Origin of the sequence: Thermogladius sp., from assembly GCF_049970955.1 — an archaeon.
Classification (GTDB): domain Archaea; phylum Thermoproteota; class Thermoprotei_A; order Sulfolobales; family Desulfurococcaceae; genus Thermogladius.
Window position 1 is genome coordinate 1 of the sequence record NZ_JBMFLY010000002.1, and the last position, 55,800, is coordinate 55,800.

Here is a 55,800-nt window from a genome sequence, read left to right on the forward strand (position 1 = left end):
GTCAACCTGACTCGTGCGCCTCAGAGAGTAGTCTCGTTGTCCCCCTCCATCACTGAGACGCTACTCGCGTTGAACCTGTCCAACGTGATAGTCGGCGTAGACCACTACTCCTACAGCGACTGGTTCATGAACGCCTCAGGCCTGTTCCAGTCCAGAAACGTCACTGATGTGGGCGGGTACTGGTGGAGCGCGATAAGTGTCGAGAAAATCCTATCACTCCAGCCAGACCTAGTCTTAGCTGACGCAGGCGCGCACAGGCCGCTCCTGAACACCTTTGCCGAATACAACCTTACCGTAGTTTACTTGAAGGGGGGTAGTGCCACTAGTATCGAAGACGTCTACTCGGACATATACACGATAGGGTTGATCTTCAACAGGACAAGCGAGGCAACTAAGCTAATAAACAACATAGAAGACTCGTTAAACGAAGGTAAGAGACTGTTAAGCGGATACGCCGGGTTAAGCGTGCTGTACGTAGTCGGAATATACCAGGGGATCTGGGTCGCCGGTAAGTCAACGTACTTCAACGACCTCGTGTCTAGGCTGGGACTTAAGAACGCCGCCGAGTCCTATGGTTGGAGAGCTGTGAGCATCGAGGATATTGCCGCTTGGAGACCAGACGTGGTGATCATAGCCTCTATGGGGGTCACCCGAGAAGACGTTGAAAAGAGTGGTCTAGCTAGCCTGGGTGCCAAGATTGTGTACTTGAATTCTACGGAGACAGACGTGTTAAGCAGGCCCTCGCCGTTGGTAGCCCTAGTCCCCAGCGTGCTCTACAGTGCCTTGAGCGAAGTCATACCGCCGTCAACTACGACTACTACTCCACAAACGGCGACGGTGACCTACACGGAGACTAAGACCGAGACGTCGACTTTCACGACGACTATTACGATCGAGAGAACAGCCTATCAGTCAAGCTGGGTGCTAGCGTTAGTAGTGCTTTCTCTCGTCATAGCGTTTGCCGCCGGGCTACTGACGGGACGGCGGACCAAGAAAGGCTGAGCCCATGACCAGCGTTTACAGTGACAAAATTGTTTTTTGGAGATCGTTCCTTATCAACGCCCTGATACTGATCACCACGGCTCTAGTCGTGTACCTAGTAGATTTTGTCAACCCTGCCCCGGCGGTTCTGCGGGACTACAGATTTCACAGAGACCTCTACGCGTTTATCTCGGGGTTTATACTCGGCTTCGCCGGCAGCGTTCTTCAAGCCTCCCTCAGGAACCCGCTGGTCGACCACTACGTTTTAGGCGTTGGCTCGACGTCTCTGTTCGCCGCCTATCTCACCATAGCCGTCACAGGAATTGTCGACTCGACCAGGATTGCCATTTCGAGCCTCGCGGGCGGGTTAAGCGGTCTTCTGCTCTCTATAAGTATCGCGAACCTCTTGGGGGGCGGCGAGGTCTCCTACATCCTGTCGGGGATAGGCGTCGCAAGCGTCTTCTCGGGTGCTTCTTTCCTACTGTCATACTACATACTGGAGAAACAGCCTTACGCTCAAGCACTCCTATTGGGCTCCTTCGCTACCCCCTCAAAAGAGTACATGCCATACCTAGTAGCGGCAACAGCAGCCGTCATATTGAGCTATATCCTGCTCGCCAAGAGGTTGAACGTGCTCCTACTCGGCGACATCTACTCCAGGCAGCTCGGCGTTGAGCCGTCCCTCACTCGGCTCGTGTCGACCCTCATAGCGGGGAGTGTAGCCAGCGTTGTTGTCGGTTTCTTCGGTACGATCGGGTTCGTGGGTCTGATAACACCGAACCTCACGAGGCTTTTGACAAAGACGAGCGACAACAGGGTCGTTATAATGTACTCGTCGGTGACGTCTGGCGCCTTACTTCTGGCAACAGACCTACTCGCTAGGAAAGCTCTGGTAGCCAGCGTGGGTGAAGTGCCGGCAGGGGGAGTCGTCTCGGCGTTAGGGGGGCTGTTCTTCCTCGGGCTACTGATCCGTGAAGTGCGTGGTTCGAGATGATAGCTGTCGACATAACGGGCCTCACCGTGGAATACGGTGGCATGACTGCGCTGAAAGTCGACAAGCTGAGGCTCCAGAGCGGTGTCGTTAACTGCGTTCTGGGCCCAAACGGGGCGGGGAAAAGCAGCCTGTTGAGGGCTGTGGCCGGCATCGTGAACTACAAGGGCACTATAACGATCACGGCGGGGGGTACTAAAATTGATAAGCGGGATATCCACAGGTTCGTTAGTTACGTCGCGGATATCCAGCCGAGCTCTATAAGGCTTAGAGTGAGAGAGGCCCTGTTAAGTGCGAGGTACCCCTGCTCGCCGGGCTTTTTCTACACCGTAAAGGACTTCGAGTATGTCGAGAAGGTGAGCCGGGCACTAGGTGTTACAGACTTGCTCGACAGGACGCTTAACGAGCTGAGTAGCGGCGAGCTCCAGAGAGTGTTGTTGGCAATGGCCCTCGTCAAAGACCCTCTCGTTGTCCTCCTAGACGAGCCAGACACCCATTTAGACCTCTACAACAAGTCCCGCTTATCCGTACTAGTTAAGAGTATCGCGGCGGATAAACTGGTCACCGTGTCCACCCACGACCCAGTCTTCGCCTCGTTAGTGTGCGACAGGATCGTACTGCTCTACAAGGGTATCGTACTAAGAGACTTCAAAGCCGAAGAACTGACCGAGCATGTAAGTACCCTCGAAAGAGTTTTCAAGACAAGGCTGGTCGCGACCACCCTTTCAGGTAGGAGCATGTTAGTACCGGACTACACGACTACCCTGTCTTGACGCAGAAGCCCGTACACAGGTTTGACAGACTGACTAGGACGGACGCCTCGTCGACTAGTGAGTGCGGGGACGACCAGACGATAACGATGGAATTGGGCGAGGTGTCTGGTTCTAGGGACTCCACGAAGCTCCTCGATATCTCCTCGGGAACAAGCGGGAAGATCAACTGCCCGATTTTGACCCCTATCATAAAAAGGCGCTTAAAGTCCCCAAGGTTTATGACCAGGAGGTCCCTGAAGTAGACGACCTTCTCAGCGACGCACTCTACGAGGCGCGTGTTGAACGGGTAGAACACGGTCACCTCGTAGCGACCAACAGTCTTCCTGTCTACTTTAATGCCGTGCAACACCCTCATTAGAGTCTCGTACTCTTCCTCCCCTAGCTTTGACAGCAGTTCGACGACGCGCCTAACCCTCCTCTCCGGCACGCTCAGCAACTTCGATATGTAGACCCGTCCCAGTCCCTCGAACTTGTACAGGGCGATCGTTGTGAGGGCTGTGGCGGGGTCTTCGTCAAAATACTCCTTGACCATGCGGTAGAGTTCGATTAGGGCTTGGCAGTCTATCTCTCCTACTGCCTCCCGCATAGTACATCCGCGGCTGTCGCCGAGTCGACTATCTTGGCGCCGTATACGCTTTTCATGTACTCGAGCGCGTACTCGTGGTCCCTTTCACTGAAGGCGGCTACACCGTCTCTGACGACGTAAACGTTGTACCCGTGGTAGAAGGCGTCCCCCACGGTGTGGAGCACGCAGATGTGGGTGTGTATCCCCGTCACAACCAGCGTATCTACTCCGAGGTCTCTCAAGGCATTGTCTAACCCGGTGTCTCTGAAACCGCTGTAGAACCTCTTCCCGAACACGTACTCCCCCTCGACGGGCTGGAGCTCTTCCACAATCCGTGACTCCGGCGAGCCAGCTAGGGAGTGGGGGCCCCACAGCTTCAGCTCGTGGTCGAAAGGTAGGTGTCTGTCGACGACGTGTATTACAGGCGCTTTACAGGACCTCGCGACGTCGATCAGTCTCCTTATGACCGGGACTATCTGCTCGGCCTGCGGGCTCCTCAGCCTACCCCTCACGAACTCGTGTACCATGTCAACTATTAACAGGGCGGGTTTCAAAAACACCACCACGGATATAACAGTCTGGTGTAAGTAAATATCTTTTGATGATGAGCGACTTCGGTCCGGATCCGTGAAGAACCGTGTGAGGGCTGACGCGGACTGGACACCTGTAAAGTATTTATACGTAAGACAGCTATATTCGACTTCGAGGTGCCTATATATGAGCTTGGCAACTCTATACGAGAACGACCCCGTGTACCAGCAAGCCGTCCAGCAACTGAAGCAGTCCGCGTCCATACTGGGCCTACCCGAGGAGATAGTGGAGGTCTTGAGACACCCCGAGAAGCTAGTCCAAGTCAAGGTCGTCGTCAAAAGAGATAACGGGAAGGTGGAGTCCTTCATCGGATGGAGGAGCCAGCACAACAGCGCCCTAGGGCCGTACAAAGGCGGTATAAGGTACAGCGAGAACGCCACGGCCGGAGAGACCGTGGCGCTATCGATGTGGATGACTTGGAAGAACGCCCTGGCGGGGATACCTTACGGCGGCGGCAAGGGCGCTGTACGGGTCAACCCCAAGACCTTGTCGGCGCGAGAACTGGAAGAGCTCAGCAGGAAGTTCTTCGCGGCTATCGCCAAGGAGGTCGGCCCCGACGTCGACATTCCTGCGCCGGACGTGTATACTAACCCCCAGACCATGGCTTGGTACTTCGACGAGTACAGCAAGATAGTAGGGTACAACGCGTGGGGGGTTGTAACTGCGAAGCCTGTCGAGCTGGGAGGATTAGCCGCCAGGTTTGTGTCCACCGGCTACGGCGTAGCACTCGGCGTCAGGGAGGCGGCTAAGAAGTGGCTGGGAGGGCTGGAGGGTAAGACCGTGGCGGTCCACGGCTTCGGTAACGTGGGTAGTTACGCGGCGAAGTACCTGGCGGAGTGGGGCGCCACGGTGGTAGCCGTAAGCGATACCAGCGGTGTGGTGTACGACCCGAAGGGGCTGAATGTGAAGGAGGTCATGGCGGTCAAGGAGAAGACCGGGAGGGTTGTCGACTACAAGAGCGGCGACGTCAAGGTATTCACTAACGACAGGGCTATATTCGAGCTACCAGTGGACGTGATCGTGCCCGCCGCCATCGAGAACGTGATCACGAGGGAGAACGCGCCAAACATTAAAGCAAAGCTTGTTGTCGAGGGCGCCAACGGGCCGACGACTCCTGAAGCAGACGAGATCCTCCACAAGAAGGGGGTCATAGTGGTGCCCGACATACTGGCCAACGCTGGAGGAGTAGTCATGAGCTGGATAGAGTGGAGTCACAACAGGATGGGCTGCTGGCTGACAGACGACGAGGCGCTAGCGAGGCTCGACAAGATGATGACGCAGAACTTCAACAAGGTGTTTGACGAGTGGGAGAAGAAGTACAGAGAGTACCCGATGAGGACTGCTGCCTACGCGATCGCCGTCGACAGGGTCGTTAAGGCTATGAAGCTCAGAGGCTGGATCTAGGCCTCATTTTTTCCGAGCGTAGATAACCCTCCCCTTTACATCCCTTACTTCTAGAACCCTGTGAAAGGGTATGGCGTACCCCCTGGTGAAAATATAGCCCCCTCTCACGTCGTCTATGGAGTCGGCGGGTATTGCCTTCAAGCTCTCGCCCTCAGGCGTCCTGTCGAGGACGTAAACGATGTACTCACTACGGTGACCTGAGAAGAAGACCCTCCGCAGTACCTCCTCTATCTCCCCTCTTCTCCGGCCCATTACTTGACACTCCACACGTTTAACACTTATTAATGTAGCCTATATTAAGTCTCCCTGACGACTAGGTGGAAGGGTTTTGAATAAGAGGACCTTTCAAGGCTGGCTCATGATCGCTACCTCGCTGACAATGTTCGTGTTTTACACATACCTGGTATTTTTCGCTCCTTTCGAACTAAGGTCGAAGGTGATCGACCTAACAGTGTACGTGATCGTCACGCTCGTGCTGGTCTCGGTCGCCTACGTTGGATACATTTTCGTCAAGACCCCGACCTTGAAGCCCGAGGAGATATACGAAATACTGAGTAAAAGGAGGCGGGCCGAGACCGAATCCTGAAGCTAGACCTCCCTGTAGGCCATTTTCAGGAGTAGCTCTCTGAGGAACTCCTTAGCCTCGCGAGAAGTCTCGGTCATCTCGTCTATCGCCCTATTAGCTTCGGCCACATACCTGTCTATGACCCTCAGAGTGTAGTCTAGCGCGCCCGTCCCCTCGACTGTTCTTACAACGAAGTTCACGTCGTCTACAGACGGCTGTTTCCCAGTCGAGTAGATCTCCCTGAGCCTCGTCCTCTCGCTTTCGCCGGCAAACTCGTAGGCCTTCACGACGAGGAGCGTCTTCTTCTTTTGGACCACGTCACTACCAACCGGCTTCCCCGTTACCTCGGTCTTACCGAACAAGCCTATTATGTCGTCCCTCAATTGGAACGCCACGCCGGCCGGTATCGCGTACTTCGACAACTCGTTTAGTAGCTTGGTGCTCGACTCGCGCGAGACTATAGCCCCCAAGTGAAGCGGGAGCTCGACTGTGTACGAGGCTGTTTTCAATGTGTGTACAGTTATGACGTCTTGCTCGCTAACCTGTTCCAGCGGGAGGCTCGCCAGGAGGACGTCTAAGTACTGCCCGAAGGCCACCTTCATCAAACCGTCCGTGTACCTGCTGATCAGAGGTCGCGCCACGTCTGGGCTCGTCGATGATAGAAGCCGTACAGCTAGGGACTCGAGTAGGTCGCCCGCGGTTATCCCCTGCGAGATGCCGTAGTGCGGACAGTCAGCTAGCAGGCCTTCTTTAACACAAACGTCCCTGAACCACGCGTGCGCCGTCGGCCCCCCTCTGCGGATCTCGTCTCTGTCCATTATGTCGTCGTGGACAAGCAAGTAGCTCTGGAGGAGCTCGACGGACGCCATGACCTTCCTAACGTCGTCGTCTAGCTCCCTCCCCCATCTCTTACTCCAGAAGCCGGCGAGCACTAGCGTGGCGCGAAACCTCTTTCCACCACGTAGCGTGAAGTCCCTTATTATCCACGCCAGCTGGGACAGCCTTGGGGAAATGTGCTTCGCGGCTACCTCAACCTCTTCGAAGACCCGGCTCAACTCCTGCTCTACGACACTCTTGGCTATCGACACCGGGTCGGAGACCAACGACTACACCCCCTTGTTTTAATTTTTGGACGAAAATAAATGTAGGGCGGTGGCACCGCTTGACGTACCTGCAGATAGCCCTAGACTTCACCAGCATGACGAAGGCGCTAGACCTCGTTATGGCGATCTTCAGGGAGGTCAGAGACAGAAGGGTGTGGTTTGAGGTGGGGACACCTCTGATTAAGAGCTGGGGTCTTATTCCCGTGCGGTTAATAAAGGAAGCCACGAACATGTTCGTCGTGGCCGACACCAAGACCATCGACGCTGCCGAGCTAGAAATAGGGGAGGCGTTCAAGAGCGGGGCGGACGCTGCTACCGTGCTCGGCTTAGCCGACGATTCCACGATAAGGGCCGGTGTCGAGCTCGCAAAGACAAACGGGAAGACGTTGATCGTGGACCTAATAGGCGTCCAGAAGCCCTACGAGCGGGCGGTACAGGTCTATAGCATGGGACCCGACTACGTCCTCTTCCACATAGGCGTCGACGTGCAGAGAGCCCGCGGTTTAACGGCTGTGGAGCTTGTGAAGGAGGCCTACAGGTTTAAGCGGGAGACGGGCGGCAGGTACTGCATAGCGGGCGGTATAAAGTTGGAGGACGTCGACAGGCTCCTAGAGGCCGAGCCGGACGTTATAGTCGTCGGCGGCGCGATCACTAGGTCCAGCAACCCCGTCAAGACCGTCTTGGACTTCCTCGAAAAACTCCCGAAATAGAGTTAGCGTGCCGACGCGTAGAGCTAGAAGGAGGGGGTCTTAACGATTTTGTTGAGGTCGACTTTCTCGCTGACCTCCTTGTACCTCTTCTTGTGCTCGCGCAGCCTCTCTATCAACTTGCTGTAGGCTAGCCTCTTGCACTCGCCGCACAAGATTTTCCCCTTAACGCAGCTCTCTGAAATCTCCCTTAGCTCGTCGTCGCTTAGAAGAAAGTATGTGTACAGCTCGTACACCATGCACTTCCAGGGCTCACCCCCTAGCCTCCTCTGCTCCTCAGCTGTGGCTCTACCCCCGGTCAGCGCCATGGCGATCTTCTTCTTGACGACGTCCTCGTCGTCGTCCAGGAAAATAGCGTACTCGGGACGGCTCTTACTCATCTTGTTCCCGTCCAGCCCTCTAAGGAGCTTGTGATAGGTCGAAGAAGGCCTCCTTAACCCGAGTTCTCCTTCGAATCTGTCCGCGACATCGCGGGCTAGCCTAATGTGGGGGTCCTGGTCGACACCGACAGGTACCAGTACGTACTTGTACCCTCCGAACTCGTCCAACTGCAAGTGGAGGATGTCTGCCACCTGAGTTAAAGCCGATATAACCTTAGCTGGAGACAGGTCCCCGTATATCGCCTCCATCTCAGCCAGGGTAACTTTCCTCGAGAACATCTGTATCAGCCTGTAGTACGAGTCCCTCATGGCTGTCTGGAAGTAGAACTCCGCCTTCTCCGGGTCTACGCCCCACGCTATCGCGTGCTTTATGAACTCTAGCCCCCACCTTATCGTCATCTCCCGGTCTTCGCGTCTCACAGCGTACGCCTCGGCGTCGGCTATGACTACTTTGACATGCGCTCCGATAGACTGAAAGAACTTGAGCTCTTCGAAGACCATGGCTGTCCCGAGATGAGGGGTGCCGGAGGGCATGAAACCGGTTAAGACAGCCACTCTCTCGCCCTTCCTCAAGGCCTCGAGCCACTTGTCTAGATCTCTATGCCCGAACACGATCCGCCTCTTGAAGAAGTGGTGGTTCAGCAATCCGTAGTGCTCAACTTTGTCTATGGGCTGTATACCGAACACCGTGATCAGCTTGTCGTATTCCTGTATCAGCCTGTAGTCCCACGGGTCTATCCTTATGCCCATTCCAATTAGGGTCACCTTTCGAGGGTTAAACGGTTTCGGGTGTCTTTATATCTACCCCGTGGATTTTAAAATAAATGTGTGTAGGAGCGCGCGATAAGTCGATGGATGAAACCGTATGCCAAGAGTGACCATCATACGCTTGGAAGAGGCGCGTGAGTCGGCAGTCGAGTCCCTGAAGTACCTAGCCTCCCTCGCGGGCGACCCCTGCCCAAGCGTTTTCAACGCGTGGGGTTCCAGCTATGTTTGGTTCTCCGGTGGTCGGCCTAGAGAACACCACGAGCTAGTGTATGAGTCCATCAAGTCTAGGTACCCCCGTGCGAGCCTAGTCTCGGTCGTCGGTCCGAGACCACTCACAGCCCAACTCCTGGCTTGGGTAAAAGCGAGCTCCGGTACCGATTTCTACTTCGACGAGTCGCCCGTGGACGAGTACAACCTAGTCTACCTGCCGGTCTCGGCGTTTGTCGAGAGGGTTGTTAACTCCTCGCCCTTCGAGAAGAGGTACCTATTAGATGTAATAGCCTTGAACTTGAAGAGCCTCATAGTCCAGTTCGGGGGTATTTACTTGGAGATAGAAGAGGGGATTGCGGGGGTCCTGCCCCGAGACGTTGTAGAGTACTTCAAAGAGCTCTCTGGTCTATCCAACGTTGTGGTCGGCTCGAACGTCGACTTCTGCCGTGCACTCGAGGAAGCCGTTAGGTCCTCACCGCGTCCGCCGGTCTAGCCTCGGGACTGCCCGCACTCGCCTGGGCTCCTCCTCGCGGCCTTGAACAACCTGTATATCCTGAAGACGGCTATAGCGACTACAGCACAAGCTACACACAACTCGAGGAGTGAAAGGTAGCCCTCGGCAGTAACGCCTTCCGGGACTGTAACGGTGAGGTTACCCGTGATTACACCCTTTAGCCGGGAGGTCCCTCTTTCTCCCTGATCGATTGGTCAAGCCACTCCAGGTACTCGTCACTACCCGAAACCACCGGTAGTGCTATGATCTCGGGGACCTCGTACGAGTGGAGGCTCTTTATCGTCTTCTCTACACCGGGTAGCTTGTCGGCTCTAGTCTTTGCTACGAGTAGCACTTCGTTGGAGGACTCGATAGTCCCTCGCCACCAATATAAGCTCTTGACAGCGTCGACTATGTTTACGCACGCCACTAACTTCTCCTCGAGTAGAGCCCTAGCTATCCTCTCCGCCTCCTCGCGAGTGGCCGCGGTGGTGAGGACGACCACCCAACCACCCTTCATGGTGATCAGCCCTGGGGCCCGCTCATCGGTTCGCCGGTAATACCACTCATCACCGTACTAGCATTATTTAGCCCTCAACCCTTATATTTTCGGGAGCTCTGTTCTGCCTGGCAAACCCTATGTACACGTTTATAATCCTGATGCTCTGGAGAACCTCCTCGTCTAGGAAGCAGTCGGACTCGACGAAACTACCGTCGGCGAGCTCCATCCTGATCTTCTTGAACCTCCTTTTGCCACCGCAGTCTTCGATCTCGGCCTTGGTCGCCAAGCCCCACATTGCGAGGGACTCGAGCAATCTGAGAGAACAGCCCTTGCGGCACGTGACGTAGTTCTTGATCACCTCGCTTAACACAACTCACCCCTCACAAACCACTATGAGCGCTCCCAATAAAAAACGTACTCGTAATGACGCACCCGACTCTTTATAAACCTACCGTCTTGGACTCAACGGTTGGAACCGGTGTGTCGTATGAGCGTGAACTGGAACTGGAATAAGGAGCAGGAGTCGATAGCGGACAAGATAAAGAAGTGGTTCAACCCTGACAGGGAGCCTCTCGAGAAGAAGGCTATAATGGCCCAGTACAGGCTGAAAACGGCGATATCTAGGATAAACAACTACATCGAGAAGCTGAACGAGAGGGATAGGGAGCTCTTCAACAACGTTGTCGAGGCGCTAATGAGGAGAGACGAGAAGAGGGCCAAGATCTACGCAAAGGAGACCGCTGAGATAAGGAAGGTCGCTAAGCAACTACTGACAGTACAGTACGCGCTCGAGCACGCCGCGCTGAAGCTTGAGACGTTCCTGATCTACGGCGGTGCCATTAACGAGGTTGGGCCCGTAATAGGCGTCATGAAGCAGGCGCTGGGTATACTGAAGAGCGTCGCGCCGGACATCTGGATCGACCTACAGTACGCCGTTAGAGAGCTCGAGTCCGCCATGGGCTCGAGCATTGTCGATATATCTGCCGACATCGAGAGCGGCCTAGACAGCGAGGCCAGGAAGATATTCGAGGAGGCCAAGATAATAGCCGAGCAGAAAGTCAAGGAGAGGTTTGCGGAGCTGCCGAAGACCATCGGGGTACCAGAGACCGAGCAGGGGAAGGCTTCGCCCACAGCCTAGTGGTCGTTACGCTTACTTGATTTTTTGGCCAATTATACCTACACAGTCAGAAATACTGTTTTGTATCACCTTGGTGGCCGCTCTCAACTCGTCGAACTTGTTCTCGTAGTCCTCCAAGTCCGATGGGTTGAATTTGAATACCCCGGCCCTCGTCTTGACCGTTATACCGTCTGGCCGGATCTCAACGAGGTTATCCCCGGACTTTACGACGAGTGTAGACGAGTCGGAGTTGAAGGACACCATTCTCCGCACCGGCCTTAGCTTGGATATAGTGAAGATGTTTCCGTCTAAGGTTAGGTAAGTGTTCTCGCCGACCGCGACAGTACTTCTCTCCCCCAGCTTGGCGCTCGACAGCCTGTTCTTGAGGGTCTCGAGAAAGTCCGCCATCTCGCCAACGGACTTAAATATCCCGGCAGCCAGGCTAACCTTCCTAGCGTCTAGTTCCTTCGACCTCGACACGACGTTCGACTCGATCTCCTCCCTGACCCTGTTGAGCATCTTGACAGCCTGGTCAAGCAGCACGCTTAGCTCGGGCATTCAGGTCACTCTCTGCCTCGTAATCAACCAAAGAGCTTATAAATCTCATCAACGACGTCTCTGTCAACGACCTCGATCACACTACCTTTCTCTCTCAACTCTACAACGGGCTTGTCAGCGAAATCGCCGACTCTACCTGCCACGCTGTAAACCTGGTTCAAGCCCCTTAAGGTCTCTTCGAGAGCGCCGAGCCTGCTCGGTGGGACTGCCGCAACTATGCAACCACTACTCAACAACTTCAACGGGTCGAGACCCATCGCTTTGCTGATCTCTCTTACGGCGGTGTCTACTCTGATCATGTCGAGGTCTACATGAACGTTCACCCCGCTCGCGACAGACACCTCTCTGATGGCCTGAATAACCCCGCCCTCTGTTGCGTCGTGCATCGAGTCCACGTAGGGGGCTATGGACAGAGCCGTCTTCACCACGCTTATCTCTCGCAGGTAGTTCTTGGCCTCGCCTATCAGGGCTCTATCTACGCCCCGTTCTGCCAGCTCTTCCTCGAAGTCCCACGCGACGACGCTGGCACCCTCCCCGCCGACCCTACCCACGATCACCAGGTAGTCCCCTGGCCTAGCCCCTGAAGTGGAGACAAACCTGCCCGTAGAGTAGCCTATGGCCGTCATGGATATGATCGGTCTCTCCAAGTACGGTGTGACCTCTGTGTGCCCGCCTATGACCACGCCCGATACCTCCCTCGCGGCCTCGCCCATATCTCTGAATATCTCTTCGACTTCCCTAGCCCCCATTCGTGGCGGGAGGAGAACGACCGGCAGGAAGTACCTCGGCTTAACCCCTCTTACGGCGATGTCGTTTGCGGCCACGTGGACAGCGTACCAGCCTATTCTCCAGAAGGCCGTTGTGATCGGGTCGCTGTGTACAACTAGAAAGCCGTCCTTTAACCTGATGACCGCCGCGTCCTCGCCTAGTTTAGGCCCTATAACCAAGTCGACGTCGCTGGTTGGTAGAAACCTGATGAGCCTACTAAGCTCTTCCCAGGATATCTTTCCCCCCTTAGTAATCGCCAAAACATGCCACCCCGGCTGTCACTTCAGCCTTAATCTATACCTCTTGGAATTTAATCGTAGCCCGAGCCTCTCGGCGCACTCCCGACACACGTAGGATACCGTGGACTCCTGTACGAGACACTCCTCGCAGCCCACCCTACCACAGACGCGGCAGTACCCTATGGAGGGCCTGAGCCCGCAAATCTCGCATAGGGTGCTAGCGCAGACCACGCATAGGTTCTTCGAGTAATCGAAGTCCTCTTCGCACACCCACCTACCGCAGGAGGGGCACTTAAGTACAGCGGGTTTAGACTCGCATACATCGCACAGCCTTGTCTTAAACTCCATCCCTACAACCTTTATGGAAATATCGTGGTGTCTCTAACTAATATCTAAGACGTGGGCGGTGTTGGTGGAGGACTCTATGAGGCTGAGAATAAAGGTCGTAGGGTGTCTCGACGCTATAGACGAGGACCCGCGAAGGCTTTTCGAGCTCCTACTTCTGGGGATAGACGAGTGCCCGCAGTCAAAGATCTACATCGAGGAAGTAGACCCACGGGAAGCAGATGGTCAGGGGGGTTCGACTCCATAGAATTTCACGACGTTGTCGACCATCACCCTATAAGCCCTTTCCTCGCTTATCCTTCCCGAGGCGATCAACGAGTTCAGCACTTTCGCAATCTCCCACGGGTACGCTGATACGCCCGGACGCTGGTTGTCGTCTATGAAGTCGGACTCGACCAGTACCTCACCGTCGAACCCGATGGTCTTCTCCAGGTCGTGCTTAACGGGAACCGACACGGGTAGTCCTCGTTGGACGCAGGCCTGTGCGGTCGCCGCGTTAGCGTGGTGCACGAGCACCTTAGACTTATCTATTTTAACCAGGCTGGTTAGCATGTCTACGAGGTGGCACGTAGCCCAGCCAGACTGGTCTAGATGGAGGTGGACTACGACTCCGAGATCCCTCGCGAGCTCGAGGGCCTTGATCATCACCGCCTCCGAGACAGATATTCTGCCGAACGAAGTCCCGTAGTGCTGCCTGCCGACTTCTCCTATCCCGTCGATGACCCCTTCCTTTATCTTCGACTCGACCAACTTCAACACGCGCTCGGCGAGTGTGTAGACTTCCTCAAGCCCTAGCCCCTGCTTGTTGTAGGCGTCTACCTCGGCTGGGTGGAAGCCTGCGAGGAGTTTCACCTTGATGCCTCTCTCCCTCAGCAACCTCGCTTGCGAGACCAGTATGTCGAGTGCCTTTTCGAACGAACTAAGAGTGGGCGTGTTGAACCCGTAGTGGTAGGGCGGCAGGCTTACCAGGCCGACGAACCAGAACCCCTCCTTAACGAGCCGGTCTACGATACCCCTCGCGCCGACGCCGCCCACAGGGTTGAGGTGGAGGTGCGCGTCGCTAAATAGTAGTCTCGCCATTTTCCTCTCCGTTTATATCCTGGTCAACAAAGAAATAATAGAGTGAGCTTTAAAACGGGGACCAGCGTTTTGAGCGAGAAGAGAAAGAGGCCTCTCACGGTTTACTTAGACGAGGACTTATTTAGGGCTCTAGCGTTTTTGTCAGAGAAAGAGGGGTATCCCTCCATACTGGACTACGTCGTGAAGCTTATCAAAGAGAGAGTAGAGGGGGCCGAGAAAGGAGGCTTAGAAGACAGTCTGAAGGCCAGGATCGCTAGGATCGTTCAAGACGAGTTGAATAAGCAACTACAGGTGATAGAGAACCTGCGGAGACAGGTGGCCGAGCTGTACGAGAGGGTTGACTACTTGACAAGCGTGGTCGAGGAGATCAAGTCAAGGACCGCAGAGGTCTTGGAGCAGAGAAGAGAGAAGAGAAAAACAGGTATTGAGAGGCTGAGAGAGGAGAAGGTCGTCTTCGAGAGCAGCCTACCCAAGAAGCTTAACCGCGACGCGTTCTTTAACTACCTGCGGAGGGAGGGGGCGGTCGTCATAGAGACTTCCAAGGAGAGGATCGCCGTCGACCCCGACTTCTGGGAGGACTTCAAGACAAAACTGTTCGAGAAGACCGCCACAAGCGACGAGGACGAACTGCGCAGGGCTCTCGGCGAGAAGGGTTTTATGCTCTTCACTAAATTAAGAGACGACAACCAGGTGATATACGACCCGGTCACTAAGAAGTGGAAAAACCTCGTTAATGTGACGGGGTAAGTTAGTTGTCATCGGGTAGGGACGAAAAGCTCGTCGAGTGGTTGTTCAAGAACGTGAGCATCGAGAAAGAGACGAGGGCCATCACTGTCGGGAAGTACTTTACAATCGACGGTTACTCCCCGCGGCCGGTCCGCGTTGTCACGCACATACACAGCGACCACACCGTGGGTTTAACCGAGAGCCTGAGAGTCTCGAGCTATATTGTAGGCACCCCTCTTACTCTCGACCTGCTCGAAGAGCTCGTCATCCACGGTAGCGGTCTACACAGCCTTTTCAGAGCAAAGAGAAGGCCGCTGAACTACGGCGAGAGGTTGGAGTACCAAGGTTCTTCTATTACCCTAGTGGAGAACTCCCACACCTTTGGGGCGTCATCTGTTCTCATAGAGCTAGATGGGCGCCGTGTAGGCTACACAGGAGACGTGAAGCTAGGAAACAACACGCGGGTTATGAAAGACCTAGACGTGCTTGTCATAGAGTCGACCTATGGTTCACCGAGATACAGGAGGCCGTTCAAGCACAGCGTCGAAGAGATATTCGTGGATACTGTGAGGTACGGCTTGAGGAAGTACGGGAGAGTCCACGTCTACGGCTACCACGGCAAGCTCCAGGAAGCAATGCACCTCTTGAGAAGAAGCGGTATAGAGGAGCCCTTTCTAATGCCCGAGAGAGTCTACAGGGCTACAAGAGTACTCGAGAAGCACGGCGTGAGGATAGGAGAGTACTACAGGGAGAGGGATGGGGACGGGTTCGAGAGGTACGTGGTTTTCAGGCACTTCAACCAGGCGAAGTACCGCAAGATGGACGGCTCCACGCTCAACGTAGTCTTAACGGGTTGGGAGTTCGAGAACCCGGCACGCCAGGTGGACGAACATACCTGGGTTATCGCTTTGAGCGACCACGGGGACTTCGACGACCTGGTCGCCTACGTCGAGATGTCGAGCCCGAGAGTAGTGGTCGTAGACGCGTCCAGGAACGGGGAGCCGTACGAGCTAGCGCGCGAGCTGTTACGCAGAGGCTACGTCACTTTCGTGATGCCCAGCGCGGGTGAAGACAGGGTTGCTGGCACTCGTTAGGCACCACATGATCGGTTCCATCCTGATGGGCCCTGGAGGGTCAGAGTACGTCTCGATAGAGACGGCAATCTCGCTGAAGAAGGCGGGTTTCGAAGTCTACATAGACTCCCTCGGTTTGAGGAGCGCAGAGAAGCTCTACTCTTTGTGCGAGTTCTACGGCTTAAACCACGACGAGCTACGCGGTGTAGGGTTAGGCTATCCACAAGAAGAACCCGATATCGTCGTTAACACGAGTGGAGACGTGCTCTCTGGGAGAAGCCACGTAGTCTACCTCCACTTCCCCTCGTTCTTAGAGGTGAACACGTACTATCCTGCCGTGAAGGGGTTCGCGAAGACCCTCGGCAACCTGTACTCGCTCCTAAACAACCTGATTTTCCCGTTCTACATCAAGTCCACGAAGGTCTTCCTAGCCAACTCTAGTCTCACGGCGTGGTTCTTCAACAGAGTGTACGGTATCAACCCCGTCGTGGTCTACCCGCCTGTGAATATCGATGACATCATAGGCGAGGAGCCGATCCCGTTCAGGGACAGGGAGCGGAGGATCCTCATTATATCCAGGTTTTCCCCCGAGAAGAACCTGGAGAAGGTGGTGAGTATCGGGAGGGCGGTGAAGGAGAGGGGCATCGACATGAGAATAACGCTCGCCGGGGCTTTCTCTGAGAACAACGGGTGGTACTTGAAAAAGCTCGTAGAGGAGATAGAGGAGAACGGTCTCAGCGAGCTGATCGACCTCAGGTTGAACATCTCGAGGTCAGAGCTGGTAAAACTCTACAAGACCTCGCTAGTCTACGTACACCTCACACCTATGGAGCACTTCGGGATAACCATCGTGGAGTCCATGGCGGCGGGTACCCCGACTATAATACCGAGGAATAGCGGGGCGTGGTTCGACATAGCAAACGAGGACACCTCGATAAGCCTCCCCTACACCTCGGTTGATGAGCTCGCAGACCACCTAGTCAGGTTAGGGAGGAGCGAGGAGCTCTGGAACCGTTTGAGCACTAACTCCAGGCTCAGGAGTCTAAGATTTAGCAGGTACAGGTACCACAAAGAGATATCAAGGATCATCGAGATGGTCGTGGGCCTGCGGAGGAGTACGTGACCCCGCTAAGGTGGTCTAGGGTATAGTAGGGGTTCGAAACGCGGGTTTTATAAGGGCTCTACCAGGTTCAGTTTTAGTGTGTGATGATAAATCGCGGACCGGAGGAAAGCCGTGACGAGAAAGAGCCGAGCTGACACTACTTCCTCTTAGCCCTCTCGATCGCGTTCCGAATCCTCTGCAGGGCCTCCTCCCTGTTCCTCCAGCCAACGACCTTGACCCACTTACCCTTCTCGAGCTCTTTGTAGTGCTCGAAGAAGTGGGCTATTCTCTGCCTGACCATTTCTGGTAAGTCGTTGATATCCCTGATGTTCTCGAACCTTGCGTCGATCTTCTCGTACGGCACGGCTATTATCTTCACGTCTCTGCCCTTCTCGTCCTCCGTCTCCAAAGCGCCTATAGGTCTGACCTTGATCAACGACCCGGGTAGAAGAGTATCGTACATGAAGATCAGGACGTCGACGGGGTCTCCGTCCTCCTCGAGAGTCCCCGGTATGAAGCCGTAGTTGAAGGGGTAGACCATAGACGTGAACAGGACTCTGTCCACCTGCACTATCCCTGTCTCCTTGTCGATCTCGTACTTGACACCACTGTTCATAGGAATCTCTACAACGACATTGACTACCTCGGGGGCCTTGTCACCTGGACCTATCTTGTCAAATATACTCATAGCTCTCCCCCGCAGATGCCGTGCTCCTGACTATCCGATCGGACTCGTACTCTAACTACCTAGCTTGATCAGTACACTTGCCGGGATACCGTCGCGTAGTAAAACTGTTATCTTCGCCTCTATGTCCAGGTTCGCCAGCGGGTCGAGCGTCTTCCTAATAGATTGGAGCACTTGGATGTTCTTGTTCAACCTTTCCACGACCTCTTCGATCACTTTGCTCTCCTCCTCGGCAGACGGGTCTATTATCAGCTTCGAGTCCTTCAGGTCGATCACAGTAGACTTCTTAGTCTCGGCTACGCCCAGGCTCTTGAGGAGGTCCTTCAGCTTCTTCTCCTGCTCGGACCTCACGCGGACGTCTTCGAGCCTCCTGAGGAACTCTGCTAGGAGGGCCCTGTAGCTGTTGATCTGCTCGTCTATAAACTTGATTAGCTCTCCAACGGATTTAAACTCCCTGACGACCATGGACATATTTACACCACTAGGATATAATTCGAATGCTAAAAGTTAAAAATATTGTTTACTAGCAATGGACTGGATCACAGCGGGGATCTCGCTGACTCTCCTAGCTACGGGTATGCCGCTCTCCTGTAAGGCTTTGACCTTTGACTCGTAGTCGCCCAACCCCATCGATATAATAGCGCCCGCGTGACCCATCCTCTTCTCCCTCGGTGCTGTTCTACCGGCTATGTACGCTACAACGGGTTTCTTCTCGCTCAATCCCGAGTAGTACTTCGCAAACCTCTCCTCGTAGTCGCCCCCGATCTCTCCGACGAGAACAACGTACTTTGTCCTCGGGTCTTTCAAGAGCTTGTCGTAAACCTCCACGAAGTCGAGACCTGTCACGGGGTCTCCTCCTATACCGACCGCTACGGACACCCCGAGCCCAGACCTACTCAGCTGCCAGGCCACTTCGTACGATAATGTACCGCTCCTCGACATAACCCCTACTACTCCGGGTTTGTAGTAGTTCGCGGGCATAATACCCAGCTTCGTCTCACCGGGTACGATCAGGCCAGGAGTGTTCGGGCCTACAATTGTTACGCCACGTGACCTGGCGTAGCTCACCATTCTCAACTCCTCGTGTAGCGGTATACCCTCGGTTATCACTACTATCAGTCTAACGCCGTTCTCGATAGACTCCAAAACAGCGTCGTAAGCATTCTTAGCGGGCACAAACACCACGGACGCGTCCACCCGGCCCACTTCGTCGATCGCTTCTCTGACCGTGTCGTAGACTTTCACCCCGTGGACCTGTGAGCCGCCCTTACCGGGAGTAACGCCCGCCACTATCCTGGTGCCGTACTCGAGCATGAGCTTCGTATGGAAACTACCCTCTTTACCTGTGATCCCCTGTACGATGACACGGGTGCTCCTGTCCGCTAGCACCGTATCACCCCCTCGCCAGCTCTACGGCCTTACGGACGGCCTCGTCAACATCCTCGTAGACGTCCAGCCCTATCTCCCTGAGAATTCTTGCGCCCTCCTCCTGGTTGGTCCCCATAAGTCTCACTACGATCGGTTTTTTGACCGGTGCCTCCTCGAGAGCCTGCCTAACGCCCATGGCTACCTCGTCGCACCTCGTCATCCCACCGAATATGTTGACCAAAACCACCTTGACACGAGGGTTCTCGAGGAGCAGTTTCACGGCCTCCTTCACCCTGTCCCTACTAGCCCCTCCACCCGACCAGACGTCTAGGAAGTTGGCTGGTTTTCCACCGTAGTACTCGATCAAGTCCATCGTGGCCATCGTCAACCCCGCTCCGTTGCCGATAACCCCGATATAGCCGTCGAGCGACACGTAGGTGAAGCCCTTCTCCCTGGCGCTCCTCTCCTCCTCTGTCAGCTCCCTACTCTTTAGACCCGCCAGGGCTGGGTGCCTGTAAAGGCTGTTGTCGTCTACCAGTATCTTGGCGTCTAGTGCTACGAGAGAACCTCCACAGTCCACGACCAGCGGGTTTATCTCGACGAGCTCGGCGTCGTAGTCGATCATGATCCTGTAGAGACCAACGGTTATTCTCTCAAACTCGCCCCAGGCGGACGGTGGTAAACCAAGAAACGACGCTATCGTCCTGGCAACGAATGGCGAATAGCCTATGAACGGGTCGAGGTTGATCTTGATAACCTCCTCTGGCTTCTTTTTGGCTAGCTCCTCTATCTCGACCCCGCCCAGCCTCGAAGCCAGGTAGACAATGCTTCTCGCAGACCTGTCGACCGTGACTGAGAGGTAGAGCTCCCGGTTTACACACACCTTCTTCTCGACGAGTACCGCGTCGACTCTATACCCCCTTACCCCTCTCTCGAAGAGCTCTGACGCTATTCTCACGGCCTCCTCAGGGTCGCTTGTGAACCTGACCCCGCCGGCTAGACCCCTACCACCTACAGGCACCTGGGCTTTAATAACGGACTCTCCAAGTCTAGCGACGGCCTCCTTGACCTCCATTGGTGAACGGCAGAGAACGCCCTCGGGGGTCTTGATACCGTACTCCCTGAAAACCTGTTTAGCCTCGTACTCCAGCAACCTCATGGCGACACCAGTTATTCTATAAACTCGGAACCATGGTATATAAAACACGTGTACGTCAGCATACTACAGTTGCGTACCTGTGAATAAGGGCTCCCAGCGCAATCAACTTGGACTCGTCGGTGACTACGACCACATCGCCGTCGCCTCCAAGCTTGTCTAGCACAACTTGCGCCCGCGCAGCGTAGTCTGTCTGTGCGCCTCCAGCTATCTCTGAGGCCAGGACAACCTTTACGATCCTAGACGAGGCGAAGTATCTACTGCTGATCAGACCTGTAAGGACAGCGCTATCGCAGACCGCAGACTGCACCGGCGACTGGGAGAGGCGGATGACCTCGTCGACGGTGTCGGGGCTCTCAACCCAGTAGCGTGAGATGCGTCTAGTGACGTCGTCGAGCTCTCTTGCGTACTCTACGTACTTGTCGTAGAGCTCCTCGGCGCCTTTGGATATAGCTTCTCGGAGGGCTCTCATCGAGCTGGCCAGCTGGTTGACCCTTTCAACTAACTCCAATATACTGCATGTCGCGAAGACGTCCAAGGCCTTGTTCGTGGAACACAGTACTCTGATGCACTTCCTCGTCTCCTCGACGGTGTCGTCGACAACTATAACGACCCCTCGAACTCTCCCCCCGACTCTCTCTAAAACTACTCTGAGCGCCTCTAAGACCCTCCTCTCTGTCTCGACGAGTAGAAGGGGTGGCGTCGCGAGAAGTGCTCGCCCACTAGCCTCCACTACGCTGAGGAGCCTGTCAACACAGTTGTCAGAAGCGCGCGCCGTCAAATGAAGTCTCCTATCCTACTTTCGTCGACTCTACCCTGATCCTCCACAATAGTCTTCTCGAGCTGTTTCGCGAAGAGGTGCCTGTCCCAGCACAGCGTGCTGCCCCTGCAGTAAGTTTTGAGGGCCCCCGCCGCGAGCGCGTAGAGGAGCGCCTTGAGGGGATCGCCCCAGTCGACGTAAGCGGCGTTAAAGAAGGCGTCGAAAGCATCGCCTGCGCCCGTCGCGTTCACCACCCTCCTAATAGGTTCAGAGTAGCCTCTGAGAACTCTCATGCCACCCGTGACTACAATAGCACCCTCGCCCCCTCTCTTGACGACCACCATGTCTACGCCTCTGTGTAGAGCCTGGAGTACGTTGGACACCCCCATTCTCCTGGCCTCCGATTTGTTCAAGTAGAGGACGTTGATCTTGCTGGACAGCTTAACAATCTCCTCTGGAACCTCGAGAGCGTAGAGCCCGGGGTCGTACGTGACGATGGCACCGTGAGACTTTGCGACCGTCCCCAGCCCTTCCACGATATCGGGAGCCACAGAAGCTAGGTGTACGACGCTCGCGTCCTTCACGAGGTTTCTGGGGATGTCGTTCAACGTCAAGAACTCGTTGGCGCCTCTGAACTTCACCATGTGCCTCTCCCCCTTCTCTGTGACAAACACTGCTACGACGCCCGGCTGCTCGTCGACAACCTTGACGTACCTCGTGTCGACCCCTATCTCCTTAACTTCCTCGAGCAACTTCTGGACTAGAACGTGGTTGGACGCAGACGCGACGAGGTAGACGTAGTGCCCGTAGTACGTTGCGGCAACCGCGTAGTTTAGCGCCGCTCCGCCGGGACTTATGTTCAAGTCTCTAGCGTAGATGGACTCGTCTGGGCCAGGTATTTTGTCGACGTAAAATAGAATGTCCACGTTTACATTACCCACGCTGACGTGGACGGGCCTCAGGCTATGTTTTTCTCCTCTTTTCAAACCACTCACCGATCAGCGAGGGGGTCACGAACGCGCGCCCCCTGCTTGATGCGATGGTGTCCCACTCGCTCAAGATCTTGACAGCCTCGTTGGCGACCTTTATCGCGTCCTCGACCCCTGCGTCGACAATGAACTCCTCTGTCTCCCTGTTAGCTATCGCGGCGCAGACCGCTCCAGACCTAAGCCCGTAGATGTTCGAGAGCGTGAATATCGTCGCGGCCTCCATCTCGAAGTTCAGGACTCTCACCGACCTGAGGAACTCGATTAGTCCCCTTTGAAATGGCGGTAGGTAGCCCCTGAAACCAGGTCTCTCCTGCCCGACGTAGAAGCTGTCGCTACTGGCGGTCAACCCGACGTGGTACCTGACGCCCAGCTCTTCAGCCGCTTCTATGAGGGCCAGTACTACTTCGAAAGATGCGACTGCGGGGTACTCTGGTATCACGTACTGCTTACTTGTGCCGTCGAGCCTGACGGCACCCGTGGATATGATTAAGTCCCCCACCTTGACCTCTCTCGTCAGTGCACCGGTAGTGCCCACCCTTATGAGAGTGTCGGCCCCTACCAGTGCCAGCTCTTCGACGGCTATCGCTGTGGCCGGACCGCCGATCCCCGTGCTAGTAGCGCTGATAAAAACCCCCTTGTAGTAACCGCTGTAAGTCACGTACTCTCTGTGAGAGGCTACAGGCCAGTGCTTCTCCCAGTACTTGGCTATCCTCGGTACTCTCTCGGGGTCGCCCGGTAGAAGGACATAGCGTGATACGTCACCCGGCTTCACGGCTAGGTGGTACACCCTACCCTCGGCGCTAACAGGCCTACTGGCGGAACTCAACCTCTCCCCGGTCATAGAGCCCCCCTCACACCCCGGTCTCTTCTACCTGGATGCTCGCCTCCATCGTATCGAGGTCTACGAGTGCGAAAGAGGACTTCCCGGTCAAGTAGCCGCAGGCCTCCCCCGGGTTCAAGACCAGCCTGCCCTGAAGTCTCTCCACCATCACCTTGTGGGTGTGGCCGAAGAACACCGCGTCTACTTCCACACTTTTGGCCAGGTTTTTTACCAGGCTCTCCGTGTCCGCAACACTGCCGTAGCCGTGGAGGATGAGAATCCTCCTGCCACCTAGCTCTATTATCTTCGGCCCGCTATACAGCTCCCAGCCCGCCTCCGAGAAGAGCTTTGCCAGTTGCAGAACGTCGCCGTCATTGTTACCCAGGACACCCACCACCTTAACGCCCCTCAACGCATCCCGGAGGAGCCTTACCGCGAAAGGGGATATGATGTCGCCCAAGTGGATGACGGTCTCGACTCCAGCCTCCGTGATCCTCTCCGCGACCCTCTTTATAGCGTGTATGTTATCGTGGGTATCACTAATCACCGCCACTCTCATGCCTATCCTCCCGAGAAGACTGTGGTCGAGGAAAAAGTAGCTTAGACTTATTCTATCTTGATTTTGAACCCCTTCTTCTCTACCTTAGCCTTCTTTAATTTGACCTCCAGTATACCGTTCTTGTAAGAGGCCTTCGCCGACTCGGGGTCTACTTCGGTGGGTAAATTGACCTCCTTGTAGTACTTCCGGTTTGTGTCACTCGCCCTTATTATGAGCGTCTTTTTGTCCTCTCCGACCTCAACGCTGATCTTGTCCTTGTCAACGCCGGGGAGCTCGCACACCACCGTCACCTCATCGTCGCTCTCGAAAACATCCACCAACGGTTCTCTCTCCTCGGTGATCATTGGCCTACCCTTAACGCGCCTAACGTTTCCGAACTCCTCAATTACCGGTTTACCGTCTGGGCCGATCGTCACCCTGAAGCCGTAAACGTAGGGACCATAAAGTTTAAACCCTCTCTTCTCCAGCTCTTTGATGTCGAGCGGTGCTCGCTCGAACTCCCTGAATATCCTCTCGAATTCCTCCATCATCTCGTCGAACATCTCTTCGATGTACTTGAAGGGGTCTTCGAAGAACCTACGCCTCCTACGCCAGTAATCCCAGTCGTCAGACACAACTGTCACCCTAGTGTCTACTTGTGTGCTTGAGAAGATTTATACCTATGTCTCGAGAGTCTTAAGCAAATCCAGGTATCCTATATAAGCTTTCACTTTGATAAGGCTTCATGGGGGCCGCTTTGAAGGTTGTGACAAAAGAGATCAGGGTCTCGACGTCTAGCAGGTTTCAACTCGTTGACATAACCCGTGAAGTGGAGAGGGTCGTCGAAGAGAGCGGGGTTAGAAACGGGCTCGCCCTCATTTTTGCCCCCCACGCTACCGCCGCTGTAGTTTTAAACGAGCACGAGGCCGGGCTGATGGAGGACATAATCCAGAAAATCGTAGAGTTCACCGAGCCGGGTCACAGCAAGTGGAGACACAACGCTATAGACGACAACGCCCACGCACACATAGGGTCCGCTCTCTTCGGCCAAGAAAGGGTTTTGCCTGTCGTCAACGGGAGGCTGGTGAGGGGTATTTGGCAAAACGTGTTTCTCGTGGAGATGGACGGCCCCCGCAGAGAGAGGAGCGTGCTCGTCACAGTGATGGGTGAGTGAGTTGAGGCTCTACACGGCCACCCCTGAAGAGATAAAGGCCGGGGAGATAACCGACATATACTTTGTCAGGAGCAAGCAGATCCTCGAGGCTAAAAAACTCGAGAAGAAGGTTAGAATAGAGTTCCACGTAATGAAGCTGCCCAAGGGCTACGATTGGGCCGTCTTCACCGGACTAGAGGAAGCTCTGTGGCTACTGAAAGACATGCCGGTCACGGTCTACAGCTTGCCTGAGGGTACCCTGTTCAAGGCCGGCGAGCCCTTGATGCTCATCGAGGGCTACCTACACGACATAATCCTCTACGAGACCGCGCTACTTGGCATCCTCAGGCACTACTCCAGCATATCGACGAAGGCTGCTAGGCTGAAGAGGCTGGCCATGGACAAAACGCTCCTCTTCTTCGGTCTGAGGGCGGCGCACCCAGCCATAGCGCCGATGATCGACAGGGCCGCGTACATAGGGGGGTTCGACGCTGTTTCGGGTGCCATGAGCAAAAAGTATCTAGGGGTCGAGCCCCAAGGGACGATGCCCCACGCTCTAATTATAGCGTTTGGCGAACAGAGGGCTGCCTGGAAGGCCTTCGACGAGGTTGTCGACAAGAACGTACCCCGTATAATGCTGGTGGACACCTTCTACGACGAGAGGATCGAGGCCGTAGAGGCCGCGAAGCTCCTAGGAGAGAGACTCAGCGGAGTAAGGCTCGACACCCCTAGCTCGAGGAGGGGCAATATGAGGGCTATCGTCGAAGAGGTGAGGTGGACTCTCGACATCCTCGGGTTCAAGCACGTGAAGATCGTTGTGAGCGGCGGCATCGACGAGAAGGAGATCGTTGCCCTACGCGATGTAGTGGACGCCTTCGGGATCGGGACCAGTGTGGCTTCACCGCCGAGTATCGACATCAGTGCCGACATCGTGGAGGTCTACGAGGATGGTAGATGGAAGCCTGTTTCCAAGAGAGGTAAGCTACCGGGGGCTAAGCAACTCTACAGGAAAAGGCCCGGCCTAAACGACAAGGTACTACTCTTGGAGTCCGGGGAGGCGCCCGAGGGATACAAACCGATGCTCGTCAAGTACGTGGAGAACGGGAGGCTCTTGGTCGACAAGCTGCCGTCCCCGCAGGAGATTAGGGCTTACGTGCTGGAGCAACTCAGGGAAGTCCCAGAGCCCGTGGTGAACTGAGCGGCTTTAGAGGGGCGCTACGCTAAAGGCTGACCCCGGGCCCGATCACGTTTTCTGACCGCGTACTCGACTACCTCGTAGATGTTCTTGAACTCCTTAAAGACCCTTCCCGGGTTCCTCCAGGGGAAGTCGAAGAGTGACGAGAACGAGACCTTGTACAGCTCCACGTTCGGGGGGAGGTGGTTCCTCATAACGTAGAGGTTCTGCGCCTTGTCGTCCACGTACAGGACCCTCTCGGGTCTGTACCTGTCGATCAAGCTAGCAATGGCGTCGTGCCTTGTCGGGTAGTCCTCTCCGACAACTACCACCTCGTCGAAGAGGTCTATCAGCCCGTCGTAAGCCAGTCTCTCCCTCTTCAAGCCGTAGATGTCGTCCCTGTAGCCGACGTGAGCGATCACGACACCCTCTCTCCTCGCCTTCTTCAGCGACTCGACAACACCGGGCAGGACAACCGTCCTCTCGATCCTCCTCTCCCAATACCTTGTGATCAAGTCGTCGAACAACTCCTGTGTTAAGCGTGGTATGAACTTGAACCACCAGTCCTCCCTCATCAACCCGACCCCCTCGCTCAAGAACTCCATGTACAACAAGAACTCCGCCTCCTCCCTCGTAATCCCGATCATTTCCTTCAGGTCCCTCATGTAGAAGTCGATTACACCCCTGTAGCTGTCTACCAGGACCCCGTCATAGTCTAAAGCCAGCAGTACGCTTGATGGATCCATAGGTGCCACGCTTGCTATACAACACGGTATTAGACCATTACTATTTAAGGCTTAGGAACAACTGCTACGCTGTCGTCGTTGGCAACAATCACGAGAGGTATGCTGTACTGTCCTACGTGAAGTACTGCCCTGGCAGTACGGAGACTCCTTGGCGAGATAGCTTCTCGCGCTTAGAGCGTGTCGTGGCCAAGTACGACCCAGTCGAGGTGCGAAGGCGTGCCCTCAAGCAGATATTCGTGCCCTTCTACGACTCTGCCGTCCCCTACGTCGGAGAGCTCGAAATAGAGAGAGTGTACAACCCTGTGCTGAGGGCGCGCGAACTCTTGACCAGGGCCAGAGACAGGCTTGAGGTAGTCGCCGCCTCAATGGTCCACGCACTACTCCAGGTAGCAGGCCTCGACAGCATCGGCATTACTGGCTCGGTGCTACCCTCTATACACAACCCCGAAACGAGCGACGTGGACATGGTCGTCTACAGCTGGCGCGACTCGGTCTCGGTGATAGAGTTCGTGTCGGAGAACAAGAGTCTCTTCCAACCGTTCAGTGACGCTAGACTACGCTTGTGGGCTGAGACCAACGCAGAGGCGACAAGCCTAACAAAAAGCGAGGTTCTGAAGTACTACCGGAATTATAGGAGAGGTGTTTTCCACGGTACAGAGTACTCGATCATCTACAATTCCGGAGTACCTGGCAGTCTCCTAAACCTCCCGTCCTTCAAGACTATGGGTATCGTCGCGGTTCAAGTCGACATCGAAGGGGGTTTAGACGCGCTCAACTACCCTACTATTGGAAGGGTGAGCAGGTGGAGACGGGTGGAGGGGGCCGCACCGCCAATGGACATACGCGAGGTGATGTCTTTCGAAGCCACGTATATTCCCCTATTTTACGAAGGGGGGAGGGCCGTTGCGAGAGGGCTGCTACAGTGCAGCGATACTGCTGGCTACTGCAGGGTCTTAGTTGGCGGTCAAGAGTATAGAGGGAGCGTTATATGGGTTGATTGAAATGCGGGTCTTGGTAGTGCATGGGCTCAGGGGTCTCCACGTACTAGCACGCTTCGTGTGCTTAGCGTCCCTGAGGGAGGGCGTCGACGTCGTACACTTGGCGGGGGACGTAAAGAGCCCTAATACGGTGAGGTACCTCGCTGAGTCCTGTGGTCTAAGGGTTATGGGCTTCGCTGGTAGGATAGACGACGAGAGCGTTGTCAAGGCTTTCAAAGACTACGGGGAGTATGTTGAGTCGGCTGTGGTGGAACTGGAGGGTAAAAAGATCCTTAACATCGGCTACAACCCGCTACCCGAGAGGCTTCGTAGTGCTAGGGAAGTAGACATACTCATAACCTACTTTGCCCCTCTCGAGTCTGTACGGCAGGGTCTCGCCCTGACTAGCCCGCTCGTGGACAGGGTGATCGCGAGGACTAGACCGCGCAGTGTATTGATTACAAGTTGCAAAGAGACCAGACACCTCGGCGGCTTCACATGTCTGGGCGAAGCACTGCGCGGGTTCTACGCGACCATCGACCTCGGCCCACCCGGGCCAGTAATTGTAACTAGCACGTTCTTAGATAGCCATTTACGACCGCAAATATGATTATATAATCCTCTATCCGTGTAAGGAGTTACCGTAAGGACCCTGTAGGTGCTTAAGTATTGAGCCTGAGAAGGCTGTTCAACCCGGAGAGCATCGCTGTGATAGGTGCCAGTAGACACCCCGAGAAGATAGGTCATATCATCCTAAAGAACCTCATTGATTACGGGTTCAAGGGAAGGCTGTACCCGGTCAACCCCGAGGCAGGAGAAATACTGGGCCTGAAAGCCTACAAGAGCGTTCTAGAAATAGAAGACGAAGTCGACGTGGCCATCATCGCAGTACCCGCTGACAAGGTCCTTCAAGTAGCTGAAGAGTGTGGGAGGAAAGGCGTGAAGTTCCTGGTCGTGATAACCTCCGGGTTCTCCGAGGCAGGTAACGAGGAGGGCGAACGCAAACTCGTCGAGATCGCGAGGAGGTACGGCATGAGGGTTCTCGGCCCCAACATATTCGGGTACGCTTACACGCCCAACAGAATCAACGCTACTTTCGGGCCGAAGGAGATAGCCCCCGGCGGTATATCGTTCCTGACGCAGAGTGGGGCCCTCGGTATCGCGTTGATGGGTTGGACTCTAATGGAGGAGCTGGGCATGGCGGCCCTTGTGAGTCTCGGTAACATGAGCGACCTAGACATAGTGGAGATCTCGAAGTACCTGGCAGACGACGAGAACACCAAAGTGATCACGATTTACCTCGAGGGCCTGAAACCAGGGTCGGGGAAGGTCTTCATCGAAGAGATGAGAAAGGTCGTTATGAAGAAGCCCGTGATCTTGATCAAAGCCGGAAAGTCTGCCAGGGGGTCGGTAGCCGTCGCTAGCCACACAGGGAGCCTGGCAGGTAGTGGCAAAGTGTACGAGGCGGCTTTCAAGCAGGCAGGCATACTAGAGGCCAAAACCATAGAGGAGATGTTTGACTGGGCAAGGGCGTTCTCCCTGTTAGACCTCCCTAAGGGTGACCGGACGATCATACTCACAAACGGCGGGGGTGTAGGGGTCCTAGCCACGGATGCCGCCGAGTTCCACGGTGTTCATCTGATAGACCCCAGCAGCTCTCTCAAGGAGAAACTGAGGAAGACTATGCCCTGGTTTGGAAGTGCCAGGAACCCGGTCGACCTGACAGGAGGAGCCGTAGCAGACAACTACGTACAGGCTTTAGAGGTACTCGAGAACTCCGAGGAGGTCGACAACATCATAGTTCTGTACTGCAGGACTGCTGTTCTAGACCCGGTCGACCTAGCGAAGAGGTTGATAGAAATGAGGAAGACGATGACGAAGCCGCTTATAGCTGGTTTTGTCGGGGGAGAGGACGTAGCAAAGGCCATCAAGTTGTTGAACAAAAACGGTATCCCAGCCTACCCAAGCCCCGAGCGGGCTGTGGGCAGTCTAGCCGCCATGTTGAAGTACAAGAAGATTAAGGAGAAACTCACCAGTGCTGCTTAGCCTGGTTCTAACCGTTTCCCCCAGCCTATTCCCGACCGCTTACATCCCTTGGTCAACAGCTACTGCCTCATTTTTCGGCGCCCACTATTGCATGCAGCACGACAAGTCCACCCGGAGGTCCGCGTCTCCCAAGACTATGGCGTTGCTCTTAACGTCCATGAACAAGTTGATGCTTCGGAACTCGACCCCGGCCTCTATCGCCTTTCGGACCGAACGGCAGATCTCTTTATCTACCTCACAGTAGAACTTGAACCCCCTGGCGTTGGGTATGCCTGCGATGAATACTACGATTGACCGAGTCCCCTGCCTCGCGAGTCCTGCGAGGTGCTCGATCTGCTGCCTACCCCTCTTGGTCGGGGCGTCGGGGTATGCGGCAAACCCTCCCTCCAGCCTCATCACGGCGCTCTTCAGCTCGACGAACGCGGCCCTGCCCCGGCAGTCCAGCATAAGGTCCAGAACCGAGTTGCCTACCCTGGGGTTCCTCTTCGATATAGAGCACTCCGCGAGCCATGGAAGCCAGCCTTGGCGCACTGCCTCCGCGAAAGCCTCTTCTTGAAGCCTCGTGTCTATGAGCGCTGCGTACTCACCGTCTTCTACGGCCACGAGCCTCAGCGGGTGCCTGCCACCTCTCGCTCTCAAGCAGTAGCCGACCCTCCCCCTCGTCAGGTAGCCTAGGAGTCTCCCCGTGTTGTTGGTGTAGGCAGTAGCTAAGGAGCCGCCGACCTCTACTTCGACCGTGAACCTCGTAGTCCTCCTAATGATGTTGCAACACACTACGTCGCCCAGCCTCAATACTTGAAGCAATCTGTCACCGGCTTAGGCTGGGTGGGACCTAATCACTTGATGCGACTACCCGGCTTAACGGGCTTTTCGACGGTTACGAGTACAGGCGTCTCGGTGTCTGTTGCCAGGATCATACCCTGGCTCTCGAGCCCGAAGATCTTCTTCGGCTTCAGGTTCGCGACTACGATCACGTACTTGTTTACGAAGTCCTCGGGCTTGTAGAACTCGGCTAGCCCCGCCACCACCTGTCTCTCGCCCAGCTCGCCGAGGTCGACGACCAGCTTGATCAACTTCTTACTACCTTGGACTCTCTCGGCGTGCCTCACCAGCCCTACCCTCAGGTCTAATTTGGCGAAGTCCTCGTACTCCACCACGTTGCTCAAAGCGAGCACCACGTGAGTGCATGTGGGGGTCGAGATAAATACCCTACTCTCTCATTCAAACCACTCCTAGCCTAGTCCAGCGGCGATTCTTTTGTAGGCCTCTATGTAGTTGAACTGGTTGAGCCGGCGCATCATGTCCACGAATATTTCCGCCGGCGCCTTGTCCAACAACCCACCCCGGGCCTTCACGTGCCTTTCCACCTCTTCGTCAACGACGCGCGGCAGGTACCTTCTAGCGACCTCGTACAGCCTGTTCAGCACGAGCTTCCCGTAGAGCAGTATCTCGTTCGCCTTCTCCACGAGCTTCCTCACGTCGTCGCCCTCGAGAGCGTTGCCGGCCTCTGCCAGGAAAGTGCTAAAGCGGACCCCGGTGGTCAGCTCGACGATAACTCCCTTGTGCCTGTTCACGCTCAGCACCCCGCTGTGCTTGTACCCGGCAAGCCTCGCTACCCTGAGGACGTAGGCTGCTGTGCGAAGGTCTCTCGTGGACAAGTGTATGATGGGGCCGGTCGCGTTGAGCCACAGCCTCCTGACGATCGGCTTCTTGAGCAGGGCGTCCACTTCCGAGTAGTCTAGTGGCACGTGTTTCTTGAGCACGATGTTGCTTTCCTCTCTGCTCCACGGGTACTTGGAGTCGCTCACGACGATCCTCCCACTGCAGCTACTCAGCGTGTAGATGTCCCTGTCGAGGTTGAACAAAACGAGGACTGGCAGGAGGTCCTTGTCGAGGTACCCTATCTCCAAGTCCTCCCACAGCCTAGACCACAGCTGCCTCTTAAATTTGTACCACGACTTACTGTCGACGACCAAATACGCTCACTTATTTAACAGACATAACTACTAGAGGATATTAACCACCGACGGGGGCCGTGCGCTTGATCGGCATTGTTTACAGCGTCAACGACCCCGCAGGGGCGGGGGCCGCCGCTAGACTAGTCCGCCTCGGCTTCAGGAGGGCGGAATGCCGTGCTGTAGAGTGCTGGTCTAGACCTGGAGTGACCGTTGCCGGTTTCGATGAGGACGTAATAGAGTTCGACTTCCTGGACGACGCCATGCCAGAGGCCGAGTACTTCATCGTACTGTCTAGACACTCCTCACAAGCCGGTGTCAAGAGCTATACTGTTCACCACACAGGGAACTTCGGCGGAGAGGCCCTTTATGGAGGTAGACCTGGAGAGCTGGGTATAGCTAACCCAGCTGTGGCGTTCAGTCTTCTCAGGGAGCTGGTGAAGAGGGCGGAGGCGAGGGGTAGACTAGGAGAATACAGGGTGAGCTACGAGGCCACGCACCACGGACCGACCAGCCTGAAGAAGCCGCTGACGTTCGTCGAGATAGGGAGCTCGCAAACCGAGTGGGCCGACGAAGTGAACCACGAGATATTAGCCGAGAGTGTAGCCAGCCTGCTCGAGAGCGGGCCTACCGAGTGCAGGCCTGCGATCGGGATCGGGGGCGGGCACTACCCGTGGAAACACACAGAGTACTCGCTTAGAGAGGGGGTCTGCTTCGGGCACCTTTTGCCGAAGTACGCGATTGAGTACCTGTCAGCCGAGGTCCTGGAACAAATGATCAGGAGGACCTATGGGTCGGTCGAGCTCATCGTAGTGGAGAAGAAGAGCACTAGACTGGAGCACAGAGTGATGATAGAGTCGTTTGCGGCCAGTAAGGGGCTGGAGGTCGTGTACATATAACAGGGGGCCTTTAGACGCGTGCTAGATAGTCGTCTAGACCCCCTGCATGCTCACTTGTACATCTTCGAAGTCCGTCCTCGCCAGTTTCTTCCAGACAAGCCTTAGAGTCACCACCTCTGGTCTCTGACCGGCCTGAACCCCCACGACCTCTTCAACCCTCCCACCTGGTGGTGGAGGAGTCACTCTCTTGACGCCTCTCACGAAGCCCTTCTCGAGGACTATCAGAAGCGCCTCGTCGGGCAGCGTTTCCCCTACGTTGGCGATCTCGACTTTTAAACTGAGGTGCTTGTCGGCGACGACCGGGGTCACCCTGGTTACTTTGAGAGAGGCTCTCTTGATTTGGACGCTGCTCGATAACACGTTGAGCACGAAAAGTGGGCTCAGACCCTCGTTAGAGAGCTCGAGCACCTTACAGAACTCGCTGTCCAGCTGAGTGTTCAACAGCCCCTTAGCCGCCAGCCTCCTCGTGCTGGAGCCGTTGCTAAGGGTCACATAGGTCGGGGCTGGGGAGTAGGCTACTATGTCGACTTTCGAGCCGCCGTGTTCGCATAGCTCGCTCATCCTGAACCTCTCCCCCTTGTCCAACAGTAGCAAGCCCGAGTACTGCCTCAGCGTCGTGTAGGCCTCCGACTGGCTGTACGCGACGATAAAGCCTATAGACTTCAAGACGGCATCACCGCCCCCCTCGTGTCTGATGGTCATGTGGACGCGGGCCTTACTAACGGACTCGGGGGTGTTGAGCACGCTTTTGACGTCGTATATGAGCTTGTGTACGAACCTGCCCCCATGCCTTATCGAGACCGCCGGCTTGAACTCCTTCGAGACGTTAACACCGTTAACCTTCAATTTCCAGTCGATCCGCGGCGAGCTTGTTTCGACGAGTAGTTCGAGCATCGCGTATAGGGACTCCACTCCTACCGGTTTGGGGATGTCTATGGTGTGGCTTAGTTTAGAGCCCTCCGCGGACGTCAACACCTTATTGACCTCTGTGAACACGTAGTGGAGGTCTGCGTTGAGGCTTCCCTTGTAGACCTCGCTAATAACCCCTATTGGCAACCAACACACCGAGTAATAATAAAGAGGGGGTTAGTTATTAGTCTTCAAGCATTGGAAATGGGGTCAAGCCTACAACGCAATTCCGGGAGTTAGGTTAATATCGTCGTTTAAACTAATCGTCACACGGGATGATGACGCCCTGCCGCTGGTTAGCAACCGCAATGCCGTAGCATGAACCCCTGGCTGAGTCACCACGTCTCCTCCAGCTTTTTCAAGTCCCAGTGCCAGTCCTCGCCCTTCTCGCAGACCTCGTCGAGGACTTTCTCAAGGGCCTCGACAGGATCCAGCCCACCGTTCAACACTAGCTCCATGACCTTACTGTAGTGGGCCTTGACCTCCTCGTAGTAGAGCTCTAGCAACCTCCACGGCGGTTCTATTAGGGGGCCCTTCCCAACGCTCGGGCATATACTCGAGACTCTTACGACACGCTTATTCCCGGGGGATACAGGGATGAACGGGAATAGTCTGCACCTCATGGGCCTAGCAGGGTAGATGGAGCACGTGGGAACGCCGTTCTTGTACTCCAGGAAGACGCACTTGTTGTTCAAGCCCCTCAGGATAGGTATAGGCACGTAGTCGGCTACCACCACATAGATCATCTTGCCCGCCAGCTCTCTCCAATCGACGCCCAGGTACTTGGATATGCGGCATATGTCGTACACTGTCAAAGAGACGTTGGGCCCGCTAGAGCAGCAGACACCGCTCCTCCCGCACTTGAACCGGATCTTGTCTCCGGGCCTGAGAAGCCTCTCGGACAACTATCCTAACCTCTCTTAAACTTCCTAATGGGGCAGAACCACCTGAGGGGGCAGGAGTAGCAAGGAGACTCGCTAAGAGAGCCTAGGCTGTACTGTATGATGATATCCTCGTCGACGATCAGGCCTTTGAGCGTCTTCCTTTCTTTCTTGTCTTCACCCGGCAACCGTTCTCGCCTTCGAGTAAGCTAATTCGTCACAACGGATTATAGACGTATGGGGAAGTAGCGGTCAACGATCGCTTCAGGGTTCTCTCTGAGTAATTTGACCGCCCGGGGGAGGGTCTGTAAGACTAGGTCGGGCGTGACCCCGTCCTCGCCTACCTCGCCGGCAGCGATATCCCCAGCTAGCCCGTGCACCAACACACCTACTCTAAGGGCCAGCCCGACGTCTCTCAGCCCGAGGCCGAAAACGCCGGCGATTACCCCGACGAGGACGTCCCCCATACCGGCTTTGGCCATACCAGGGTTTCCTGTCAAGTTTATGTAGACCCTGCCGTCGGGGAAGCCTATCACACTCCTGGCGGTCTTCAGCACGACGTACACCTTGTACTCGCTAGCAAACCTGCTTACGTGACCCACGGGGTCGCTCTCTATCTCCTTAATCGTGAGACCTGTCAACCTCGAGAACTCGCCGGGGTGAGGGGTCAAAACCGCCGGCTGCGCCCTAGACTTGAGCACGTCCAGCCTGCCGGACAGTGCCGTGAGCCCGTCTCCGTCCACTATGACCGGCACCTTCACCTCGCCGACAACCCTCGCGACCAGCTCCATTGTCTCCCTGTGGGTTGATAGACCTGGGCCTACGGCGACAATGTCTATCCCCGCCTCGTCAACGGTCTTCAATAGCCTTTCGAGGTTCGACAACGATAGGGACCCCTCCTCTGTCTCATCTCCAGGTATGTACACCACTCCGCTGGCCTTCGCAGCCAGTACGGGGACAACGGACTTCGGGGCCAGTAGCCTAGCGTACCCACCCCCGGTCTGGTAGAAGGACACAGAGGCGTAGTAGGGCGCCCCGTAGTAGTACCTCGACCCTGCTACGAGGAGGTATTTGCCGAAAGTGCCTTTGTGACCCCACCTCGGCCTCTCGGGGATCTTCAACGGGTAGTTTAACTCCACCTTTATGCTGGGCGAGTCCAGGAGGGCGGGAGGGTAGGAGAGGGTCGAGACGTAGAGCTTCCCCGAGTAGTAGGCTCCAGGGTGAAGGACGTTCCCGTACTTGGGTAGCCCGAACGTCACTGTCACAGTGCTCTTCACGGCAACCCCCTCCACCCTCCCGTTGTCAGGGTTAACCCCCGACGGTATGTCAACACTAATGACCGGCTTACCGGAGCTGTTAATTGCCTCGATCACGGCACGCCTGTAGTCCTTGACCTCACCCCTCAACCCAAGGCCGAAAATCCCGACGATCAATACAGTCGACCACTCGATTTCTCTTCTCAGCAACTCGAGTTCTCTCTCACTAGACACCACCGTGACATTGACACCCATCTTCCGCAGGCGTTCCAGGTTCTTAGCCATGAGCGTTGACGCCTTGGCCAAGTCCCCGACGACCAGTACGCGCACCTCGGCCCCAGCCGAGTACAACCTCCGCGCTGCCACCAACGCGTCGCCTCCGTTGTTCCCTGTCCCCGCTACAACAAGGAACCTGTTGTCCAAGCCGAACTCCCTTCTAGCAACCTCGTACACAGCTGAACCCGCGTCCTCCATTAGCACCTCGCTGTCAAGCCCGTACTCGCTACTGGCCTTCTCGTCGATCTCCCTCGCTTCCCTAGAGCTTACGACTTTGAAGAACCTCAAACACGCCACTCCCGGAAGGATCTACATTACCCCCTCAGATTTTAACCACGTGACGCATGGGTGCGTTGTCTACGAAGATCCTCAGACGGCCCTCCCCGAGGATCTCGTGCCGGGATACGACTAGGCACCCCCGTGCGCCGCAGACAAAGTAAGCGCCGCCCCGGCACTCTATCTTTCTACCGCAGAGGTCGCTCACGAGGCTGTCGAAACCGGACCTCAAGAAGGCGCCTACCCGCACCCAGGTGTCCAGGTCCAGGCTGTCGCCTCCCGGCCTCTGGTAGTACAGGTAGAGGTGCGGCGACGCCATCTCAAGCTGTAGTGGGATGGTCTCCCCCTCGGCGGTGTCGACGAACACGCCGAAGCCGCCGTAGAAGAAGGAGGTCGCGACGACCCTCACGAGTGGGTCGCTTACGGACCTTGGGTCGACCCCTCTAGAGATAGCCCTGCACGCCTCGAGGACAGGCGCCGCGTCGAAGAGGCTGGGGACGTTGGAGACCTCCCTGTAAGAGCTGCCTCTCCTAAGGATGTTGACCCTGTAGTTCAAGGACTGGACCACCACGTAGGCTCTGCTGCGGCCTACGGGGAACTCGTCCAGCAGGAGGGTCAGAGGGCAGCTGTACAGCTCGTCGTACTCCCAGGTCAAAGTGATCAACCGTTCCAGCTGGGTGTGGAACGGTTCCAATTAGATTTTGGGCGGAGGGGTTATTTAAAACGGTCCACCTGAGTTGAGCCCAGGTGGTGCGTGTGAGAGCCTGGCTGGCAAGCCTAGGTGGCCTCCTAATACTAGCAGGCCTATTGATAGGGCTGGTAGCAATCCCGTTCGCAAAGGCGCAACCGCAGGACCAGTACAGAGCTCCCGAAAACGTCAACGTAGAAGAGGAGGTCGATATCGCTAACGGGACAATAGCCGTGAGGCCGGCGTTCAACATAACGTTTGACCAGGCCCTGAAGCTGGCCTACGACGTCAGGAACGTGACTTACCCGCTGTTCGAGTGGGAGATATCACACAACGTGACAGCTGCTAACGTGACCCTCAACCTCGGGGACAGGTTCCTGGAGAGGGCCCTCAACCTTAGTAGCGAGAACCTAACCAAGAGGGCGACCGTGATGGCTGTCGTTGCCGCGATCCACTACGGCCACGCTGTTCCGCTGGCCCACCCGGTACTGGGTAAGACGCTCGACGCCCTCTTTAACCAGAACGCTACTAGCGAGCAGATGACCACCGCCGTCATAAACCTGGCCTCAGACCTGAAGTCGATACTCTCGCAGGCAGTCTCGACAGCCCAGTCTAGGAACCTGACGGTCCCCGCCGGGCTCAGCAACCTGACGGAGCTCGGCGACAGACTGTTGTCTTACGCTCAGTCCAACCTGTCAGCGGGTAACTTATCGCTGGCCTTCAGGCTGGCTATTAAGGCCTACCACACCTACGTCAAGGCCTACGGCCTGCTCGTGACCAGCGTCTTCGCCCAGGACCTAAAGCTACCCGCAGTTCACGGTATAGACAAGCTCCTCCTCAAAGAGAAGTTCGGCAGGGAGACGCTGGTAAAAGTGTTCGAGAGGCTGCCGGAGGGCCTTAAGGAGGTCGTGATAACCAAGATCAAGACTGGCGAGGCCAACGAGACGGAGCAAGTAGTTGAGGTGGTCAGAGAAATAGCGCTGCAGTGGAAGATCAAGGTGAAGGGCGAGGTCGATGAGTACATTAAGAGCCTCGTACAAAACATGGTAATGAACGCTACTAACCGGAGCGGCGTGTTGAAGGAGATAAGGGTCAAGTTCAGGGGAGGCGAGGACGAGTTCAGGAACGCCATAGCCCAGATCATACAGAGCGGGCTGAGCCAGAACAAGACGCTGGGACAGATAATTGACGAGGTATCCAACTACCTCAGCAACCTGACCAATGGCAAGTTCAACCTAAAAATGGAGATCAAGAACCAAATACACGAAGTCCATGTTGAGGTAGAACACGAACTGGGAAACGAGGACTAAGTGCGGATAGACACATACTATTTTTTTAACCTTTTTACCCTAAACCCCCTTCCTGTAGCAAGGTGACCAAAGGTGAAGGGTCCGTCGTTACTTGCCTTGAGTTTTTTAACGATAATTGTGCTGCTGCCGGGAATGTCCTTATCGCAGCAGGTCTCTAGCATAGGCATTCGAATAGTGTACGACCCTATCGCAGGTGCGGGGGTCGTAACCTACAATATAGTCTTCAGTAGTGTAGTGGCCACACCCGTGAACTTCACCATAGGCTTGTTGCCGGGCAGTAACATCACAGTACTGAATGTCACGAGTAGCGATGGCACCCCACTACCTTACTTCCACGACCAGCAGGCTAACGTGGTCGCCGTCCTCTTGAATAACACGAGCGGCTTCACCCTGACCTACAGTATTAGAGACCTCATGACACCGCTGGTGCCGGGTAGCTACTCCGTGACCCTCGACACCTCGGCAATGCCGGGCAGCGTGAGCGTAGACATTTACGTCCCGGGCCTCTACAACGTGAGCTGTGTAGGCCTCCCCTGCTCTACTAGGCTGGACTTCTCGTCTAACACTACAAGTATACACGTTGACGGGAGGGGGATACTAATCCTCACGCTCACCGTCTACACTCAGGGAGCGGCCCCGCCCACCACACCCCCAACGACGACCTCCCCTGCTATAACCGCTACAACGACAGGCCCGCAGACCACCGCTCCGGCCCCCACAACACCAACACAGTCGCCAGCGGCAACTACTACCCCACCGACAACGCAGGGGGGCCCGTTGGCAACCCCCGCGCTGGTAGCCATAGTACTGGCCGTCCTGGTAGTTCTAGGAGTTATAGGCGTAGTACTGGCCAGGAAGAGGGCTTAAATTTCCTTACACGACTTTTTTACTTAGCGTAAAGGGAGTCGAGGCTTTCATGTTGAGAAAGGCGGCTACAGGGCTCTCCGCTCTCTTGGTTGTAGCCTGCCTCCTGACCGTCTCGCCGGCTCTCAGCTCGCAGCCCCTCATCAGCAATGTGACGTACTACATAATGTACGACCCGCTGGCCCGTAGCGGCTACGCGAGTATCACCTTCAATGTAGACGTTAACACTACGACCCAGTTCTCTATTCAGTTGGTCAACCCGTCTTACGCCAACGCCAGCTTCTTGAACGCGACGTTCTCAAACCCCGCCGCTGTGCTCGTACCTCCCTTGTTCAACTCCTCTACAGGGGTCATCGACTTCGTCGCCAACTCGTCGACGACCGTTAACGTCTACCTCTTGCTCTACGACCTCTTCCAGGAGCTAACGCCGGGCTCGTACGAGGCTGTACTCGACTTCACGATGTTCCGCAACACGTCGTTTACGTCTACAATCACCATACCGGGGGTCTACCAGGTCATCGCCAGGAGGTTCGACTACCCCACGGGGACTGTATCTGTCTCTTACTCCGCCAACACAACAGTGATAACGTTTAGCTCTCCCGGTCTCTACCACGTAATACTGTTAGTACCGATGAACCAGGTGTCTCAGCCGTCCAGCGGAGCGCAGACCTCGCCAACGCCCTGGTGGGTTTGGGCGGTAACTGCTCTTCTAGCGGGCACGGTTGCCGCTGCCCTCTACTACTCGCTGAGGCGGGGGCGGCTGGAGGTGGAGACCTTGCCGCCCAAGAGGCTCGAGGAGGACGACGTGGTTAGAGAGATAGTCCTGGCACTAGGAGAGGCGGGCGAGCAGGGTCTCAGACAGAGCGAGCTGGTCTCGATCACGAAGAGGCCCAAGTCCAGTATCAGTAGGAGGGTCAAGAGGTTGCTCGAAGAAGGCTATGTCGAAGTAGAGCGGGTAGGTAAATACAACGTCCTGAAGCTGACCGAGAAAGGACTTCTTCTCTACAAAAGGTTGAAGAAATGAGCGAGCTCCAGCCAATCTACGGCTACGGCTTCTTTCACGTACACGACTCGGGGCTCGTGGACCAGACAATAGTGTTTCTCTACTCCGACCCAGGCAGACTGTACCTCGAGATCTCCAAAGACCCCGTTAAACGTGGTAGAGAGATCGAGCTCCTCGCCAGGAACATGCAGTATTTCCTCGACGAAGAGCGAGTCTATATTAACAACAAGAGGGTATACCCGGTAGTGAAAGACGTGGACATCGGCGTTGCCGGGCTGGAGAACCTCGCGTACATCGTCTTTAAGATCGTGTTCAAGGGCGAACTGAGAAAGGGGCTAAACCACTACTTGAACGAGTACGAGGAGGAGACCGCCGAGTACGACTACACGGTATACTGGGTTTTCCCCGAAAATGCGAGATTCGTCAGGGCCTCATTGAACGTCCCATACGAGGTCGTGCTCGAGGGCAGGGGGGTCAAGTTCACGGTAGCTAGGGGGACGAGGCTACCGGGTAGGGAGGAGATCGTGTTCGACTTGAGGTAGTTCGGCCCAATCGATCGTGGGTAACGCCGAGGCGCTAAACGTTATAACTCTCGAAGAGTATGAAGGTAAGATTGATGATGTAAGGGGACCTCACAAGAGGTCTTCCTGAACTGTGATGTGGGGCCAAAGCGCTGAACACCTCGTTACGAGTTGGAGAACGACATGCCGAGGAGGCGGGTAATCGACTACAGGCAGTTCCCGTTTCTGATAAAGCGAGAAGAGCTATCAGACCTGCTAAGAGGCGCGCCCTTAGAGGAGCTCGTGGTACAAGAGGACTCGCCCATACGCCTGAGGGTGCTCCAGAACCTCGAAAAGATCGTGACTGAGGGCACTCCAGCGGAGCCCAGCTTACCCCTAGAACACGAGGTCGCGGCCTACTACGCCCTCGCCATGTTGGCGAAGTCGCTGGCCGAGAGAAGGCTTTACACGAAGATCGCTGTAGCGTACTCTAAACAGGCGGGTAATCTGCTAGAAGGGCTTGACGACGAGACGCTGGTCGGTATAGGGCAGAAGCTCGGGCTAGACGTCGAGCTGAACAACCAGCCTTACAAGATCCCCCTCCACTTGAAGAAGGGAACCGTGGTGTACAGGGCCCTGAGCTTCTCTATGGGCTTGAAGTCCTACCTAGCGGTAGTATCCGCAAGGCTCTCCCAGGACAAGAAATACCATATATCCAGCAACGTCGTGTCCAAGGGGAGGGTCTACCTCGACAGGGAGACCTATACGAGAGTGTTGGAGGAGGCGATATACCAGCACGTGCTTAAGACGTTCGAGGCTCTGGAGCCGTTGAGGGTTGACCAAAAACTGCTGGAAGAGGCGCGGAAAATCGCCCAAGTGAAGGGGGCTGCGTCCTCTGACATCGCTAGTGAGCAAGGAGTACAGGTTGTCAAGGAGGACGCATTTCCCCCCTGCGTTAAGAGGGCTATTGAGCGCTTAAGGCAGGGCGAGAACGTCTCCCACGCCGAGAGGTTCCTCATAGCCACCTTCCTGCTTAACATAGGTCTCGAAGTAGACCAGGTCGTGGAGCTCTTCAGCTCCGCACCCGACTTCAACGAGAAGATCACGCGCTACCAGGTCGAGCATTTGGCGGGCCTGAGAGGCGGTAGGAAGAAGTACAGCCCCTATAGCTGCGACAAACTAAAGGCTCTCGGGCTCTGCCCTGTTCTAGACCGGTGCGACGGGAGGAACCCCTTGTCGGTTTACTACAGGAATTTGCGGAGAGGGGGGACAGGCACGCTAAAGATACCGGGAGATCTTGTCCGCGAGGAGGTAGGCAGCGTAGACGGAGAGGGAGACCACCAGGGCGGTGAAGACGAGGTCTCCGACATTAGTGCTCATGGGGAGTCCTACACCACCAGTTAAGGAGGTCTGGTTCCCGTTTAAGAGGGACACCCTCTCGCCGAAATCCAACAATACTTCACCCGAGACAACCCCCTCGTAGACGTAGTACGCTGTAGGACCACTACTCAACTTCGTGAAATCTACGTTTGACCTCAACTCCACATTCGGTGGTATCTCTACTTGGATAAAGGCGGGGGCAGGTCCGTTGAAAGCGAGCCTGATCGAGGTATCGTTGACCTGCTCCACGCTGAGCCTGTCGTGGACTAGCCTGTCGACCCTTATTACAACGCTGGTGTCGTTCCCGACACCGATCGAAATCACCTCCCTCCTTACAATTGAAGTCAAGTTCAACGTGGAGAAGAGGCCGTTAAGGCTGACCCTCACCATCACACTCCCGTCGGGCGACTGAACAGAGTAGGTATACGCATAGAACACTGGGATCATGGTCACCGGCTCGTAGTACAGGTCTTTGATCAGCATTACGTTGGTCTTCTCGTAGCTCTCAACCTGTTTGACCCCCTTGTGTACGAGGTCGACGTCGAACAAGACGATGTTCTCTTTAAACCCGCTCCAGTCTAAGACGTCCCAGCCCAGGCTCTCGTTGAAGGATAGGACTATAGGGGGGTTGAAAATGCCGGTAGAAGCATAGGATAAGTTGCTCTCGGCCTGTAGCGAAGTGGAGTTGACGACGCTCAGTGGAGCGGAGGAGATCGAGTCGATCCGCCTGCTTATGTTTGCGCTATACACAGTTACCCCGTTCACGACAGCTATCTCTATGTCCGCTCTCACCAGGTATGTGACCCTCATGTAGAAAGAACTAGCCCCGCTGTTTACAAAATTTCTCGGAGTGTACTCACCGCTAGTAGCTACTTCGAGAAGGCCGTTGTAGAAAATCGTGGTGTGGGCGATTCTGGTTTGAGACTCGGCGTAGAGGGCCGTGTTGGAGAGAGCCAATACTCCTGCTAGCAGTACTACTAGTAGAAGCCTCTCCATGATTCAAACCGGTTTAATACAATGTCGCGAGTGTTTAAAACGGTTCCACCCACTCCACCTTTAAACAACCTATTTAAAACTCCTACTTCTTTAACCTAAAAGGATCGAGGTGGTTGCTTGGAGGGTATTAAACACACCAGCACCGTGATCTACATGACCCTACCCGACAACACAAAAGCCTTTATCAGGTACAGGGTCGAGAACAACGTTATGAAGCTACTCGAAACGTACACGCCACCTCAGCACAGGGGTAAGGGGATAGCCGGCCAGTTAATGGAGTACGCGGTAAACATGGCGAAGGAAAACGGGTACTTGATAGAGCCGATTTGCAGCTACTCGATTTACTACTTCTTGAAGCACAAAGAAGCGAGAGAGCTGCTTGCCGAACCTTACAGGAGTATGAGCGATGAGGAGCTGAAGAGCCTATTCGAGAAGCGGCTCGAGGAGGAGAAGTCCAAAGAGGGTGGGTAGTGCCAAAGGTCAAGTTCATGCTTTGGCTCAAGGACAAGACGGGGGTCTCCGAAGAGTTCATAAGCGCGGGTAGTCTAACGGAGTTGGTCAACACGTTGAGCTCGAAGTACAGGGTCTTGGACGAGCTCTATCGAAGAGGGGAGCTGATCGTCCTGGTAAACGGGGTGTCGGTCAACCCATCAGCGCCGGTTAGCTTGAAGGATGAGGACGAGGTGGTCCTGCTCCCCCCGGTGTCCGGGGGCTAGAAGCACAGTCGGGCGACTCGCTCTACAGCTGTGTCCAAGTCTAGCGGCGAGGACACCACTACACCGTCAACGACTTTTTTGAGGCTCTCACATACGCCTCTCAATTGGTCTGCCTCGATATAAGGCTGCCCGAGTTGCTCGAACAAGCTCCTACTCTTCTCGAGGGCCAGCAAGACAAACGGGTAAACCCTTACACCTCGCTCTCTAGCAACCTTAGAGACCTCGACCATCTTGTCCATATTGCCCAGACCGAAGTGTATGACCATAACGTAGTCGGGGTTCTTTAACAGGCGGGCTTGTATGCTGTCCATGGAGAACCTCATACTCACGACGAGCCCTAGGTCGACACCTTTCACTCTCTCTTTTATGAAAGTCAGCGCTTCCTCGGAGTTTGCTTCCAGGGTTTCACCGAAGGCTGGCTTGTCACCCCTCAGCAATGTGACACCCTTAAAGCCGAACTCCTTCGCTGTCAGAACCGTTGAGTACGCGTGGAGGAGGTTCACGTCCACAAGCCTAGTGCTAACGTAGACCCCTAACTCAAACTTCGTCCTCAAGTAGACGCCTACTGACGCGGCCAATAGTGCCGGTAGGCCTGCGGGGTTCTCGGGGACGAAGACGCTGAAGCCGAGGTCTTTGAGCCGGGGAGCCAATTTGTCGACCCCCTTCTTTGAGAAAGAGGGGAGCTCGACTATGATCTCCAAACGCCGTCACCGTGTCTCGGTTTATGGCCTTTGTATCCGGCAGTAGGTGTATAAACGTTTCCCACCCCAAATACGCGTCAGCAGGTTAATATGTGGTCGGCGCTATCGTTATAAGTTAGAACCCACGGTGGTGATGAGGTGAACCAGCTCGAAGCGAGTAAATACCGTGTGGGCGACTACTGTATTGGGGGTATACTTGGCGAGTGCCCAACGTGGCTGGTGGGTTCCATATTCTACATGGGAGATAAGCTTCTTACAAGTAGCGGTTTTGACAGGAATTCGGCACGAGAGAAGGTAGAGGAGGCTATTAGTATATGTGAAAAGCACGGGCTTGTGCTAGCCCTCGACGTGGTCTTTCCGCGAGAAGAGCTCGTCGACGACATCCTAAGCTTCGTGGGAGAATTCAACGTCCCGTTGTTCCTGGATTCCCCAGACCCCGCGGTGAGGGCTAAAGCTTATCTAAGGGCTTCCGAGATGGGTCTGAAGAGGTTGTCGATCGCGAACGGCCTGTACGTGGACAGCCCGCGCGAGGAGCTGGAGGCGTTGAGGAATAGCGGGATCGAGACCAGCGTTCTCATGGCGTTCGATCCCAGAGACCCCTATACCTCCATAGAGCCGGAGAAGAGGCTTCAGATAGTGAGAAGGTTGCTTGACACGGCTAGAGACACGGGGGTGAAGAACGTGTTGGTCGACACTGTGGTACTAGACCCGTCCTCGATATATCTGAGCGGTGAAGCGATACGCAGGATCAAGTCCGAGCTCAAGCTACCCTCCGGTAGCGCGCCCGCAAACGCGCTCGGCGGGGCCACTAAGGAGAGGCTGGGCGTTGAGGGGGCGGTTGGTGTTCACGGCGGTGCTGCGGCTTTTCTGAGGATGATGGGGGCGGACTTCGTAATGTACGGTCCCGTCTCTAGAGCAAAGTACGTTGCCCCGGTCGTATCCATGGTGGACTCCCTCCTGGGTTACGGGCTAAGGAGGTCTGGTGTCAGGATAGAGGGTAAGCACCCTGTCAAGGCCCTGTTAAAGGAGTTGCAGCAGATCTTCACAAGGGGCTGAGCCGGAGGCTGTCAATCCACACGTTCATGTAGTCCGCTACCTTGGGTAATTCGACGAAGACCATCTTTCCCGCGATCTCCCTGAAGTCGACCAGGTACTCTCTGTCCAAGAACGCAACCCTCAACCCTGGGAGAACCAGGTTGCCTACGACCAACACTCTTTCTCTGTCAACTTGGGGTACCAGCCCTATAGCCATGGCGTCCTCAATGTCAAGGGCCGCGCCGAAATTGCCGGCGACCACAACATGCCTCAGGTCGCTTGACGACACCCCGGCCTCCCTCATGAGGATTCTAATACCAGATTTAACTGCTGCAACAGCCTTCTGTAAGTTCCTCACGTCTAGCTGGGATACGTAGAGGTCCTTAGAGGGGTCGATGTAGAATACCTTCAGCCCGCCTTCAATGGTCGCATAGCCGGTAGTGAACTTGCCGTTCTCGTCCACTAGTCCATGACGTCTCAAGTCGGCGACTATGCTTACGAGCGCCGGACCTAAAATGCCTGAGGCTGATACCAGGTACTTGTAGCTGAAGACGGGCCTGCCGTTCTCCAGCCTGTCTATTCTCGCCTCATATACGCCTCCTTGGACTATAGTGGACCCTCTCGAGACCCCCGTTTCGAAAGCTGGACCGCTCGGCGTGCTGGTCCCGTACACGACTTCTCCCTTGACGAGGAAGATCTCGGTGTTGGTGCCTATATCGATCAGCAGGTAGGGGGTCTCTAACCTCAGTTCTAAGGTGGCGATGAGGTCCGCGTAAGCGTCGCCTCCGAGGTAGCCGTGTAACATGGGAAACCCCAGCACAAGCCTACCCCCCAGGCTGTCTAATATAGGGCCGCGAGTTGGGGGCTGGTAAGGGTATTCGGCCAGGCTGTCGAGTTTTAGACCGAAGAAGATCGACTCCATTACGCTGTTCCCTGCTAGTAGCACTAGGTCTGCGTTGTGCTTGTCTGCTATCTCGGACACTAGGCTACGTAGTCTCGTCGTCATATCGTCCATATGCCGTTTGTCTTCCAACGCCTTCGTCAACCTCGTTATGATGTCGGCCCCGTAGTCTTGGAGCGGGGTGAAGACGGAGTCCTCGGCCAGTACATCGCCCTCAAGGTCCACGACCTGGTACGCTGTCTTTGTAGTCCCCAGGTCTACTAAGAGAGCCCGCTGGAGGTCCGTGGTAAGCTCTACCACGCGGTCTAGAACCCTGAACAGCCCGGGTCCGACTTTTGTTACAACGGGCTCGACCCTTCTAGGGTTAACGACAATGGTGTTTATCTTGACGGGCTTTGCTAGCCCCGGGAAAAGCTCTACCTCGACGTCGCTTAGGACTCTAGTCTGGCAGGCCAGCCTTACAGGTCCCGTATAGCCTAGTGCCCTCTCGTACTTTGAAGGTGGAGACGTCAAGCCTTTCTTAACGACAACGCGGCAAAGGCCACAGAGACCCCTACCTCCACACGGTAGCGCTATAAGGCCGTTCTTTGCAAGTATCTCGCCCAGATTACCGCCGCTAACCCCCCTCAGCACCCTGTTACCTACAACGATATTGACCTCGCTCAAGCCTGAACCTCCATTAACTTCTCCACTAGTTTAACGGCCTCTATTGCGTTAGGGGCCCAGCCGTCGGCCCCGATCTCTTTCGCGAACTCTGGAGTCGTGGCCGCCCCGCCTACAATAACCTTCACTCTACTCCTTAACCCACGCCTTGTAAGCTCATCTATGACGGTTTTCATGTACCTGGCAGTCGTCGTGAGCAGGGCGCTCATGCCTACGATGTCGGGCTTGTATTTCTCGACGGCCTCAATGAACTTCTCCACGGAGACGTCTACGCCTAGGTCTATAACCTCGTGTCCAGCCGCCTGGAGCATGATGGCTACAAGCGTCTTGCCTATGTCGTGGACGTCTCCCTTCACAGTCCCTATGACGATCCTTGCCCTCTTCACGGCCTTCATTCTCGAGGCCTCCTCTCTCAACTTGGGCTCGAGGATCCTCATGGCCTCCTTGAAGATACTAGCCGCCTCGATCAGCTCAGCTATGAAGTAGTCTCCGCTCTCGTAAAGCCTCCCGATCTCCTCCATGGCTTTGCTCAGGGAGTCGAGTATTATCTTGGAGGCGGGGATACCCTCGTCTAGAGCGGCTTTCACGTTTCTCAAAACGCAGTCTTTCTCGAGGTTCACCAGGCACTCTCTTGCCTCTTCGAGGCTCAACTGCTTACCCTCTCGGTTATATTATATCCCTCACATAGTATCTGTACAAATTAAGCGTTAGAAGGTGACCAGCACGTGAAGACGAGCCACGTGGGCAGCTTCCCGTTGGAGTTCAGCTTGGAGAACGTGAGCTTGATAGCGAGAGACCTCTACGAGGTGGGCGTGGATGTACCCCCCTACCCGCAGTTGAGGAACTTCATAGAAATATACATGGAGCCCCTAGTAGCCGGTGGCTTTGTAACGCTGAGAGGTGAGAGCTATTTCCTAAGCAAGAGCCTGGGGGCCGAGGACGTGGTTTTCGAGGGTAGGATAGAGGAGGCGGAGGTCTTTGTAGACCACGCGCGGAGTTTAGGCTTCAGGGGTTTAAGAGCCCCGGTTACAGGTCCTTTCACGCTCTCGAGTAAGGTCTTGCTCGCGGAGGGGGGCGGGCTAGAGTCTACGGGCCTAGCGAACGCGGACGTTGTGAGAGCCATGGCGAGGTACGTCAATAGCGTCCTGAAGTACATGGAGAGGCTGGGCTTCAACTACCTCTTCATAGACGAGCCCATACTAGGGGTGGTTGTGGGCGCGCGTAGATTTCTCTTCGGCTGGGATGAGGGAAGCATAGCAGACGTGATTGAGACCGTTTTCAAAGGGATAGGCGGGTACCACGGGATCCACGTCTGTGGCAGGGTCAGTAGGAGGCTATTCGACCTGCTAGTCGACGTCCCCGCGGTAGACTTCCTCAACTTCGAGTTTCACGACTCTCCAGAAAACCTAAATATAGTGGACGGCGAGAGACTGTCGTCCAGAGGCAAAGTTCTGGCTCCAGGTGTGGCCAGTAGCAAGAGGCCTGAAGTAGAAAGTGTAGAGGAAATTAGAGGTCTACTGAGAGAGCTTCTCGCGAAGGCAAGAGGTAGAGTCGACCTGGTCTCTGCCGACTGCGGCTTCGGTGGGCTGTCAACCGCCTCGGGCTCTAGGAGGGAAGCCTACGAGGTCGCGTTGAGGAAGCTCGCTAACATTAAGAAAGCGGTACTCGACCTCTCTTAGCACGTCCCCCGAGGAACGGTTGTCGACGTTTATAAGACTCTCATGGACTCTTAATTATATTCTAGAGCCGCCGTAGCTCAGCCGGGTAGAGCGCCGGCCTTGTAAGCCTCGTCTCCTAAGGCCCGGGAGAGCCGGTGGTCGCGGGTTCAAGTCCCGCCGGCGGCTCTACTAGAAGGGGAACGCCGTGCAGGTCGAGTTCAAGGTTATTGGTAGCGACAAGGTCTCTGCCATTGGTCTAGGAACCTGGGCCATCAGAGACTACGGTAAGGCGTACGAGGCCTACCTGTACGCTCTGAGTAGTGGGGTCAACAACATCGACACGGCCGAGATGTACGACGGTGGGAAAGCCGAGGAATTTGTCGGCAAGCTAGTCAAAGCCGTCGGCAGAGACAACGTGTTCATCACGACGAAGATGTTGCCCGATAGGCTTGTCGACAAAGACCTCATCATCAAGGCCGCCAGAGCTGCCTTGAGAAGATTAGGGGTAAACTACGTGGACTTGTACCTGATCCACTGGCCTAACACGTCTATAAGTATAGAAGAGCAGGTCAGGAACTTCGAGATCGTGGCGAAAGAGGGGCTGACTAGGTACATTGGCGTTAGCAACTTCGACCTCAGCGAGCTAGACAGGGCAATACACGCTCTCTCAAGAGAGAGGATAGTTGTAGACCAAGTCCACTACAGCGTACTACATAAAGGAGAGGTAGAAGAGACTCTCCTCCCGTTCTGCCGCGCGAACAACATCGCGATCCAGGCGTATATGCCGCTCGAGAGGGGCGCCGTTGTAACTCACCCGGTGGTACAAAGGATCGCCTCCAAGTACGGGAGGACACCCGTACAGGTCGCCTTGAACTACCTGATAAGCCAGGACAACGTCATCCCCATACCCAAGGCTGAGAAAATAGAACACGTAAAGGAGATAATGGGCTCTATGGGCTGGAGGATGAGGAGAGAAGACCTAGAGGAACTCAAGAGAATATAGCTCGGGTAGACATCTATCTCCTCGCTCTGGAGGGGTGCGTAAAAGGGGTCACAGCACGTTAAACATCTTTTGAGTGGTCTTGTTTGTTCAACACCATCAAGCTACTGGAGCTGAAGGAGAAGCTCAGAGAGGAGGTCCGGGGCCTACTGAGCGAGAGAGAAGCCCGAGAGGCCGAGAACGATCCCCACGCTAAAAGGAGGCCTAGGCCTTGCGGTCTGACCATCCACACCTCGATCGGATGCTTCTTTCAGTGTAGGTACTGCTACATATACGATATGGGGTTCCCAGCGAAGGCGAGCCCGTATCCGCTTAGCGGTATACAGGTCGTCTACGCGCTCCTCTCAAACAAGTACTTCATACCGTCTCTGCATGGGACATACCTCGCAATCGGTAGCGTATCAGAGCCTTTCCACCCCCTAGTAAAGGAGCGGACTATCGAGTACGTTCGGGCGTTCTACACGTACTTGGGTAACCCAGTCCAGTTCTCGACCAAGGCATATATCAGCAGAGACGATGCCGCGAGAATAGCCGATGCGAGTAGGGGGCTAATATCCCCGCTTGTCTCAGTCGTCACTCTGAGCAAGTGGAGCGAACTAGAACCCTACGCACCGAGGCCCGAACTCAGGTTCGAGACTATTAAGAACCTTAGAGAGGCAGGGTTAAAGCCGTTCCTCTTCCTCAGACCCATAATACCTGGCGTCACTGAGCGCGAGTACAAGGAGATAGTTGACAAAGCCCTCGAGTACGGCGCGGTGGGAGTCGTAGCGGGCGGGTTGAGGGTTACGAAAGGCATTATAAAGAATTTGAAGGAGTCGGGCGTCGATATAAGGGAGGTCTTGAAAAGGGTAGACGTCCCAGTCGAGAAGATGAAAAACGGGGTCCAGTACGATGTCTACACAGGCGACATTAAGTCCAGTATCCAGAAGTACGCGTTGAAGAGGGGCTTGCTGTTTTTCCCCTCAGCCTGCATGGCGAACTTGTACACCCACGGGATGAGGTGCTGGAAGATGGGTTTGTACGGAGTCGAATTAAGCGGAATGAGGAGGCCCAGCGTCGAGGAGGCGACCTCGCTCTTGGAGAGGCTGGGGTTCAAAGCTTCCTCGGTGACGTTGGGGACGGCCGCAATAGTAGCCGAGGGGAAGTGCGTGAATTGCGACCCTACGTTTGTATCCGAGGTTCTCCTACACGAGTTCAAGATGTGCCCCAGGCTCAGGCTGAGCCGGGGTTAACAGGCTTTAACCCCTATAACCCCTCTTACCACGAGATCAAAGTGGGAGAGCCTAGGAGTAGTGCCGGAGAGATGGGCACGTGCTCTTTCTGCGGGAGGTCCTCGAGGACGATCTCGTCCTTTCTGGGAGTTTGCGTAGACTGTCTTAGGAGTAACAAGAGCGCGCTCCACCATGTATTAAAGATCCACGAAGAGGTCCGAAGAGAGCTGGGCAAACAGCAGGAGCCTACCGGCAACGGCTTGAAGTGTACCGTGTGCGGTAGGTCTTGCTCTCTACGCGACGGGGAGGTCGGCTATTGCGGGCTCAGATACTCGACTGCCGGGAAGGTGTCCGCCTTCCTCAGGGCAGATACTATGCTAGGCCACGTGTACTACGACCCCCACCCAACGAACTGTGTAGCGGTCGAGGTGTGCCCGGCGGCTAAAGGGGTTGGCTACCCGGTCTACGCCCTCACCCCCAACGGGGAGCCGGGCTACTACAACATCGCTGTATTCTTCGGTTCTTGTAATTTGAACTGCCTCTTCTGCCAGAACTGGGAACACCACCTTATAGCAGTTAGAAAGTGGCCTCGCTTCACTATCGACGACCTCGTGAAGGCTGTAAACGGGCAGACGACCTGCGTCTGCTTCTTCGGTGGAGACCCGTCCGTGTTCTCCACCGCAGCTATCATCGCCGCTAGAAGAATGGTAAAAAGGGCAAAAGAAGTCGGGCTCAGGGTTTTCAGAGTCTGCTGGGAGACCAACGGGCTCTGGAATCCGGCGATTTTCGAAAAGGCGGTCGAGCTCTCGCTCGAGACGGGGGGCATAGTCAAGGTCGACATGAAGGCGTGGAGCCCAGAGGTCTACAGTGCGCTGACGGGGGTGAGGCCCGAACACGTCCACCTGATCAGGGAGAACGTGGAGAGAGCGGCGAAGCTATTTGAAAAGAGGAGGGAGCCCCCGCTACTGGTCGTATCGGTACTTCTTGTACCGGGGTACGTAGACGACTACGAGCTAGACGGTATCACGAAGTTCGTCGCGGGCCTGAACCCCGACATACCTGTCGTCTTTCTGGGCTTCCACCCGGACTTCTACCTCAACGACCTACCAAGGACGAGTTGGTCTCACGCTAGGAGGGCGTTGAAAATCGCGGAGGAGAACGGGCTTAGAAGAGTCTATTTGGGGAACACGTTCCTCCTCGGAAACGCTTACGACTGACCTGAAGCGGTCTTCCCGAGGTCTCTAGCCAGTGTGGCGAGCATCGATACGAGCGAGACTAGCTCGGGGACGGCGGCGCCCGGCGGAAAGTTGGACGCGAAGTGTGCCGTCCAGACCCCTAAATTGACGAGCCCGAGGGCGGCAATCACGGCCCCCTCGACAGAGGTCTCCATGGCGTGTACCACCATGTAGGCTATTGAGGCCAAGAAGAAGACGAGAGAGACGTAGAAGTGTAGCCTCCCGTAGTCCTCCGGGTAGACACCTATCATGGTCAGAGAGTAGCCTCCTAACACGAGCAGGGCTCTGTATGGGGCGGCGAGGGGGCGTGCCACCGAGGTGGCGTACACCAACAGTATAGCCCCCGTGGTGGACACCAACCCGTTAAACACCACAGCCGTCAGGCCGTTCTCGATTCTCCCAAGATCGCTGAATGCGTTCTCCCAGATGTTAAACCAGGGGGTGCACAGGGCTAGGAGCAGTAGCGAGAGGAGAGACGCGATAAAGGGTGAGACGAGGATTAAGGGTCTTGCCTCCACCGAGGACACCAAGTTTTTATTCGACCGCGGGTCTCTTAAATAGGTAGTGCGCGGTGTTCCACGTGGGCAGTGTAGCGTACGAGCTACTACTCGTCCTTCTGATGGGGTTCTTGCCCGTGGCCGAGATACGAGGGGCCGTACCGCTTGCGTACTACTTCTTCAGACAGGACCAGGCGCTCTACATGGTGGCGCTGGCCGCAGGTTTATTGGGTAATCTAGCGGTGGCCCCCATAGCCGTTCTCGCCCTGAGGTTCGTTGAGAGGAAGATTGTAAACAACAGTAGAGCCCCCGGTTTTCTGAAGGGACTCTACTGGAAAGTCGTGGACTACGCTAGGAAAAAGGCGAGGGGGCACGAGAAGCTAGAGTTCGCCGGCCTGGCAGTATTCGTCGCGATACCCTTACCAGGTACTGGGGCGTGGACTGGCGCGCTCGTAGCGCACGTGCTGGGTATGGACCTTAGAAAGGGGGTTCTCAGTATCGAGCTAGGCGTACTCGGGGCTTTCCTAATAGTCTTAGCGGTAGTCGAGACTGGTGCCACGGTGTTAAGGGTGTTTTTCGGGCTGTGAGAGCTACTTCACGACTCGCATCTTAATCCTCTTAAGCCACTCGACGCTCGCTTTCTCGGCTATCTTCTCCGTGAGTAGTACCGCGTAGGCGAGGTCGTTTAAGTCTATTACTTCCGTGGGGGAGTGTATGTACCTGGCAGGCACCGAGACAACGCCAGCCGGTACCCCTTCCCTGTTCAACGCTATTATCGAGGCGTCGGTAGTCCCCCCAGGTATGACCTCTAGCTGGTAGGGTATCTTCTCCTCTTCGGCAACTTTGATCATGAAGTTGAGTATCTCGGGGTGTGTGATGAGGCCTGACGCGTTCCTCCCGTCGGCTATCTTGATCGCGGGGCCCTTACCCAACCTCGTGAACTGCTCACTCTTCGCCACACCGGGGAAGTCGCTCGCGATAGTGACGTCAAGGGCTATCGCCGCGCTGGGGGCGATTGCGAAGGCGGCAGTCCTAGCCCCCTTGAGCCCGACCTCCTCTTGGACGGTGGCTACCGCATAGACGTCGGCCTCGTTGTTGTCAATGAGCTGGAAGGCCTTGAGCATCACGGCAAGGCCCGCCCGATCGTCGAACGCCTTGCCTGTGACTCTATCTCCGGCCAACCTCTCCATGGTCCTGTCGAACACCGCCACGTCGCCAACTCTCACCCCCATTTTCTCCACCTCTTCCCGAGATGACGCGCCGATGTCGACGAAGAGCTCTTTTATCTCGGGTATCTTCTGGGCCTCCTCCGGCTTGACTACGTGAGGGGGCTTCAAGCCTATGACGCCTTTCACAGTCCTCCCGCTCCTAGTCACTATGACTACGCGCTGGTGTAGTAGGGTCCTCTCGAGGACCCCGCCTATCGGGGTGACGCGTAGGAAGCCGTCGTCCTCGATATAGGACACGAACAGCCCTATCTCGTCCATGTGGGCCGCGAGCATCAAGCTGGCCCCTCCCTTGCTTCCCTTCTTTAACGCGATCACGTTGCCTAAGGAGTCCACCCACACCTTGTCTGCGCTCCTCTCCAGCTCGCTTATTACGGTATCGTGGATCAAGTACTCAAACCCGCTTGGTGCGTGGACGCTTGTCAGCTTCTGGAGTAAACTGTACATTTCCTCCTTTAACTTACCAAGCTCGACCATAGGATACACCGAGTTGTTTAGGATATGCCCTGTGGAATATAAGTGCTAAGCCTCAGGGCAGGGTAATGCCTGACTATCTAGACCTGTACTGTTCGATCAACGCGGCGATCTTCAGAGGGGCGTCCAGTGAAGTGACCACGACAGTGTTAACACCGCTCTTCCTCAATAGTTTCGAGTAGTTCAACTGCTTGGTCAGCAACTCGTGCGTCTTCAGAGAGTAGAGCCCGCGGGCCCACACCGGAATGCCGATCATGTCGTAAGAGGTGATGACAGGGTTTACCACGTAAACGATGTTCTTCAAACCAGCGAGGTCCCTAGCCACTTTAACGAGGGTCTCGTAATACTCTTGGGAGTCGACGACCGTCACGATTATCACTATGTTCCTCTCTCTCCTGAGCGACGTTAGTAACATGTTGTACGCCTCCAAGAGACTCCGCGCTCTCTCCTCCTTTACAACGTCCTCATAGTCGACACTAGACATGGCTTCTAGAGCAACCCTAAGACCGGCGTTTGACCTCATTAAGGTCGGCATAGCGATTAGTCTCCGAGCCCCGAACACTATGACTTGGAAGTTATCACCCCTCTGGGCCAGGTAGGCCACGATAGCACTCATAGCCCTCGACATGTGCTCGAATACCGTCTTGGCGTAGGGGCCCACCAGCATTACGTGAGAGGAGTCCAGCAGGATGTACACGTTTTGTTGGGCCTCTCTCTCGGTCTGCCTGACGATCAGCCTGCTCAACTTGACGCTCTTCCTCCACTCTATCCTCTTCAGTTCGTCGCCCGGCTTGTAGTCTCTCAAGCTGTGGAACTCTACACCAGCCCCGGCGATCCTTGACCTCGACAGCCCGACCGACCTAGCGTAGGCGGCCAGTCTCCTCAACACTGCCACTTGATAGGACGGGGGTATCCTGATGTAGGTGAAGGCCCCCGTGTTATAGGGTCTAGTCTTGAACAGCCCGAATACATCCCTTGCCTGCAACTCGACGGGGCCTATTCTATGCTTCCCCACCCTTCCGTGACACACCATCCTTATGACCACCTCCGACTTTGCCGGTACTGCTATGAAGCCGCGCGTAGCGCCCCTCACAAATTTGAGGAAGGGGGAGTGCCTCACGTTGTACTCTACGAAGGCCAGCGGCGCGATCCCCGGGTTTTTTATTACAACTCTGACCTCGAACTCCCCGTTATCGATGGGAGTGTCGTGGTCGAACTCGACTCTAAGGTCTCTCAAGCCGGTAGCAACGTAGGTGACGTACGCCCTCAACCCGAAGAGGAAGGCCAGTACTACCAACGCGACCATGACTAATGAGCCGTTGGACGACACGAAACCGGAGAGTAGCACCAGGAAGGAGACGATGTACAGCACTCTAGCTCTATGAGTCGAGTGCACCGGGGACTCCTCGCGCATACCTCACCGCCTCGCTATCTTCTCTAGCACCTCTACTTTCATCAGGCTAACTCCTATCTTCGAGAGCACTTCGTCGCTCTCCCTCGCGTACTTCAGGACCGTCCTATGCCACGACAACACGATAGGCGTTCTACGGGCACCTGTCGCCTTCCCGTATAGCTTGTTCATGGCGTCAACGTACCTCCTCGCCTTCTCGGGGCCGGCGACTTCGGACAACCTCTTGACCAGCTCGGCATCCTTCAAGCCCAGCCCGTAGACGCTCAACATGACCTGGTCAACCAGCTCGTAGAGGGACTTAAAGTCCTCTTTCCCGAGTTTCAGCTTCCCCCTCACGATCTCCTCTCTGATGTTCGCAGCGTACGCCACCTCCACGAGCCTCTCCTCGCTCATCGGCCTATCCCGTATGAAGCTCTCGCCCCTTGA

The 55,800-nt window shown here is 55.6% G+C and carries 67 protein-coding genes and 1 tRNA gene (1 of these 68 only partly in view); 32 read left to right on the forward strand and 36 right to left on the reverse strand.

Annotated features, from left to right (window positions below; genetic code table 11):
• The 3 genes from ACP5VX_RS00965 to ACP5VX_RS00975 all read left to right on the forward strand — a co-directional run.
• Positions 1-1,002: ABC transporter substrate-binding protein (locus ACP5VX_RS00965; RefSeq protein WP_428724027.1), on the forward strand; the 1,002-nt coding region annotated here is incomplete at its 5' end.
• Positions 1,003-1,006: 4 nt separating this feature from the next.
• Positions 1,007-1,975, forward strand: coding sequence for an iron chelate uptake ABC transporter family permease subunit (locus tag ACP5VX_RS00970; protein ID WP_428724028.1), 969 nt, complete (start codon positions 1,007-1,009; stop codon positions 1,973-1,975).
• Positions 1,972-2,745, forward strand: coding sequence for an ABC transporter ATP-binding protein (locus ACP5VX_RS00975; RefSeq protein WP_428724029.1), 774 nt, complete (start codon positions 1,972-1,974; stop codon positions 2,743-2,745). The genes ACP5VX_RS00970 and ACP5VX_RS00975 overlap by 4 nt, the downstream gene beginning before the upstream one ends.
• On the opposite strand, the gene ACP5VX_RS00980 is transcribed toward ACP5VX_RS00975, so the two are convergent.
• Both ACP5VX_RS00980 and ACP5VX_RS00985 read right to left on the reverse strand, forming a co-directional pair.
• Positions 2,732-3,331 carry a hypothetical protein gene (locus ACP5VX_RS00980; protein WP_428724030.1) on the reverse strand — a complete coding sequence of 200 codons (600 nt, stop codon included), beginning with the start codon at positions 3,329-3,331 and terminating at the stop codon, positions 2,732-2,734. The two genes, ACP5VX_RS00975 and ACP5VX_RS00980, sit on opposite strands and share 14 nt — an antisense overlap.
• Positions 3,316-3,864 carry a cysteine hydrolase family protein gene (locus ACP5VX_RS00985; RefSeq protein WP_428724031.1) on the reverse strand — a complete coding sequence of 183 codons (549 nt, stop codon included), beginning with the start codon at positions 3,862-3,864 and terminating at the stop codon, positions 3,316-3,318. Before ACP5VX_RS00985 ends, ACP5VX_RS00980 begins: the two co-directional genes overlap by 16 nt.
• A 163-nt stretch (positions 3,865-4,027) precedes the next feature.
• Between ACP5VX_RS00985 and ACP5VX_RS00990 the strand changes: the two genes are divergently transcribed.
• Positions 4,028-5,305, forward strand: coding sequence for a Glu/Leu/Phe/Val family dehydrogenase (locus ACP5VX_RS00990; protein ID WP_428724032.1), 1,278 nt, complete (start codon positions 4,028-4,030; stop codon positions 5,303-5,305).
• Between the two features lie 3 nt (positions 5,306-5,308).
• On the opposite strand, the gene ACP5VX_RS00995 is transcribed toward ACP5VX_RS00990, so the two are convergent.
• Positions 5,309-5,557 (reverse strand): DUF504 domain-containing protein, encoded by a 249-nt coding sequence (locus tag ACP5VX_RS00995; RefSeq protein WP_428724033.1) that lies wholly within the window; start codon positions 5,555-5,557, stop codon positions 5,309-5,311.
• Positions 5,558-5,633: 76 nt separating this feature from the next.
• Here ACP5VX_RS00995 and ACP5VX_RS01000 point away from each other — a divergent pair, with 76 nt between their 5' ends.
• Positions 5,634-5,891 carry a hypothetical protein gene (locus ACP5VX_RS01000; RefSeq protein ID WP_428724034.1) on the forward strand — a complete coding sequence of 86 codons (258 nt, stop codon included), beginning with the start codon at positions 5,634-5,636 and terminating at the stop codon, positions 5,889-5,891.
• Between the two features lie 2 nt (positions 5,892-5,893).
• Here ACP5VX_RS01000 and ACP5VX_RS01005 read toward each other — a convergent pair whose 3' ends face one another.
• Positions 5,894-6,973: a polyprenyl synthetase family protein gene (locus ACP5VX_RS01005; RefSeq protein ID WP_428724035.1), complete on the reverse strand. Its 1,080-nt coding sequence runs from the start codon at positions 6,971-6,973 to the stop codon at positions 5,894-5,896.
• Between the two features lie 59 nt (positions 6,974-7,032).
• On the opposite strand from ACP5VX_RS01005, the gene ACP5VX_RS01010 reads away from it, so the two are divergent.
• The gene (locus ACP5VX_RS01010; protein WP_428724036.1) at positions 7,033-7,683 is read left to right on the forward strand and encodes an orotidine 5'-phosphate decarboxylase / HUMPS family protein; all 651 of its coding nucleotides are present in this window, start codon (positions 7,033-7,035) and stop codon (positions 7,681-7,683) included.
• Between the two features lie 23 nt (positions 7,684-7,706).
• On the opposite strand, the gene ACP5VX_RS01015 is transcribed toward ACP5VX_RS01010, so the two are convergent.
• Positions 7,707-8,810: a tryptophan--tRNA ligase gene (locus tag ACP5VX_RS01015; protein WP_428724037.1), complete on the reverse strand. Its 1,104-nt coding sequence runs from the start codon at positions 8,808-8,810 to the stop codon at positions 7,707-7,709.
• A gap of 115 nt (positions 8,811-8,925) precedes the next feature.
• Between ACP5VX_RS01015 and ACP5VX_RS01020 the strand changes: the two genes are divergently transcribed.
• Complete coding sequence (locus ACP5VX_RS01020) at positions 8,926-9,531, forward strand: hypothetical protein (RefSeq protein WP_428724038.1); 606 nt, start codon at positions 8,926-8,928, stop codon at positions 9,529-9,531.
• A gap of 178 nt (positions 9,532-9,709) precedes the next feature.
• Here ACP5VX_RS01020 and cutA read toward each other — a convergent pair whose 3' ends face one another.
• Both cutA and ACP5VX_RS01030 read right to left on the reverse strand, forming a co-directional pair.
• Entirely contained in the window at positions 9,710-10,051 is a 342-nt protein-coding gene (gene cutA / locus ACP5VX_RS01025; RefSeq protein WP_428724039.1) for a divalent-cation tolerance protein CutA, read from the reverse strand.
• A 67-nt stretch (positions 10,052-10,118) separates the two neighbouring features.
• The gene (locus ACP5VX_RS01030; protein WP_428724040.1) at positions 10,119-10,403 is read right to left on the reverse strand and encodes a hypothetical protein; all 285 of its coding nucleotides are present in this window, start codon (positions 10,401-10,403) and stop codon (positions 10,119-10,121) included.
• Positions 10,404-10,520: 117 nt separating this feature from the next.
• On the opposite strand from ACP5VX_RS01030, the gene ACP5VX_RS01035 reads away from it, so the two are divergent.
• A complete protein-coding gene (locus ACP5VX_RS01035) occupies positions 10,521-11,171 on the forward strand; it encodes a Snf7 family protein (protein ID WP_428724041.1) in 651 nt (216 codons plus the stop codon).
• Positions 11,172-11,183: 12 nt separating this feature from the next.
• On the opposite strand, the gene ACP5VX_RS01040 is transcribed toward ACP5VX_RS01035, so the two are convergent.
• Genes ACP5VX_RS01040 through ACP5VX_RS01050 form a run of 3 tightly spaced genes read right to left on the reverse strand, consistent with a single transcriptional unit; the run spans position 11,184 to position 13,063 of the window.
• Positions 11,184-11,708 carry a hypothetical protein gene (locus ACP5VX_RS01040; protein ID WP_428724042.1) on the reverse strand — a complete coding sequence of 175 codons (525 nt, stop codon included), beginning with the start codon at positions 11,706-11,708 and terminating at the stop codon, positions 11,184-11,186.
• A 23-nt stretch (positions 11,709-11,731) separates the two neighbouring features.
• Positions 11,732-12,736 carry an AIR synthase family protein gene (locus ACP5VX_RS01045; RefSeq protein ID WP_428724043.1) on the reverse strand — a complete coding sequence of 335 codons (1,005 nt, stop codon included), beginning with the start codon at positions 12,734-12,736 and terminating at the stop codon, positions 11,732-11,734.
• 18 nt (positions 12,737-12,754) lie between these two features.
• Positions 12,755-13,063 (reverse strand): hypothetical protein, encoded by a 309-nt coding sequence (locus ACP5VX_RS01050; protein ID WP_428724044.1) that lies wholly within the window; start codon positions 13,061-13,063, stop codon positions 12,755-12,757.
• 64 nt (positions 13,064-13,127) lie between these two features.
• On the opposite strand from ACP5VX_RS01050, the gene ACP5VX_RS01055 reads away from it, so the two are divergent.
• Entirely contained in the window at positions 13,128-13,307 is a 180-nt protein-coding gene (locus ACP5VX_RS01055; RefSeq protein ID WP_428724045.1) for a hypothetical protein, read from the forward strand.
• Here the strand turns inward: ACP5VX_RS01055 and ACP5VX_RS01060 are convergent.
• A complete protein-coding gene (locus tag ACP5VX_RS01060; protein ID WP_428724046.1) occupies positions 13,286-14,140 on the reverse strand; it encodes a TatD family hydrolase in 855 nt (284 codons plus the stop codon). The two genes, ACP5VX_RS01055 and ACP5VX_RS01060, sit on opposite strands and share 22 nt — an antisense overlap.
• A gap of 69 nt (positions 14,141-14,209) precedes the next feature.
• On the opposite strand from ACP5VX_RS01060, the gene ACP5VX_RS01065 reads away from it, so the two are divergent.
• The 3 genes from ACP5VX_RS01065 to ACP5VX_RS01075 are packed head-to-tail and all read left to right on the forward strand — an operon-like array spanning position 14,210 to position 17,062.
• Entirely contained in the window at positions 14,210-14,887 is a 678-nt protein-coding gene (locus ACP5VX_RS01065) for a CopG family transcriptional regulator (protein WP_428724047.1), read from the forward strand.
• Between the two features lie 5 nt (positions 14,888-14,892).
• Complete coding sequence (locus ACP5VX_RS01070) at positions 14,893-15,960, forward strand: MBL fold metallo-hydrolase (RefSeq protein WP_428724048.1); 1,068 nt, start codon at positions 14,893-14,895, stop codon at positions 15,958-15,960.
• Positions 15,944-17,062 (forward strand): glycosyltransferase, encoded by a 1,119-nt coding sequence (locus ACP5VX_RS01075; RefSeq protein ID WP_428724049.1) that lies wholly within the window; start codon positions 15,944-15,946, stop codon positions 17,060-17,062. The genes ACP5VX_RS01070 and ACP5VX_RS01075 overlap by 17 nt, the downstream gene beginning before the upstream one ends.
• A 136-nt stretch (positions 17,063-17,198) precedes the next feature.
• Here the strand turns inward: ACP5VX_RS01075 and ppa are convergent, their stop codons facing one another.
• Genes ppa through hsp20 form a run of 9 tightly spaced genes read right to left on the reverse strand, consistent with a single transcriptional unit; the run spans position 17,199 to position 24,001 of the window.
• A complete protein-coding gene (gene ppa, locus ACP5VX_RS01080; protein ID WP_428724050.1) occupies positions 17,199-17,729 on the reverse strand; it encodes an inorganic diphosphatase in 531 nt (176 codons plus the stop codon).
• Between the two features lie 51 nt (positions 17,730-17,780).
• Positions 17,781-18,197 carry a hypothetical protein gene (locus ACP5VX_RS01085; protein ID WP_428724051.1) on the reverse strand — a complete coding sequence of 139 codons (417 nt, stop codon included), beginning with the start codon at positions 18,195-18,197 and terminating at the stop codon, positions 17,781-17,783.
• Positions 18,198-18,233: 36 nt separating this feature from the next.
• Positions 18,234-19,115, reverse strand: a complete 882-nt coding sequence (sucD, locus tag ACP5VX_RS01090) for a succinate--CoA ligase subunit alpha (RefSeq protein ID WP_428724052.1) — start codon at positions 19,113-19,115, stop codon at positions 18,234-18,236.
• Positions 19,116-19,119: 4 nt separating this feature from the next.
• Positions 19,120-20,253, reverse strand: coding sequence for an ADP-forming succinate--CoA ligase subunit beta (gene sucC, locus ACP5VX_RS01095; RefSeq protein ID WP_428724053.1), 1,134 nt, complete (start codon positions 20,251-20,253; stop codon positions 19,120-19,122).
• Between the two features lie 55 nt (positions 20,254-20,308).
• Complete coding sequence (locus tag ACP5VX_RS01100) at positions 20,309-21,031, reverse strand: hypothetical protein (protein WP_428724054.1); 723 nt, start codon at positions 21,029-21,031, stop codon at positions 20,309-20,311.
• Positions 21,028-22,005 (reverse strand): carbohydrate kinase family protein, encoded by a 978-nt coding sequence (locus ACP5VX_RS01105; protein WP_428724055.1) that lies wholly within the window; start codon positions 22,003-22,005, stop codon positions 21,028-21,030. Before ACP5VX_RS01105 ends, ACP5VX_RS01100 begins: the two co-directional genes overlap by 4 nt.
• Positions 21,974-22,840: a uridine phosphorylase gene (gene udp, locus ACP5VX_RS01110; protein WP_428724056.1), complete on the reverse strand. Its 867-nt coding sequence runs from the start codon at positions 22,838-22,840 to the stop codon at positions 21,974-21,976. The genes ACP5VX_RS01105 and udp overlap by 32 nt, the downstream gene beginning before the upstream one ends.
• Before the next feature lie 10 nt (positions 22,841-22,850).
• Positions 22,851-23,378 carry a metallophosphoesterase gene (locus ACP5VX_RS01115; RefSeq protein WP_428724057.1) on the reverse strand — a complete coding sequence of 176 codons (528 nt, stop codon included), beginning with the start codon at positions 23,376-23,378 and terminating at the stop codon, positions 22,851-22,853.
• Positions 23,379-23,425: 47 nt separating this feature from the next.
• A complete protein-coding gene (hsp20, locus tag ACP5VX_RS01120) occupies positions 23,426-24,001 on the reverse strand; it encodes an archaeal heat shock protein Hsp20 (protein WP_428724058.1) in 576 nt (191 codons plus the stop codon).
• A gap of 113 nt (positions 24,002-24,114) precedes the next feature.
• Here hsp20 and ACP5VX_RS01125 point away from each other — a divergent pair, with 113 nt between their 5' ends.
• Both ACP5VX_RS01125 and ACP5VX_RS01130 read left to right on the forward strand, forming a co-directional pair.
• The gene (locus tag ACP5VX_RS01125) at positions 24,115-24,531 is read left to right on the forward strand and encodes a secondary thiamine-phosphate synthase enzyme YjbQ (RefSeq protein WP_428724059.1); all 417 of its coding nucleotides are present in this window, start codon (positions 24,115-24,117) and stop codon (positions 24,529-24,531) included.
• 1 nt (position 24,532) lies between these two features.
• Positions 24,533-25,708, forward strand: a complete 1,176-nt coding sequence (locus tag ACP5VX_RS01130; RefSeq protein ID WP_428724060.1) for a nicotinate phosphoribosyltransferase — start codon at positions 24,533-24,535, stop codon at positions 25,706-25,708.
• Positions 25,709-25,725: 17 nt separating this feature from the next.
• On the opposite strand, the gene ACP5VX_RS01135 is transcribed toward ACP5VX_RS01130, so the two are convergent.
• A complete protein-coding gene (locus tag ACP5VX_RS01135; RefSeq protein ID WP_428724061.1) occupies positions 25,726-26,430 on the reverse strand; it encodes an HAD family hydrolase in 705 nt (234 codons plus the stop codon).
• An 11-nt stretch (positions 26,431-26,441) separates the two neighbouring features.
• Here ACP5VX_RS01135 and ACP5VX_RS01140 point away from each other — a divergent pair, with 11 nt between their 5' ends.
• The 3 genes from ACP5VX_RS01140 to ACP5VX_RS01150 are packed head-to-tail and all read left to right on the forward strand — an operon-like array spanning position 26,442 to position 29,453.
• Entirely contained in the window at positions 26,442-27,431 is a 990-nt protein-coding gene (locus ACP5VX_RS01140) for a hypothetical protein (protein ID WP_428724062.1), read from the forward strand.
• A 10-nt stretch (positions 27,432-27,441) separates the two neighbouring features.
• Positions 27,442-28,017 (forward strand): metallophosphoesterase family protein, encoded by a 576-nt coding sequence (locus ACP5VX_RS01145; protein ID WP_428724063.1) that lies wholly within the window; start codon positions 27,442-27,444, stop codon positions 28,015-28,017.
• Between the two features lie 59 nt (positions 28,018-28,076).
• A complete protein-coding gene (locus tag ACP5VX_RS01150) occupies positions 28,077-29,453 on the forward strand; it encodes an acetate--CoA ligase family protein (protein WP_428724064.1) in 1,377 nt (458 codons plus the stop codon).
• A gap of 84 nt (positions 29,454-29,537) precedes the next feature.
• Here ACP5VX_RS01150 and sfsA read toward each other — a convergent pair whose 3' ends face one another.
• From sfsA to ACP5VX_RS01165, 3 genes are all read right to left on the reverse strand, one after another.
• Complete coding sequence (gene sfsA / locus ACP5VX_RS01155) at positions 29,538-30,257, reverse strand: DNA/RNA nuclease SfsA (protein ID WP_428724065.1); 720 nt, start codon at positions 30,255-30,257, stop codon at positions 29,538-29,540.
• Between the two features lie 32 nt (positions 30,258-30,289).
• A complete protein-coding gene (gene metG / locus ACP5VX_RS01160) occupies positions 30,290-30,619 on the reverse strand; it encodes a methionine--tRNA ligase subunit beta (RefSeq protein WP_428724066.1) in 330 nt (109 codons plus the stop codon).
• A 66-nt stretch (positions 30,620-30,685) separates the two neighbouring features.
• The gene (locus ACP5VX_RS01165; protein WP_428724067.1) at positions 30,686-31,429 is read right to left on the reverse strand and encodes a tRNA(Phe) 7-((3-amino-3-carboxypropyl)-4-demethylwyosine(37)-N(4))-methyltransferase; all 744 of its coding nucleotides are present in this window, start codon (positions 31,427-31,429) and stop codon (positions 30,686-30,688) included.
• 59 nt (positions 31,430-31,488) lie between these two features.
• On the opposite strand from ACP5VX_RS01165, the gene ACP5VX_RS01170 reads away from it, so the two are divergent.
• Positions 31,489-32,307, forward strand: a complete 819-nt coding sequence (locus ACP5VX_RS01170) for a D-aminoacyl-tRNA deacylase (protein WP_428724068.1) — start codon at positions 31,489-31,491, stop codon at positions 32,305-32,307.
• Positions 32,308-32,340: 33 nt separating this feature from the next.
• Here the strand turns inward: ACP5VX_RS01170 and ACP5VX_RS01175 are convergent, their stop codons facing one another.
• From ACP5VX_RS01175 to ACP5VX_RS01195, 5 genes are all read right to left on the reverse strand, one after another.
• Positions 32,341-33,363, reverse strand: a complete 1,023-nt coding sequence (locus ACP5VX_RS01175; protein ID WP_428724069.1) for a hypothetical protein — start codon at positions 33,361-33,363, stop codon at positions 32,341-32,343.
• Between the two features lie 188 nt (positions 33,364-33,551).
• Positions 33,552-34,121, reverse strand: a complete 570-nt coding sequence (locus tag ACP5VX_RS01180; RefSeq protein WP_428724070.1) for a YkgJ family cysteine cluster protein — start codon at positions 34,119-34,121, stop codon at positions 33,552-33,554.
• A 5-nt stretch (positions 34,122-34,126) separates the two neighbouring features.
• Positions 34,127-34,285, reverse strand: a complete 159-nt coding sequence (locus ACP5VX_RS01185) for a hypothetical protein (protein ID WP_428724071.1) — start codon at positions 34,283-34,285, stop codon at positions 34,127-34,129.
• 39 nt (positions 34,286-34,324) lie between these two features.
• On the reverse strand, positions 34,325-35,926 hold the full coding sequence (locus ACP5VX_RS01190) for an NAD(P)H-hydrate dehydratase (RefSeq protein WP_428724072.1): 1,602 nt from the start codon (positions 35,924-35,926) through the stop codon (positions 34,325-34,327).
• 25 nt (positions 35,927-35,951) lie between these two features.
• The gene (locus ACP5VX_RS01195) at positions 35,952-36,569 is read right to left on the reverse strand and encodes a hypothetical protein (RefSeq protein WP_428724073.1); all 618 of its coding nucleotides are present in this window, start codon (positions 36,567-36,569) and stop codon (positions 35,952-35,954) included.
• A 92-nt stretch (positions 36,570-36,661) separates the two neighbouring features.
• Between ACP5VX_RS01195 and ACP5VX_RS01200 the strand changes: the two genes are divergently transcribed.
• The 7 genes from ACP5VX_RS01200 to ACP5VX_RS01230 all read left to right on the forward strand — a co-directional run bounded on the left by ACP5VX_RS01200 (position 36,662) and on the right by ACP5VX_RS01230 (position 43,362).
• Positions 36,662-37,903: a hypothetical protein gene (locus ACP5VX_RS01200; protein ID WP_428724074.1), complete on the forward strand. Its 1,242-nt coding sequence runs from the start codon at positions 36,662-36,664 to the stop codon at positions 37,901-37,903.
• Positions 37,904-38,035: 132 nt separating this feature from the next.
• Positions 38,036-38,770 carry a hypothetical protein gene (locus ACP5VX_RS01205; protein ID WP_428724075.1) on the forward strand — a complete coding sequence of 245 codons (735 nt, stop codon included), beginning with the start codon at positions 38,036-38,038 and terminating at the stop codon, positions 38,768-38,770.
• Positions 38,771-38,819: 49 nt separating this feature from the next.
• On the forward strand, positions 38,820-39,791 hold the full coding sequence (locus tag ACP5VX_RS01210; RefSeq protein WP_428724076.1) for a helix-turn-helix transcriptional regulator: 972 nt from the start codon (positions 38,820-38,822) through the stop codon (positions 39,789-39,791).
• Positions 39,788-40,312 carry a hypothetical protein gene (locus tag ACP5VX_RS01215; RefSeq protein ID WP_428724077.1) on the forward strand — a complete coding sequence of 175 codons (525 nt, stop codon included), beginning with the start codon at positions 39,788-39,790 and terminating at the stop codon, positions 40,310-40,312. Before ACP5VX_RS01210 ends, ACP5VX_RS01215 begins: the two co-directional genes overlap by 4 nt.
• A gap of 150 nt (positions 40,313-40,462) precedes the next feature.
• The gene (locus tag ACP5VX_RS01220; protein ID WP_428724078.1) at positions 40,463-41,674 is read left to right on the forward strand and encodes a DNA primase; all 1,212 of its coding nucleotides are present in this window, start codon (positions 40,463-40,465) and stop codon (positions 41,672-41,674) included.
• Positions 41,675-42,799: 1,125 nt separating this feature from the next.
• Positions 42,800-43,117, forward strand: coding sequence for a GNAT family N-acetyltransferase (locus ACP5VX_RS01225; protein WP_428724135.1), 318 nt, complete (start codon positions 42,800-42,802; stop codon positions 43,115-43,117).
• On the forward strand, positions 43,117-43,362 hold the full coding sequence (locus ACP5VX_RS01230; RefSeq protein WP_428724079.1) for a MoaD/ThiS family protein: 246 nt from the start codon (positions 43,117-43,119) through the stop codon (positions 43,360-43,362). The genes ACP5VX_RS01225 and ACP5VX_RS01230 overlap by 1 nt, the downstream gene beginning before the upstream one ends.
• On the opposite strand, the gene ACP5VX_RS01235 is transcribed toward ACP5VX_RS01230, so the two are convergent.
• Positions 43,359-44,063 carry a hypothetical protein gene (locus tag ACP5VX_RS01235; protein WP_428724080.1) on the reverse strand — a complete coding sequence of 235 codons (705 nt, stop codon included), beginning with the start codon at positions 44,061-44,063 and terminating at the stop codon, positions 43,359-43,361. The two genes, ACP5VX_RS01230 and ACP5VX_RS01235, sit on opposite strands and share 4 nt — an antisense overlap.
• Before the next feature lie 138 nt (positions 44,064-44,201).
• Between ACP5VX_RS01235 and ACP5VX_RS01240 the strand changes: the two genes are divergently transcribed.
• On the forward strand, positions 44,202-45,119 hold the full coding sequence (locus tag ACP5VX_RS01240; protein ID WP_428724081.1) for a tetrahydromethanopterin S-methyltransferase subunit H: 918 nt from the start codon (positions 44,202-44,204) through the stop codon (positions 45,117-45,119).
• Here the strand turns inward: ACP5VX_RS01240 and ACP5VX_RS01245 are convergent.
• Positions 45,106-46,665, reverse strand: a complete 1,560-nt coding sequence (locus ACP5VX_RS01245) for an ASKHA domain-containing protein (protein ID WP_428724082.1) — start codon at positions 46,663-46,665, stop codon at positions 45,106-45,108. The genes ACP5VX_RS01240 and ACP5VX_RS01245 overlap by 14 nt on opposite strands.
• Positions 46,662-47,312, reverse strand: coding sequence for a cobalamin B12-binding domain-containing protein (locus tag ACP5VX_RS01250; protein ID WP_428724083.1), 651 nt, complete (start codon positions 47,310-47,312; stop codon positions 46,662-46,664). The genes ACP5VX_RS01245 and ACP5VX_RS01250 overlap by 4 nt, the downstream gene beginning before the upstream one ends.
• A gap of 75 nt (positions 47,313-47,387) precedes the next feature.
• Here ACP5VX_RS01250 and ACP5VX_RS01255 point away from each other — a divergent pair, with 75 nt between their 5' ends.
• The 5 genes from ACP5VX_RS01255 (at position 47,388) to ACP5VX_RS01275 (ending at position 51,748) form a co-directional block, all read left to right on the forward strand.
• A complete protein-coding gene (locus tag ACP5VX_RS01255) occupies positions 47,388-48,341 on the forward strand; it encodes a methionine synthase (RefSeq protein WP_428724084.1) in 954 nt (317 codons plus the stop codon).
• Between the two features lie 66 nt (positions 48,342-48,407).
• Positions 48,408-48,506 (forward strand) — tRNA-Thr (locus tag ACP5VX_RS01260).
• 19 nt (positions 48,507-48,525) lie between these two features.
• Positions 48,526-49,323, forward strand: a complete 798-nt coding sequence (locus ACP5VX_RS01265) for an aldo/keto reductase (protein WP_428724085.1) — start codon at positions 48,526-48,528, stop codon at positions 49,321-49,323.
• 83 nt (positions 49,324-49,406) lie between these two features.
• Positions 49,407-50,552: a radical SAM protein gene (locus tag ACP5VX_RS01270; protein ID WP_428724086.1), complete on the forward strand. Its 1,146-nt coding sequence runs from the start codon at positions 49,407-49,409 to the stop codon at positions 50,550-50,552.
• A 41-nt stretch (positions 50,553-50,593) separates the two neighbouring features.
• Positions 50,594-51,748: a radical SAM protein gene (locus ACP5VX_RS01275; protein WP_428724087.1), complete on the forward strand. Its 1,155-nt coding sequence runs from the start codon at positions 50,594-50,596 to the stop codon at positions 51,746-51,748.
• On the opposite strand, the gene ACP5VX_RS01280 is transcribed toward ACP5VX_RS01275, so the two are convergent.
• Positions 51,739-52,284 carry a DUF998 domain-containing protein gene (locus tag ACP5VX_RS01280; RefSeq protein ID WP_428724088.1) on the reverse strand — a complete coding sequence of 182 codons (546 nt, stop codon included), beginning with the start codon at positions 52,282-52,284 and terminating at the stop codon, positions 51,739-51,741. The genes ACP5VX_RS01275 and ACP5VX_RS01280 overlap by 10 nt on opposite strands.
• A 62-nt stretch (positions 52,285-52,346) precedes the next feature.
• On the opposite strand from ACP5VX_RS01280, the gene ACP5VX_RS01285 reads away from it, so the two are divergent.
• On the forward strand, positions 52,347-52,850 hold the full coding sequence (locus ACP5VX_RS01285; RefSeq protein WP_428724089.1) for a COG2426 family protein: 504 nt from the start codon (positions 52,347-52,349) through the stop codon (positions 52,848-52,850).
• Positions 52,851-52,853: 3 nt separating this feature from the next.
• Here ACP5VX_RS01285 and ACP5VX_RS01290 read toward each other — a convergent pair whose 3' ends face one another.
• From ACP5VX_RS01290 to ACP5VX_RS01300, 3 genes are all read right to left on the reverse strand, one after another.
• Complete coding sequence (locus tag ACP5VX_RS01290) at positions 52,854-53,966, reverse strand: M42 family metallopeptidase (protein ID WP_428724090.1); 1,113 nt, start codon at positions 53,964-53,966, stop codon at positions 52,854-52,856.
• A 73-nt stretch (positions 53,967-54,039) separates the two neighbouring features.
• Positions 54,040-55,377, reverse strand: coding sequence for a DUF58 domain-containing protein (locus ACP5VX_RS01295; protein ID WP_428724091.1), 1,338 nt, complete (start codon positions 55,375-55,377; stop codon positions 54,040-54,042).
• A 3-nt stretch (positions 55,378-55,380) separates the two neighbouring features.
• Positions 55,381-55,800, reverse strand: the 3' end of a protein-coding gene (locus ACP5VX_RS01300) for a DUF4350 domain-containing protein (protein ID WP_428724092.1). It continues 1,050 nt past the right edge of the window; only the last 420 of its 1,470 coding nucleotides appear in the window; the start codon falls outside the window, past its right edge — the gene reads right to left on this strand; the stop codon is at positions 55,381-55,383.

Coding starts and splice junctions, on each gene's coding strand:
- ppa (WP_428724050.1), bottom strand. CDS start 17,729: ATGAGTATATTTGACAAGATAGGTCCAGGTGACAAGGCCCCCGAGGTA.
- ACP5VX_RS01290 (WP_428724090.1), bottom strand. CDS start 53,966: ATGGTCGAGCTTGGTAAGTTAAAGGAGGAAATGTACAGTTTACTCCAG.
- ACP5VX_RS01060 (WP_428724046.1), bottom strand. CDS start 14,140: ATGGCGAGACTACTATTTAGCGACGCGCACCTCCACCTCAACCCTGTG.
- ACP5VX_RS01225 (WP_428724135.1), top strand. CDS start 42,800: ATGACCCTACCCGACAACACAAAAGCCTTTATCAGGTACAGGGTCGAG.
- ACP5VX_RS01050 (WP_428724044.1), bottom strand. CDS start 13,063: ATGGAGTTTAAGACAAGGCTGTGCGATGTATGCGAGTCTAAACCCGCT.
- ACP5VX_RS01085 (WP_428724051.1), bottom strand. CDS start 18,197: ATGTCCATGGTCGTCAGGGAGTTTAAATCCGTTGGAGAGCTAATCAAG.
- ACP5VX_RS01205 (WP_428724075.1), top strand. CDS start 38,036: ATGTCCTTATCGCAGCAGGTCTCTAGCATAGGCATTCGAATAGTGTAC.
- sucC (WP_428724053.1), bottom strand. CDS start 20,253: ATGAGGTTGCTGGAGTACGAGGCTAAACAGGTTTTCAGGGAGTACGGT.
- cutA (WP_428724039.1), bottom strand. CDS start 10,051: ATGAAGGGTGGTTGGGTGGTCGTCCTCACCACCGCGGCCACTCGCGAG.
- udp (WP_428724056.1), bottom strand. CDS start 22,840: ATGACCGGGGAGAGGTTGAGTTCCGCCAGTAGGCCTGTTAGCGCCGAG.
- ACP5VX_RS01035 (WP_428724041.1), top strand. CDS start 10,521: ATGAGCGTGAACTGGAACTGGAATAAGGAGCAGGAGTCGATAGCGGAC.
- ACP5VX_RS00990 (WP_428724032.1), top strand. CDS start 4,028: ATGAGCTTGGCAACTCTATACGAGAACGACCCCGTGTACCAGCAAGCC.
- ACP5VX_RS01210 (WP_428724076.1), top strand. CDS start 38,820: ATGTTGAGAAAGGCGGCTACAGGGCTCTCCGCTCTCTTGGTTGTAGCC.
- ACP5VX_RS00970 (WP_428724028.1), top strand. CDS start 1,007: ATGACCAGCGTTTACAGTGACAAAATTGTTTTTTGGAGATCGTTCCTT.
- ACP5VX_RS01115 (WP_428724057.1), bottom strand. CDS start 23,378: ATGAGAGTGGCGGTGATTAGTGATACCCACGATAACATACACGCTATA.
- ACP5VX_RS01020 (WP_428724038.1), top strand. CDS start 8,926: ATGCCAAGAGTGACCATCATACGCTTGGAAGAGGCGCGTGAGTCGGCA.
- ACP5VX_RS00980 (WP_428724030.1), bottom strand. CDS start 3,331: ATGCGGGAGGCAGTAGGAGAGATAGACTGCCAAGCCCTAATCGAACTC.
- ACP5VX_RS01215 (WP_428724077.1), top strand. CDS start 39,788: ATGAGCGAGCTCCAGCCAATCTACGGCTACGGCTTCTTTCACGTACAC.
- ACP5VX_RS00995 (WP_428724033.1), bottom strand. CDS start 5,557: ATGGGCCGGAGAAGAGGGGAGATAGAGGAGGTACTGCGGAGGGTCTTC.
- ACP5VX_RS00975 (WP_428724029.1), top strand. CDS start 1,972: ATGATAGCTGTCGACATAACGGGCCTCACCGTGGAATACGGTGGCATG.
- ACP5VX_RS01295 (WP_428724091.1), bottom strand. CDS start 55,377: ATGCGCGAGGAGTCCCCGGTGCACTCGACTCATAGAGCTAGAGTGCTG.
- ACP5VX_RS01015 (WP_428724037.1), bottom strand. CDS start 8,810: ATGGGCATAAGGATAGACCCGTGGGACTACAGGCTGATACAGGAATAC.
- ACP5VX_RS01135 (WP_428724061.1), bottom strand. CDS start 26,430: ATGGATCCATCAAGCGTACTGCTGGCTTTAGACTATGACGGGGTCCTG.
- ACP5VX_RS01040 (WP_428724042.1), bottom strand. CDS start 11,708: ATGCCCGAGCTAAGCGTGCTGCTTGACCAGGCTGTCAAGATGCTCAAC.